At 70.5% G+C, this 57,671-nt stretch carries 46 protein-coding genes, 2 tRNA genes and 1 pseudogene (1 of these 49 running past the window's edge); 38 read left to right on the plus strand and 11 right to left on the minus strand.

Annotated elements, in window-relative coordinates:
- Positions 1 to 10: 10 nt before the first annotated feature.
- Both LN042_RS26935 and LN042_RS26940 read right to left on the minus strand, forming a co-directional pair.
- Positions 11 to 676, minus strand: a complete 666-nt coding sequence (locus LN042_RS26935; RefSeq protein ID WP_230053982.1) for a potassium channel family protein — start codon at positions 674 to 676, stop codon at positions 11 to 13.
- Positions 676 to 1,341, minus strand: a complete 666-nt coding sequence (locus LN042_RS26940) for a potassium channel family protein (protein ID WP_230053983.1) — start codon at positions 1,339 to 1,341, stop codon at positions 676 to 678. The genes LN042_RS26935 and LN042_RS26940 overlap by 1 nt, the downstream gene beginning before the upstream one ends.
- Positions 1,342 to 1,583: 242 nt before the next feature.
- Between LN042_RS26940 and LN042_RS26945 the strand changes: the two genes are divergently transcribed.
- From LN042_RS26945 to LN042_RS38095, 8 genes and pseudogenes are all read left to right on the plus strand, one after another.
- Positions 1,584 to 3,647: an APC family permease gene (locus LN042_RS26945; protein ID WP_230053984.1), complete on the plus strand. Its 2,064-nt coding sequence runs from the start codon at positions 1,584 to 1,586 to the stop codon at positions 3,645 to 3,647.
- Positions 3,648 to 4,048: 401 nt separating this feature from the next.
- Positions 4,049 to 5,365 (plus strand): class I SAM-dependent RNA methyltransferase, encoded by a 1,317-nt coding sequence (locus tag LN042_RS26950; protein WP_230054034.1) that lies wholly within the window; start codon positions 4,049 to 4,051, stop codon positions 5,363 to 5,365.
- A gap of 130 nt (positions 5,366 to 5,495) precedes the next feature.
- Positions 5,496 to 5,741, plus strand: a complete 246-nt coding sequence (locus tag LN042_RS26955; protein WP_230053985.1) for a toxin-antitoxin system HicB family antitoxin — start codon at positions 5,496 to 5,498, stop codon at positions 5,739 to 5,741.
- Positions 5,738 to 6,169, plus strand: a complete 432-nt coding sequence (locus LN042_RS26960; RefSeq protein ID WP_230053986.1) for a fic family toxin-antitoxin system, toxin component — start codon at positions 5,738 to 5,740, stop codon at positions 6,167 to 6,169. The genes LN042_RS26955 and LN042_RS26960 overlap by 4 nt, the downstream gene beginning before the upstream one ends.
- A 27-nt stretch (positions 6,170 to 6,196) precedes the next feature.
- Positions 6,197 to 7,048, plus strand: a complete 852-nt coding sequence (locus LN042_RS26965) for a putative RNA methyltransferase (RefSeq protein ID WP_230053987.1) — start codon at positions 6,197 to 6,199, stop codon at positions 7,046 to 7,048.
- 89 nt (positions 7,049 to 7,137) lie between these two features.
- Entirely contained in the window at positions 7,138 to 8,457 is a 1,320-nt protein-coding gene (locus LN042_RS26970) for an AAA family ATPase (protein ID WP_230053988.1), read from the plus strand.
- Positions 8,458 to 8,645: 188 nt separating this feature from the next.
- Positions 8,646 to 8,969 carry a nucleotide pyrophosphohydrolase gene (locus tag LN042_RS26975; protein WP_230054035.1) on the plus strand — a complete coding sequence of 108 codons (324 nt, stop codon included), beginning with the start codon at positions 8,646 to 8,648 and terminating at the stop codon, positions 8,967 to 8,969.
- A gap of 199 nt (positions 8,970 to 9,168) precedes the next feature.
- Positions 9,169 to 9,549: pseudogene (locus tag LN042_RS38095) on the plus strand (DUF6099 family protein); the annotation flags it as partial.
- Between the two features lie 173 nt (positions 9,550 to 9,722).
- On the opposite strand, the gene LN042_RS26985 reads toward LN042_RS38095, so the two are convergent.
- Both LN042_RS26985 and dapD read right to left on the minus strand, forming a co-directional pair.
- Positions 9,723 to 9,932 carry a hypothetical protein gene (locus LN042_RS26985; protein ID WP_230053990.1) on the minus strand — a complete coding sequence of 70 codons (210 nt, stop codon included), beginning with the start codon at positions 9,930 to 9,932 and terminating at the stop codon, positions 9,723 to 9,725.
- A gap of 232 nt (positions 9,933 to 10,164) precedes the next feature.
- Positions 10,165 to 11,157, minus strand: coding sequence for a 2,3,4,5-tetrahydropyridine-2,6-dicarboxylate N-succinyltransferase (gene dapD / locus LN042_RS26990; RefSeq protein ID WP_230053991.1), 993 nt, complete (start codon positions 11,155 to 11,157; stop codon positions 10,165 to 10,167).
- A 123-nt stretch (positions 11,158 to 11,280) separates the two neighbouring features.
- Here dapD and LN042_RS26995 point away from each other — a divergent pair, with 123 nt between their 5' ends.
- The 8 genes from LN042_RS26995 (at position 11,281) to LN042_RS27030 (ending at position 24,454) form a co-directional block, all read left to right on the plus strand.
- Positions 11,281 to 12,972, plus strand: a complete 1,692-nt coding sequence (locus LN042_RS26995) for a 3' terminal RNA ribose 2'-O-methyltransferase Hen1 (RefSeq protein WP_230053992.1) — start codon at positions 11,281 to 11,283, stop codon at positions 12,970 to 12,972.
- Complete coding sequence (locus LN042_RS27000) at positions 12,969 to 15,617, plus strand: polynucleotide kinase-phosphatase (RefSeq protein WP_230053993.1); 2,649 nt, start codon at positions 12,969 to 12,971, stop codon at positions 15,615 to 15,617. The genes LN042_RS26995 and LN042_RS27000 overlap by 4 nt, the downstream gene beginning before the upstream one ends.
- Before the next feature lie 362 nt (positions 15,618 to 15,979).
- Complete coding sequence (gene argF, locus LN042_RS27005) at positions 15,980 to 16,981, plus strand: ornithine carbamoyltransferase (protein ID WP_230053994.1); 1,002 nt, start codon at positions 15,980 to 15,982, stop codon at positions 16,979 to 16,981.
- Between the two features lie 275 nt (positions 16,982 to 17,256).
- On the plus strand, positions 17,257 to 19,905 hold the full coding sequence (gene acnA, locus LN042_RS27010) for an aconitate hydratase AcnA (RefSeq protein WP_230053995.1): 2,649 nt from the start codon (positions 17,257 to 17,259) through the stop codon (positions 19,903 to 19,905).
- A 72-nt stretch (positions 19,906 to 19,977) separates the two neighbouring features.
- On the plus strand, positions 19,978 to 20,673 hold the full coding sequence (locus LN042_RS27015) for a maleylpyruvate isomerase family mycothiol-dependent enzyme (RefSeq protein WP_230053996.1): 696 nt from the start codon (positions 19,978 to 19,980) through the stop codon (positions 20,671 to 20,673).
- 368 nt (positions 20,674 to 21,041) lie between these two features.
- Positions 21,042 to 22,439 carry an N-acetylglucosamine/diacetylchitobiose ABC transporter substrate-binding protein gene (gene ngcE / locus LN042_RS27020; RefSeq protein ID WP_230053997.1) on the plus strand — a complete coding sequence of 466 codons (1,398 nt, stop codon included), beginning with the start codon at positions 21,042 to 21,044 and terminating at the stop codon, positions 22,437 to 22,439.
- 122 nt (positions 22,440 to 22,561) lie between these two features.
- Entirely contained in the window at positions 22,562 to 23,494 is a 933-nt protein-coding gene (locus LN042_RS27025; RefSeq protein WP_230053998.1) for a carbohydrate ABC transporter permease, read from the plus strand.
- Between the two features lie 12 nt (positions 23,495 to 23,506).
- Complete coding sequence (locus tag LN042_RS27030; RefSeq protein WP_230053999.1) at positions 23,507 to 24,454, plus strand: carbohydrate ABC transporter permease; 948 nt, start codon at positions 23,507 to 23,509, stop codon at positions 24,452 to 24,454.
- A 67-nt stretch (positions 24,455 to 24,521) separates the two neighbouring features.
- On the opposite strand, the gene pepN is transcribed toward LN042_RS27030, so the two are convergent.
- On the minus strand, positions 24,522 to 27,092 hold the full coding sequence (gene pepN / locus LN042_RS27035) for an aminopeptidase N (RefSeq protein WP_230054000.1): 2,571 nt from the start codon (positions 27,090 to 27,092) through the stop codon (positions 24,522 to 24,524).
- Between the two features lie 286 nt (positions 27,093 to 27,378).
- A complete protein-coding gene (locus tag LN042_RS27040) occupies positions 27,379 to 28,773 on the minus strand; it encodes an amino acid permease (RefSeq protein WP_230054001.1) in 1,395 nt (464 codons plus the stop codon).
- Between the two features lie 253 nt (positions 28,774 to 29,026).
- On the opposite strand from LN042_RS27040, the gene LN042_RS27045 reads away from it, so the two are divergent.
- Positions 29,027 to 29,629 carry a biotin transporter BioY gene (locus LN042_RS27045; RefSeq protein ID WP_230054002.1) on the plus strand — a complete coding sequence of 201 codons (603 nt, stop codon included), beginning with the start codon at positions 29,027 to 29,029 and terminating at the stop codon, positions 29,627 to 29,629.
- A gap of 60 nt (positions 29,630 to 29,689) precedes the next feature.
- Positions 29,690 to 30,178 (plus strand): ribose-5-phosphate isomerase, encoded by a 489-nt coding sequence (locus LN042_RS27050; RefSeq protein WP_230054003.1) that lies wholly within the window; start codon positions 29,690 to 29,692, stop codon positions 30,176 to 30,178.
- Positions 30,179 to 30,221: 43 nt separating this feature from the next.
- Here the strand turns inward: LN042_RS27050 and LN042_RS27055 are convergent, their stop codons facing one another.
- Positions 30,222 to 31,511: a GNAT family N-acetyltransferase gene (locus LN042_RS27055; protein ID WP_230054004.1), complete on the minus strand. Its 1,290-nt coding sequence runs from the start codon at positions 31,509 to 31,511 to the stop codon at positions 30,222 to 30,224.
- 235 nt (positions 31,512 to 31,746) lie between these two features.
- Between LN042_RS27055 and LN042_RS27060 the strand changes: the two genes are divergently transcribed.
- On the plus strand, positions 31,747 to 32,970 hold the full coding sequence (locus LN042_RS27060; RefSeq protein WP_230054005.1) for a PP2C family protein-serine/threonine phosphatase: 1,224 nt from the start codon (positions 31,747 to 31,749) through the stop codon (positions 32,968 to 32,970).
- 383 nt (positions 32,971 to 33,353) lie between these two features.
- Positions 33,354 to 33,551, plus strand: a complete 198-nt coding sequence (locus LN042_RS27065; protein WP_230054006.1) for a hypothetical protein — start codon at positions 33,354 to 33,356, stop codon at positions 33,549 to 33,551.
- An 18-nt stretch (positions 33,552 to 33,569) separates the two neighbouring features.
- Here LN042_RS27065 and LN042_RS27070 read toward each other — a convergent pair whose 3' ends face one another.
- Positions 33,570 to 34,379 (minus strand): DUF6348 family protein, encoded by an 810-nt coding sequence (locus LN042_RS27070; protein WP_230054007.1) that lies wholly within the window; start codon positions 34,377 to 34,379, stop codon positions 33,570 to 33,572.
- 169 nt (positions 34,380 to 34,548) lie between these two features.
- Positions 34,549 to 34,619, minus strand: a tRNA-Gly gene (locus tag LN042_RS27075).
- 99 nt (positions 34,620 to 34,718) lie between these two features.
- Between LN042_RS27075 and LN042_RS27080 the strand changes: the two genes are divergently transcribed.
- From LN042_RS27080 to clpX, 5 genes are all read left to right on the plus strand, one after another.
- Positions 34,719 to 34,795: transfer RNA gene (locus LN042_RS27080), tRNA-Pro, on the plus strand.
- Positions 34,796 to 35,032: 237 nt separating this feature from the next.
- A complete protein-coding gene (gene tig / locus LN042_RS27085) occupies positions 35,033 to 36,445 on the plus strand; it encodes a trigger factor (protein WP_230054008.1) in 1,413 nt (470 codons plus the stop codon).
- Between the two features lie 205 nt (positions 36,446 to 36,650).
- Positions 36,651 to 37,256: an ATP-dependent Clp protease proteolytic subunit gene (locus LN042_RS27090; protein WP_230054036.1), complete on the plus strand. Its 606-nt coding sequence runs from the start codon at positions 36,651 to 36,653 to the stop codon at positions 37,254 to 37,256.
- A 56-nt stretch (positions 37,257 to 37,312) separates the two neighbouring features.
- Positions 37,313 to 37,969 carry an ATP-dependent Clp protease proteolytic subunit gene (locus LN042_RS27095; RefSeq protein WP_230054009.1) on the plus strand — a complete coding sequence of 219 codons (657 nt, stop codon included), beginning with the start codon at positions 37,313 to 37,315 and terminating at the stop codon, positions 37,967 to 37,969.
- A 268-nt stretch (positions 37,970 to 38,237) separates the two neighbouring features.
- Entirely contained in the window at positions 38,238 to 39,524 is a 1,287-nt protein-coding gene (clpX, locus tag LN042_RS27100) for an ATP-dependent Clp protease ATP-binding subunit ClpX (protein ID WP_230054010.1), read from the plus strand.
- Positions 39,525 to 39,589: 65 nt separating this feature from the next.
- Here clpX and LN042_RS27105 read toward each other — a convergent pair whose 3' ends face one another.
- Complete coding sequence (locus tag LN042_RS27105) at positions 39,590 to 40,423, minus strand: hypothetical protein (protein ID WP_230054011.1); 834 nt, start codon at positions 40,421 to 40,423, stop codon at positions 39,590 to 39,592.
- A 155-nt stretch (positions 40,424 to 40,578) separates the two neighbouring features.
- On the opposite strand from LN042_RS27105, the gene LN042_RS27110 reads away from it, so the two are divergent.
- The 11 genes from LN042_RS27110 to LN042_RS27160 all read left to right on the plus strand — a co-directional run bounded on the left by LN042_RS27110 (position 40,579) and on the right by LN042_RS27160 (position 55,044).
- Complete coding sequence (locus LN042_RS27110; protein WP_230054037.1) at positions 40,579 to 43,209, plus strand: valine--tRNA ligase; 2,631 nt, start codon at positions 40,579 to 40,581, stop codon at positions 43,207 to 43,209.
- A gap of 260 nt (positions 43,210 to 43,469) precedes the next feature.
- Positions 43,470 to 43,976 carry a hypothetical protein gene (locus tag LN042_RS27115; protein WP_230054012.1) on the plus strand — a complete coding sequence of 169 codons (507 nt, stop codon included), beginning with the start codon at positions 43,470 to 43,472 and terminating at the stop codon, positions 43,974 to 43,976.
- A gap of 113 nt (positions 43,977 to 44,089) precedes the next feature.
- A complete protein-coding gene (gene folC, locus LN042_RS27120; RefSeq protein ID WP_372495827.1) occupies positions 44,090 to 45,490 on the plus strand; it encodes a bifunctional tetrahydrofolate synthase/dihydrofolate synthase in 1,401 nt (466 codons plus the stop codon).
- Between the two features lies 1 nt (position 45,491).
- The gene (locus tag LN042_RS27125; protein ID WP_230054013.1) at positions 45,492 to 45,848 is read left to right on the plus strand and encodes a DUF4233 domain-containing protein; all 357 of its coding nucleotides are present in this window, start codon (positions 45,492 to 45,494) and stop codon (positions 45,846 to 45,848) included.
- Between the two features lie 93 nt (positions 45,849 to 45,941).
- Complete coding sequence (gene ndk / locus LN042_RS27130) at positions 45,942 to 46,355, plus strand: nucleoside-diphosphate kinase (protein WP_230054014.1); 414 nt, start codon at positions 45,942 to 45,944, stop codon at positions 46,353 to 46,355.
- A 351-nt stretch (positions 46,356 to 46,706) separates the two neighbouring features.
- Entirely contained in the window at positions 46,707 to 47,732 is a 1,026-nt protein-coding gene (locus LN042_RS27135; protein ID WP_283843922.1) for a rod shape-determining protein, read from the plus strand.
- A 48-nt stretch (positions 47,733 to 47,780) separates the two neighbouring features.
- On the plus strand, positions 47,781 to 48,950 hold the full coding sequence (mreC, locus tag LN042_RS27140; protein ID WP_230054016.1) for a rod shape-determining protein MreC: 1,170 nt from the start codon (positions 47,781 to 47,783) through the stop codon (positions 48,948 to 48,950).
- Positions 48,951 to 48,953: 3 nt separating this feature from the next.
- Entirely contained in the window at positions 48,954 to 49,574 is a 621-nt protein-coding gene (gene mreD, locus LN042_RS27145; RefSeq protein WP_230054017.1) for a rod shape-determining protein MreD, read from the plus strand.
- Between the two features lie 37 nt (positions 49,575 to 49,611).
- Positions 49,612 to 51,822 carry a penicillin-binding protein 2 gene (gene mrdA / locus LN042_RS27150; protein WP_230054018.1) on the plus strand — a complete coding sequence of 737 codons (2,211 nt, stop codon included), beginning with the start codon at positions 49,612 to 49,614 and terminating at the stop codon, positions 51,820 to 51,822.
- 26 nt (positions 51,823 to 51,848) lie between these two features.
- A complete protein-coding gene (rodA, locus tag LN042_RS27155; RefSeq protein WP_230054039.1) occupies positions 51,849 to 53,021 on the plus strand; it encodes a rod shape-determining protein RodA in 1,173 nt (390 codons plus the stop codon).
- Between the two features lie 64 nt (positions 53,022 to 53,085).
- Positions 53,086 to 55,044, plus strand: coding sequence for a TIGR03960 family B12-binding radical SAM protein (locus tag LN042_RS27160; protein ID WP_230054019.1), 1,959 nt, complete (start codon positions 53,086 to 53,088; stop codon positions 55,042 to 55,044).
- A gap of 283 nt (positions 55,045 to 55,327) precedes the next feature.
- Here LN042_RS27160 and LN042_RS27165 read toward each other — a convergent pair whose 3' ends face one another.
- Positions 55,328 to 55,477 (minus strand): hypothetical protein, encoded by a 150-nt coding sequence (locus tag LN042_RS27165; protein ID WP_230054020.1) that lies wholly within the window; start codon positions 55,475 to 55,477, stop codon positions 55,328 to 55,330.
- 339 nt (positions 55,478 to 55,816) lie between these two features.
- Between LN042_RS27165 and LN042_RS27170 the strand changes: the two genes are divergently transcribed.
- Positions 55,817 to 56,230 (plus strand): hypothetical protein, encoded by a 414-nt coding sequence (locus tag LN042_RS27170; RefSeq protein ID WP_230054021.1) that lies wholly within the window; start codon positions 55,817 to 55,819, stop codon positions 56,228 to 56,230.
- Positions 56,231 to 56,237: 7 nt separating this feature from the next.
- Positions 56,238 to 57,671, plus strand: partial view of a tetratricopeptide repeat protein gene (locus LN042_RS37825; protein WP_230054022.1) — the 5' portion only. 264 nt of this gene lie beyond the right edge of the window; only the first 1,434 of its 1,698 coding nucleotides appear in the window; the start codon lies at positions 56,238 to 56,240; the stop codon falls past the right edge of the window.

Raw genomic sequence — 57,671 nt, forward strand, 5'->3', positions numbered from 1 at the left:
TCGGGAGCGGCTACTGCGTGCCCGCAGAGAGCAGCCGGCCCAGCTCGTCCTCGCGCTCCTGCGCGGCCACGAAGAGCAGCTCGTCGCCGCCCTCCAGGGTGTCGTCCCGGCCGGGGACCAGCACCCGGCCCTCCCGGATGATGGTCACCAGCGCGGTGTCGACCGGCCAGGAGACGTCACCCACCCTGGTCCCGACCAGCCCGGTGTCCTCCGCCAGGGTGAGTTCCACCAGGTTGGCGTTGCCCTGGCTGAACCGCATCAGCCGGACCAGGTCGCCGACGCTCACCGCCTCCTCGACCAGGGCCGACATCAGGCGCGGGGTGGAGACCGCGACGTCCACGCCCCAGGCCTCGTTGAAGAGCCATTCGTTCTTGGGGTTGTTGACCCGGGCGACCACCCGCGGCACCCCGTACTCGGTCTTCGCCAGCAGCGAGACCACCAGGTTGACCTTGTCGTCACCGGTGGCCGCGATCACCACGTGGCAGCGCTGCAGGGCCGCCTCGTCGAGCGAGGTGATCTCGCAGGCGTCGGCGAGCAGCCACTCCGCCGTCGGGACCCGCTCCACCGAGATGGCGTTCGGGTTCTTGTCCACGAGCAGCACCTCGTGGCCGTTCTCCAGCAGCTCGCCGGCTATCGAGCGGCCGACCGCCCCCGCTCCCGCAATCGCTACCCGCATCACTCACCCTCCTTCGGGCCGCCCGCGAACACGGCCTCTACCGCGGCGAGTTCGGACTTGCGCACCATCACCTGCACCAGGTCGCCCTCCTGCACCACCATCTGCGGGGCGGGCAGCACGCCCTCGCCGAGCCGGGTGATGAACGCCACCCGGGCACCGGAGGCCTCCTCCAGGGCGGTGACCTTGTGGCCGACCCAGGACGGCGCGAACGCCACCTCGGCCAGCTGCACGCTGCCGCTCGGGTCCTGCCAGAGGGGCTCGGAGCCGCTCGGCAGCAGCCGGCGCAGCATCTGGTCGGCGGTCCACCGCACGGTGGCCACGGTCGGGATGCCCAGGCGCTGGTAGACCTCGGCCCGGCGCGGGTCGTAGATCCGGGCCGCGACGTGCTCCACGCCGAAGTTCTCCCGCGCCACCCGGGCGGCGATGATGTTGGAGTTGTCACCGCTGCTGACCGCGGCGAAGGCACCGGCCTCCTCGATGCCGGCCTCCCGCAGGGTGTCCTGGTCGAAGCCGACGCCGGTGACCCGGCGGCCGTGGAATCCGGCGCCCAGTCGGCGGAACGCGGTCGGGTCCTGGTCGACGACGGCGACCGAGTGGCCCTGTCGCTCAAGTGCTCTGGCGAGGGCCGACCCCACCCGTCCGCAGCCCATGATCACGATGTGCACGGCACTTACCTCACCAGGCTCGTTGGGGTTTTGACCTGCGCAAACACCGTTCGATCTTCCTTCCGTACCCGGCTGACGCGGGCGCTGTCCGGGCCGCTTGTCACATCAGACGGGCGGCGTGGCAACCGGAGTGTTGCCCGCGGGCCCGCCATTCGACACTAGCCGCTCCGTAGAACGAGGTCTCGATGGAGCCTGCGGAGTGGTGGCAGCAAGGAGGGCAAGAACCCTTACGATTCCTTAACGTGCCAAACCTGACCGACGTGCCCAAGCGGATCCTGATCGGCCGCGCGCTGCGCAGCGACAAGCTGGGCGAGACGCTGCTGCCCAAGCGCATCGCGCTGCCGGTGTTCGCCTCGGACGCCCTCTCCTCGGTGGCCTACGCGCCCGAGGAGATCCTGCTGACCCTGTCCATCGCGGGTGTCTCCGCCATCCACTTCTCCTGGCAGATCGGCGTCGTCGTCGCCGTCGTCATGCTGGCAGTGGTCGCCTCGTACCGCCAGAACGTGCACGCCTATCCGAGCGGCGGCGGCGACTACGAGGTCGCCACCGTCAACCACGGATCCAACTCGGGCCTGGTGGTGGCCAGTGCGCTGATGGTCGACTACGTGCTCACGGTGGCGGTCTCCACGACCTCCGGCGTGGCCAACGTGGTCTCCGCCGTGCCGGCCCTGCACGGCCACGAACTGGCGCTGAGCATCACCCTGGTCGTGCTGCTGATGGGCATGAACCTGCGCGGGGTGCGGGAGTCCGGCACCGCGTTCGCGGTCCCCACCTACGCCTTCATGATCGGCGTGATCGGCATGGTCGGTTACGGCCTGTTCCGCCACCTGCTGCTCGGCGACACCATGCGGGCCGAGAGCGCCGGCTTCCACCTGGAGGCGACCCCCGGCAACGGCGCGCTCACCGGCTTCGCCCTGGTCTTCCTGCTGCTGCGGGCGTTCTCCTCCGGCTGCGCGGCGCTCACCGGCGTGGAGGCGATCAGCAACGGCGTGCCCGCCTTCCGGACGCCCAAGAGCCGCAACGCCGCGACCACCCTGCTGCTGATGGCCGGCATCGCGGTGACCATGTTCATGGGCATCATCTACCTGGCCCACCTGACCGGCACCCAGATGGCCGAGAACCCGGCCCAGCAGCTCGCAGGCGCCCCGGCCGGCTACCAGCAGAAGACCGCGCTGGCCCAGATCAGCCAGGCCGTCTTCTCCAACTTCACGCCCGGCTTCTACTTCATCGCCGCCGTCACCGGGTTGATCCTGGTGCTCGCCGCCAACACCGCCTTCAACGGCTTCCCGGTGCTCGGCTCGATCCTGGCCCAGGACCGCTACCTGCCCCGCCAGCTGCACACCCGCGGCGACCGGCTGGCCTTCTCCAACGGCATCATCCTGCTGGCCGCCGTCGCGGTGGTCTTCATCGCCGCCTTCGACGCCGACCCCAACCGGCTGATCCAGCTCTACATCGTCGGCGTCTTCGTGTCGTTCAACATGAGCCAGTCCGGCATGATCCGGCACTGGACCCGGCTGCTGCGCACCGAGACCGACCCCAAGGAGCGGCGCCGGATGCAGCGCTCCCGGCTGATCAACGGCTTCGGGCTGGTGATGACCGCCGCGGTGCTGCTGGTCGTGCTGGTCACCAAGATCGGCCACGCCTGGATCGCGATCGCCACCATGGTCACGCTGTTCGTGATGATGAAGGCGATCCGCAGGCACTACGACCGGGTGGCCGACGAGCTGGCCCTGGACGACGAGAAGCCGGTGCGGCCCGCCCGGATCCACGCCATCGTGCTGGTCTCCAAGCTGCACAAGCCGACCCTGCGCGCGCTCGCCTACGCCGAGCTGACCCGGCCGCACACGCTGGAGGCGGTCACCGTGAACGTCGACCAGGCGGACACCGACGAGCTGCGGGCCCAGTGGGAGGAGCAGGACGTCCAGGTGCCGCTCAAGGCGCTGGAGTCGCCGTACCGCGAGGTGACGGCACCGGTGCTGGAGTACGTGCGCAGGCTGCGCAGCTCCTCGCCGCGCGACGTGGTCAGCGTCTACATCCCCGAGTACGTGGTGGGCCACTGGTACGAGCACCTGCTGCACAACCAGAGCGCGCTGCGGCTCAAGGGACGGCTGCTCTTCAAGCCCGGCGTGATGGTCACCTCGGTGCCCTGGCAGCTGGAGTCCTCGGAGCGGCGCCGCGCGGTGCGCAGCTACTCGGCGCCCGGGGACGTCCGACGCGGCGAACCGCGGCGCCGCACGGTACCGTCGGGGGCTGCGGTGGAAATCCCCGCCGCCTCGGCCAGCCCCGACAAGGATCCCGCCAAGTGAGTCGCCACACCCCCCGCTCCGCCTCCTCCGGCCAGCCCCGCAAGGGCGCCAAGGCCGCCCGGGTCGGGCAGGTCGCCCGGCCGCGCTGGTCGGCCAAGCCGGCCCGGCCGGCCGCCACCGACCGGGAGGGGCTGACGGCGCAGACCGCGCCGCTGGCGCCCGGGGAGCGCCGGGCGGAGCCGGCGGCCGCTCCTGCCGAGCGCAAGAGCAACGCTGACCGGAAGCAGTCCGCCGAGCGGAAGCAGTCCGCCGACCGGAAGCAGCCCGCCGACCGGAAGCAGGCCGCCGAGCGCAAGCAGCCCGCCGACCGGAAGCAGGCCGCCGAGCGCAAGCAGCCCCGGGCGCAGCGTCCGGCCAAGCCGGCCCGGGCCCGCAAGCCCGAGGCGCCCAGCGGTGAGTCGCTGGTCGGCGAGCGCTACGAGCTGGAGGTCGGCCCGGTCGCGCACGGCGGCGGGCACTGCGTGGCCCGGCACGAGGGGCGGGTGCTCTTCGTCCGGCACGCGCTGCCAGGTGAGCGGGTGGTGGCCGAGGTGACCGAGGGCACCACCACCTCGCGGTTCCTGCGGGCCGACGCGGTCGAGGTGCTGGAGGCGGCCAAGGACCGGATCGAGCCGCCGTGCCCGTTCGCCGGCCCCGGCAGGTGCGGTGGCTGCGACTGGCAGCACGTCAGCCCCGGCGGCCAGCGCAAGCTCAAGGCCGCGGTGCTCACCGAGCAGCTCGCCAAGCTGGCCGGGCTGACCCCGGAGCAGGCGGGCTGGGACGGCAGCGTCGAGCCGGTCGGCGGCAAGCTGCCGGCCGGGCAGGTGCCGGCTTGGCGCACCCGGGTGCAGTACACGGTCGACCAGGAGACCGGGCGGGTCGGCCTGCGCAAGCACCGCTCGCACGAGGTGCAGCTGATCGACCGCTGCCTGATCGCCGCCGAGGGCGTCACCGAGCTGGGCATCGAGTCGCGGGACTGGACCGGCCTGGAGTCGGTGGAGGCGATCGCCGCCACCGGCTCGTCGGACCGCCAGCTGATCATGCGCCCGCTGCCGGGCGAGCAGCTGCCGCTGGTCGAGCTGGACAAGCCGGTCTCGCTGGTCCGGGTCGACGAGCAGGAGCTCTTCCACAAGGTGCACGGGCGCTCCTTCGTGCGGGAGCGGGCGGCCGGGCGCACCTGGCGGGTGAGCAACGGCGGCTTCTGGCAGATCCACCCCGAGGCGCCGGACACCCTGGTCGCCGCCGTGCTCGACGGGCTGGACCCGCAGTGGGGCGAGAACGCGCTCGACCTCTACTGCGGCGTGGGCCTGTTCGCCGGCGCGCTGGCCGACCGCGTCGGCGAGGACGGCGCGGTGCTGGGCATCGAGTCGGGCAAGCAGGCGGTGGCCGACGCCCGGCACAACCTGGCCGCGCTGGAGCAGGTGAGGATCGAGTGCGACAAGGTGGAGACCCTGCTGCCGCGCACCGGGATCACCGCCACCGACCTGATCGTGCTGGACCCGCCGCGGGCCGGGGCCGGCCGGGCGACCGTGGCGCACCTGGCGTCGCTGGGGGCCCGTCGGATCGCCTACGTGGCCTGCGACCCGGCGGCGCTCGCCCGCGATCTGGCGTTCTTCGCCGAGGGCGGCTACCGACCGGTCTCGCTGCGGGCCTTCGACCTGTTCCCGATGACCCATCACTTCGAGTGCGTGGCCATTCTGGAGCCGACCGGCCGGGAGCCGGACCAGCGGCGTTCCTGATCGCGGGGCGGCCTGACCACGGCCTACCTGACCGCGAGGCGTACTGAAGTCGACAAGGGCGTGAACGAGAGTCTTCGGGCTTTCGTTCGCGCCCTTGTCGTGCTAGCGGATGAGCGCTAGCTTCGAGGACATGGGTAAGAAGCAGCTCAACGTGCGGGTGGACGCCACCACCGCTGAGATGGCCCGCGAGCGGGCGGAACAGCAGGGGATCAGCATGAACCAGTACATCGAGCAGCTCGTCCGGCAGGACATGGGCGAGACAGGGCTGCGCTTCGTGGACGCCGCCGCCCAGTTCATGAAGGAGTACGAGAGCGAGTTCCTCGCTGAGTTCGGCGACCCGGTCGCGCCCGGCGACCGGCAGGGTGGGCGTCGTTGAACCTGGAGGTCGACCTCTCCTGGCTGCTCATGACCGCAGAGCAGTACACCCCTTCCGACCCGCAGGTGACCGACTACGGATCGCTGCTGGCGGCCATCACCCGGCACCAGGCGTCGATCTTCGACATCGCGGTCTACCCCGAGCCGCAGGACCGTGCCGCCGCCCTGATGCACCAGCTGATCCGGGTGCCGGCGCTGGAACGGTCCAACGAGCTCTACGCCACCGCCGTGGCCTACGCCTACCTGGTGGCCAGCGGCTGCCACGTCGCCACCACGGCCCGCGAGGTGCGCAGCCTGGCGCGGGCGATCCGGGAGGGCAGGATCGGGGTGGACGCAGTGGCCCAGCGGCTGCAGGGCTGGATCGTCGACGAGGCCGAGGGAGAGGCCGTGCCGGGGGAGGACGGGCCGGAGGACTCCGACACGGATTAACGGTCCGCGCTGCCTTAAGGTTGGTCGGTGCTCCGCGACATCGAGCAGTACCTGACCTGCCCACACTGCGCGCTCGGCCTGGCCCTCGACCAGTCCGGGCGGTCCCTGCGCTGCCCCGCCGGGCACAGTTTCGACGTCGCCCGGCAGGGCTACGTCAGCCTGCTGCCGACCGGCGCGCACACCGGCACCGGTGACACCGCCGAGATGGTGGCCGCGCGGTCGGACTTCCTCGCCGCCGGGCACTACGCGCCGATCGCGGCCGCGCTCGCCGAAGCCGTTGCCGCGCTCGACCCCGACGCCGCTCTGGTGGCCGACCTCGGCGCCGGCACCGGCCACTACCTGGCCCGGGTGCTGGACGCCCTGCCCCGGGCGGCCGGTGCCGCGCTCGACATCTCCAAGTTCGCGCTGCGCCGTGCGGCCAGGGCCCATCCCCGGGCCGGTGCGGTGGTCTGCGACGCCTGGCGCCAGCTGCCGCTCGCCGACGGCTGCGCGGACCTCGTGCTCAACGCCTTCGCGCCGCGCAACGGCCCCGAGATCCAGCGGGTGCTGCGGCCCGGCGGGCGGCTGCTGGTGGTCTCCCCGACCACCCGCCACCTGCGCGAACTGGTGGCCGCGCTGGGACTGCTGGCCGTGGACGAGGAGAAGGAGCGGCGGATCGCGGAGAAGCTCGGGCCGTGGCTGCGGCCCGAGGCGCAGCACCAGATCGAGTTCGAACTGCGCCTCAGCCACCGGGATGCGGCCGCCGTGGTCGGCATGGGACCGAACGCCTGGCACACCGAACCGGCGGCGCTGGCCGCGGCGCTGGCCGCACTGCCCGAGCCGATCGCGGTGACCGGATCGGTGCGCCTCGGCAGCTACCAGCGGTCAACGGACAGTTGACGGTGGTGGCCGCTCGTTGGGATGAACCCTGAGCTGCCGTCACGTTTCTGCGGCCCGCCACCTGACGGCCTGACAGTAGCGTCACCTCGGTGACCAGCGAAGTCGACCTGCGCCCCGACCCCATCGCCCCGCCCGCCGCCGCGGCGGCGCCCGAGCCCCGTCCGGCCGTAAGGCCCACCGTGGAGGAGCTACGGCTCACCTCGTTCAAGTCCTACCGCCGCGCCACCCTGCCGCTCGGCCCGCTCACCGTGGTGCACGGCCCGTCCGGCGTCGGCAAGTCCAACGCACTGGACGCCCTGGCGGTGCTGTCCCGACTGGCCCTCGGCGAGGAGATCGGGCCTTCGCTGGACGGCATCGGCGGGAGCGGCGGGCCGCTGGCCACCCCGGTGCGGGGCGGGCTGCGCGGCTGCGTTCCGCACGGACGCAACGCGATCATCCTGGGCTGCTCCGTCCGTTCCTGCGCCGGACCGATCCGGCTGGAGCTGGTGATCCGCACCGACGGCCGGGTCCGGGTGGCCCGCGAGTGGCTGGCGCTCGACGGGCAGACCCTGGTGGAGACCGGCGAGCAGGACGTCGCCGGTGGCCGGATCAACGTCAGCTGGCACAACGACAGCAGGCAGGGCGACATCCGCGCGCCGTTCCCCAGTTCCGCCCTGATCACCACCCAGATCCCGCTGCGGGTGGCCGGCTCCTCGGCCGGGGAGCGCAAGGTGCTGGCCGCCGCCGAGCAGCTGCTCACCGCGCTGCGCGAGGTCTTCCCGGTGCACCCGGTGCCCGCGTTGATGCGCGGCTGGGTGCCCGCGGATCCGCAGACCCGGCTGCTGTCCAGCGCGGCGAACACCTCGGCGCTGCTGGCCCGGCTGCAGGGCGAGTGCTCGCGCCGCTACGGCCGGCTGCTCAAGGAGGTGCAGGCGGCTGCCCCGCACCCGCTGCTCGGACTGGACGTGGACCGGCGCGGCAGCGGGGTCCAGGAGCGGGTGCTCGCCGTCTTCGACGAGGGCGTGCTCGGGCGCACCCGGGCCGACCAGGCGTCCGACGGGATGCTGCGGCTGCTCGCCTTCGCGGCGGTGCTGCTCACCGGCGCCGGGGTGCTGAACGTCGACCCGGCCGCCGAAGTGCCCTGGGCACGGCGGCAGTTGACGGTGCTGGCCGAGGACCTGGGAGCCGGTCTGGCGAACGAGCAGGTCGTTGCGCTGCTGCGGCTGGCCCGGGAGATGTGCGCCAAGGAGCACGTCCGGCTGCTCGCGGCGCTGCAGGATCCGGGGCCCGCACGGCAGTTGCCGGGCGTCGCGCTGGTGTCCTGCCGACGCGATCCGGTGAGCGGGCACAGCGTACTGGAGAGCGGGGCGGACGGGGCGGCGGAGCCGAGAGTCCCGGAGCAGGGGACCGGTGATGCGGTAGATCTTTAGCAGTGAGGGACGCAGGGAGGGGTGCAGTGAGTAGCACAGCGAGCGACATGGTGAGTGACGTCTTGAGCGACAGCGATGCTCCGCGCGACAGGGGTGCTTCCCGCGACAGCGGTGCTGCGCGTGGCGGCGGTGCCCTGGACGGTGGCGATGCTTCGGGTGATCGGGACCAGGGAGCGGGCAAGCAGGCGCTGAGCCTCGACGAGTTGACCCAGCGGCTGGCCCGGTTCGCCGCCGCCCGCCGCTGGCAGCCGTTCCACACGCCGAAGAACCTGGCGGCAGCGCTGACCGTGGAGGCCGGGGAGCTGCTGGAGATCTTCCAGTGGCTGACGCCGGACCAGGCCGCGGCGGTGATGGCCGACCCCGAGCAGGCGCACCGCGTACGGGACGAAGTGGCCGATGTGCTGGCCTACTTGCTGCAGTTCTGCGCCGTGGTGCAGGTAGATCCGCTGGTGGCGCTGGCGGACAAGATCGACCGCAATGAGTTGCGCTTCCCACCGGCACCGCAGGAGTAGGGGGCGGTCCGCCGGGGGTGGTTCCGCCGGGGTGGTCCGCCCCGGCGGGTCCGCCTCGGGCTGTGGAGAGTTGTCCACAGGCCCAGGGTTTTCCACAGGCTCGGCGATGGTGTTCGCGGTCCGCCGCTCAGGGGCGCACGCTCGATTTTGACGGGTCGGCAGGCCGGCCGACCCGCAATCGAGCGACGGGAGCCCGGACATGGACGCAGTGCGACTGATCAAGAGCGCCCGGCCGTCACTTGCCGAGGCGCGCTCCCATGACCAGGTGCTGACCGAGGCCTGGCAGGCGGCCCGGCTCACCGAGGCGGTGGGCGGGCTGCTGAGCGATCACCGGGACGGCGAGCCGGCCGCCCTCGGCGAGCTGCTGGCTGCGGCGGGCGGGCACGCTCGGGCTCGTTTGGGCGCGGCGGTGGAGTCCGAGACCGGCGCCCAGGAGCCGCCGCCCGGCCGGGTGCACCGGTTGACCGGCCTCGGCGAGCCGGTGGCGGCCCTGGAGGAGCTGTGCCGGCTGCTCGCCGAGGTGTCGCAGGTGCTGATCGCGGTCAGCCATGCCTCGCCCGGCCAGTGTGCCTACTGGGCAGCGGTGGACGGGGTGGATGCCGGGGACGAATGCCGGGAGTTGGTGGTCGAGCTGCTCCGAGTGCTGCGCCGGGCTTCCCGTGAGGCCGAGGGAGCGCCGCCGGAGGAGGCCGACCGGGAGCCGGCCCGGAGTCGGTCGTGGCGGTGCGCCGACGGCGCCGCGGCGGTACCGCGCTACCGGGTGGTGGCGCTCTCCGTGGCCGGGTCGTCGGCGCGCTGGTCCACCGCGCGGGCACCGGCGGCCTCCAGATCCGATCCGAGGTCGGCCAGATCGGCGTTGACCGATGCGAGCATGTCCTGCAACTGCTCCAGGAGGCTTTTTGCGGCGCCGGTCTTGCCGTCGGTGGCGGGGCGCTGCGGGGTCTGGGGCCTGGGGTCGGTCATGCGCGGTGCCTTCCGGCTCGGGAGCGCGCGGCCGCGCTCGGACGGCGGTGCCGCCTGGCCGGCCGACACCGCAGGGCGGTGGCCCCGCCGATCCAACGAACCCCGGTGGGCGCTGGTCACCGGTTCGGCGGTGCGCTCAGTCCACCGAGTGATGCCGCGTCATCGCAGGCCGCGAGCCCCGGCAGGGGTGAACATCGCCGGGGCTCGCGGGTGGTCGCCAGGTGGCCGGCCGTCAGTTGTGCGCGTGGAGGTCCGCGTTCAGGCCGCCCCAGGAGCCGGAGCGGACGATCACCTCGACGGCGCCGGACTGCGAGTTGCGGCGGAACAGCAGGTTGTCCTGCCCCGACAGTTCGAGGGCCTTGGCCACCGTGCCGTCCGGGGCGGTGACCCGGGTGCCGGCGGTGACGTAGAGGCCGGCCTCGACCACGCAGTCGTTGCCCAGCGAGATGCCGATGCCCGCGTTGGCGCCGAGCAGGCAGCGCTCGCCCACCGAGACGACCTGCTTGCCGCCGCCCGACAGGGTGCCCATGATCGAGGAGCCGCCGCCGACGTCGCTGTGGTCGCCGACCACCACACCGGCGCTGATCCGGCCCTCGACCATGGAGGTGCCCAGGGTGCCGGCGTTGAAGTTGACGAAGCCCTCGTGCATCACGGTCGTACCGGCGGCCAGGTGCGCGCCCAGCCGGACCCGGTCCGCGTGTGCGATCCGCACGCCGCTCGGGGCCACGTAGTCGGTCATCCGGGGGAACTTGTCGATCCCGTAGACGGCCAGCTGACCGCCCTCGGCACGGACCGCCAGGCGGGCCTGCTCGACCAGGTCCACCGGCACCGGGCCGATGCTGGTCCACGCCACGTTGGCCAGCAGACCGAAGATGCCGTCCAGGTTCTGCCCGTGCGGCCGGACCAGCCGGTGGCTCAGCAGGTGAAGGCGCAGGTAGACGTCGTGGGCGTCCAGCGGCTTCTCGTCCAGCGAGGCGATGGTGGTGCGCACGGCGACCACCTCGACGCCGCGGCGGGCGTCGTTGCGCAGCGCCTGGGCGGCGCCGGCGCCGAGCTCGGCCGTGGCCTGCTCGGCGGTCAGCCGGACGGTGCCGGCCGGGCCGGGCTCGGCGGACAGCACGGGGGAGGGGAACCAGGTGTCGAGCACGGTGCCGTCGGCGGCGATGGTCGCCAGGCCCGCGGCCACCGCGCCGCGGGGGGCGGAGGAGGTCGTTTCAGCAGTCACATCGTGCACCGTAACCAATTCCGGTCCGGGCTGCCGAAACGGCTCGGGCGGTGGACCGGTGCTGCGGGCCCACCGGGCAAATTCGGGTGCCGGGCGACCGTGCCGCCCGGGATACTCCGGTGGGTGTTCATCTCGATTACCACCACCGGTACCGACGCCCAGCCCGCCACCGACCTGGGCTACATGCTGCACAAGCACCCGGAGAAGGTGCAGCAGTTCAGCACCGCGTACGGCGAGGCGACGGTGTTCTACCCCGAAGTGGGCAACCAGCGCTGCACCGCCGCCCTGCTGCTGGAGGTGGATCCGATCGGGCTGGTCCGCCGGTCTCGCGGCCGGGCACCGACCAGCCGGGCCGGGTCGACCGGGGCGGCGGCGCTGGCCCAGTACGTCAACGACCGCACGTACGCCGCTTCCTCGCTGCTCGCCGTAGCCTTGCGCACGGTCTTCCGCAGCGCGATGAAGGGTGTCTGCGTTCAGCGGCCCGGCCTGGCCGAGCAGCCGAGGCCGCTGACGGTGCTGCTGCCGGCGGTCGCAGCCCAGGGCGAACCGAGTCGAGCCGATGAGCCGTCGCTGGTCGAGCGGCTCTTCGCCCCGCTGGGGTGGCAGGTCGAGGCCGTGCCGATACCGCTGGACGAGTCCTTCCCGGAGTGGGGCACCTCGCGCTACCTGCGGCTGGAGCTGACCGGCACGCTGCGGCTGGCCGATGCACTGCAGCACCTCTATGTGCTGCTGCCGGTGCTGGACGGTGCCAAGCACTACTGGGTCGCCCCGGACGAGGTGGACAAGCTGCTGGCCGCTGGGGCGGGCTGGCTCGCCGAGCACCCCGAGCGCGCCCTGATCGTCCGTCGGTACCTGCAGCGGCGCTGGTCACTGGCGAACGAGGCACTGCGCCGACTGGAGCTGGTCCGACTGGCCGAGGCCGAGGAGCGGGAACCGGAGGAGCTGGACGACGCCATGCCGCCCCAGGGCGACGCCACCGACGAGACCGGCACCGGCGCCGACACCGACGCTGACACCGGGACCGCCGCGCACGCGGACGGCGCGGATACCGCCGGTGACGCCGGTGACGCAACCGCCGGGGAGCGCCCGCTGCCGCTGGCCGGGCAGCGCCGTGCGGCGATCCTCGACCTGCTGCGAGCCGACGGAGCCGCTCGGGTGCTCGATCTCGGTTGCGGTCAGGGCGAGTTGATCGGCGAACTGCTGAAGGTCCGGCAGTTCACCGAGATCCTCGGGGTCGACGTCTCAGCCGGCGCGCTCGCGGTCGCCGCCCGGCGGCTGCGGCTGCACCGGCTGCCGGAACGTCAGGCCGCCCGGGTCCGGCTGCTCCAGGGCGCGCTGACGTACACCAACGCGCGGCTGCGCGGGTACGACGCGGCGGTGCTCTGCGAGGTGATCGAGCACCTGGACGAGGACCGGCTGCCGGCCCTGGAGTACGCCGTGTTCGGTGCGGCCCACCCGGCCACCGTGCTGGTGACCATGCCGAACGCCGAGTACAACGTGCTTTGGGAGAGCCTGCCGGCCGGTCGGCTCCGGCACGGCGACCACCGCTTCGAGTGGGACCGGGCTGCCTTCCGGGCCTGGGCCGAACGGGTCGCGGCCCAGTACGGCTACCGCGTCTCCTTCCAGCCGGTCGGCCCGGACGACCCGGAGGTGGGCCCGCCCAGCCAGCTGGCCGCCTTCCGCCAGGCCGAACTGACCGCCGCAACCCAGCCCGGCACCACCCACACCACCCACCCAGCCGCCCAGCCCGGCACCACCCACACCACCCACCCAGCCGACAGCCCGTCGCGAGCCGCCGAAGGGAGCGACCGATGACCGAGTCCACCGACCCCACCAGCACCGACCCCGGTACCGGTGCCGAGCCGACTGCGTCCGCCCCGGCGGCCCCTCGCCGGCTGCCGGTCACCGACCTCGCCCTGGTGGTGCTGGTCGGCACCAGCGGCGCGGGCAAGTCCAGCTTCGCCCGCAGGCACTTCGCGGCCACCCAGGTGATCTCCTCCGACTTCTGCCGGGGGCTGGTCTCGGACGACGAGAACGACCAGTCCGCCTCGGCCGACGCCTTCGACGTTCTGCACTACATCGTCGGCAAGCGGTTGGCGGCCGGCCGGCTCACCGTGGTGGACGCCACCAATGTGCAGCCCGGCGCCCGCAAGCAGCTGGTCGCGCTGGCCCGGGAGCACGACGTGCTGCCGATCGCCATCGTGCTCGACGTGCCGCCCGGGGTCTGCGTCGAGCGCAACCGCGCCCGGCCGGAGCGGGACTTCGGCCCGCAGGTGGTCCAGCGCCAGCACCGTGAGCTGCGCCGCTCGTTGAACGGCCTGGAACGTGAGGGCTTCCGACGGGTGCACCACCTGCGGGGCGAGGCCGAGGTGGCGGCCGCCGAGATCGTGGTGGAGCGACGCTGGAACGACCTGCGGGAGCGCACCGGTCCGTTCGACATCGTCGGCGACGTCCACGGCTGCCGCGCCGAGCTGGAGACCCTGCTAGACAAGCTCGGCTACCGGCTCGTCCGCGACGAGCAGGGCCGCCCGGTGGACGCGGTGCCGCCCGCCGGTCGCACCGCCGTGTTCGTCGGCGACCTGGTGGACCGCGGCCCGGACACCCCCGGGGTGCTGCGCCTGGTGATGGGCATGGTGGCCGGCGGCCACGCGCTCTGCGTGCCCGGCAACCACGAGAACAAGCTCGGTCGGGCGCTGAGCGGCCGACAGGTGACGGTCTCGCACGGACTGCGGGAGTCGCTGGACCAGCTCGCTGCCGAGTCGCCGGAGTTCGTCGCCGAAGTGCGGTCCTTCATCCGGGACTTGGTCAGCCACTACGTGCTGGACGAGGGCCGACTGGTGGTCTGCCACGCCGGCCTGCCGGAGAAGTACCACGGCCGCACCTCCGGCCGGGTCCGCTCGCACGCGCTGTACGGCGACACCACGGGGGAGACCGACGAGTACGGCCTGCCGGTCCGCTACCCGTGGGCCGAGGAGTACCGGGGCAAGCCGCTGGTGGTGTACGGGCACACTCCGGTGCTGGTCCCCAGCTTCCTCAACAACACCATCTGCCTGGACACCGGCGCCGTCTTCGGCGGAAGCCTGACCGCCCTGCGCTACCCGGAGCGGGAGCTGGTCAGCGTCCCCGCCGAGCGGGAGTGGTACGCCCCGGTGCGGCCGCTGGTCTCCGATGCGCCGGGCGCCCGGGACGGGCGACCGCTCGACCTGGCGGACGTGATCGGGCGCCGGGCCGTGGAGACCGCCCTGCACGGCCGGATCGCCGTGCGGGAGGAGAACGCCGCCGCCGCACTGGAAGTGATGAGCCGGTTCGCCCTTGATCCCCGGCTGCTCGCCTACCTGCCGCCGACCATGGCCCCGAGCCCCACGTCGCAGCGCGAGGGGTACCTGGAGCACCCCGAGGAGGCGTTCGGCAGCTATCTGGCCGCCGGCGTCCGGCAGGTGGTCTGCGAGGAGAAGCACATGGGCTCGCGGGCCGTGCTGCTGGTCGCGCGGGACGTGGCGGCGCTGGAGCGGCGGTTCGGCGTGGCCGGTCCCGGTGCGATCTGGACCAGGACGGGACGGGCGTTCCTGGACGACCAGGAGTTGACCGCGGCGGTGCTCGACCGGATCCGGACGGCGGCCGAATCGGCCGGCCTGTTCGACGAGCTGGCCACCGGCTGGCTGCTGCTCGACGCCGAGCTGCTGCCCTGGTCGCTCAAGGCGGTGGAGCTGTTGCGCCGGCAGTACGCCGCGGTCGGGGCGGCGGCCGGCGCGGTGCTGCCGGAGGTCCTCGACGCGCTGCGGCTGGCCACCGAGCGGGGCATGGGCGGGCTGGCCGAGCTGACCGAGCGCCAGCGCCGCCGGGCCGCCGACGCCACCGCCTTCACCGTGGCCTACCGGCGCTACTGCTGGCCGACCGAGGGGCTGACCGGTATCCGGCTGGCGCCGTTCCAGCTGCTGGCCGCCGAGGGTGCCAACCTGGCGGCGCGGCCGCACGACCGGCACCTGGAGTGGCTGGACCGCCTGGTGGCGGCAGATGCGGCGGCGCACCCAGCCGAGCCGCTGCTGCGGACCACCGGTCGCCTGCTGGTCGACACCGCCGACGAGGCCTCGACCGCCGCCGCAACCGCCTGGTGGGAGAAGCTCACCGCGGCCGGTGGCGAGGGCATGGTGGTCAAGCCGCTGGCCTCGGTGGTGCGCGGTGCGGCACGTGAGGGGCGGCCGGGCCGGTTGGTCCAGCCGGGTCTGAAGGTGCGTGGGCGGGAGTACCTGCGGATCATCTACGGCCCGGACTACACCGAGCACCTGGGGGTGCTGCGCGGGCGGGCGCTGGGCCACAAGCAGTCGCTGGCGCTGCGTGAGTACGCGCTGGGCATGGAGGCGCTGGACCGGCTGGCGAACGGTGAGCCGCTCTGGCGGGTGCACGAGCCGGTCTTCGCGGTCCTCGCCCTGGAGTCGGAGCCAGTGGACCCCCGTCTCTGAGCGCCCGCCCGTCCCCCGGGGACCGCTACCGGGCGGTGCCCCGGGGCGGAGCCGCCCCCGCCCCCTGTCGGACCGGGCCGGGGCAACCGACCCCGCCCTCCGGGTCAACCGGCCCGCCCTCCGGGCCGGTTCGGCCCGCCCTCCGGGCCGGGGTCGGCCCACCCTCCGGGCCGGTTCGGGTCGCCTGGTCGGGCCCGACCAGGCGGTGTCGACCCTTCCCCTCACCACGGTGTCGACCCTTCCCCTCACCACGCCGTCGCCGCCGGGCTCCGCACCGCCTGCCGTCCCATCGCGCCTCTGTATATAAATTCCAATATCCGTATACTGTTGCCACGTTGATCCCGTCACCCCAGGAGCCCGGCATGGCCTTGAACCTCAGGAACCGGCATTTCCTCAAGGAGCTCGACTTCACCGCCGAGGAGTTCCGCTTCCTGCTGGAGCTGGCCGCCCAGCTCAAGGCCGCCAAGTACGCCGGAACCGAGCAGCCGCGACTGCGGGGCAGGAACATCGCGCTGGTCTTCGAGAAGACCTCCACCCGCACCAGGTGCGCCTTCGAGGTGGCCGCACACGACCAGGGCGCCGGCACCACCTACCTCGACCCCTCGGCGTCGCAGATCGGGCACAAGGAGTCGGTGAAGGACACCGCCCGGGTGCTCGGCCGGATGTTCGACGGCATCCAGTACCGCGGACACGGGCAGTCAGTGGTCGAGGAGCTGGCCGAGCACGCCGGGGTGCCGGTGTGGAACGGCCTCACCGACGAGTGGCACCCCACCCAGATGCTCGCCGACATGCTGACCGTCCAGGAGCACAGCGACAAACCGCTGTCCGAGGTCGCGCTGGCCTACCTCGGCGACGCCCGGTACAACATGGGCAACTCGCTGCTGATCACCGGCGCCCTGCTGGGCCTGGACCTGCGGATCGTCGCCCCGGCGAAGTACTGGCCCACCCAGGAGATCCGCACCTGCGCCGAGCGGCTGGCGCAGGCCAGCGGCGCCCGGATCACCCTGACCGAGGACGTCGCCGCGGGGGTGGCCGGCGCCGACTTCCTGTACACCGACGTCTGGGTGTCGATGGGCGAGCCCAAGGAGGTCTGGGCGGAGCGGATCGCCGAGCTCAAGCCCTACCAGGTCTCCATGGACACCGTCAGGGCCACCGGCAATCCGAGGGCGAAGTTCCTGCACTGCCTGCCGGCCTTCCACGATCTGGGCACCACCGTGGCCCGGCAGCTCCACGAGGCGACGGGGATGGCCGAGCTGGAGTGCACCGACGAGCTGTTCGAGTCCGAGCACTCCATCGTCTTCGACCAGGCCGAGAACCGCCTGCACACCATCAAGGCGGTCCTGGTGGCGACCCTGGCCGACTGAGCGGGCGGGCCCGACGGGCGGTCCGCACCGCAGGCCGTCCGAAGGGCCGGCGGTGCGGAGGCATCGCCGCGGCAGTCGACTCGGTGGGGCGCGTCGGAGGGTGCCGACGTCACTCTCAGTCGGTGTATGCACTATGGTTTATCTCGACATCGAGATAACTCGAGCCTATGATTTATCTCGACATCAAGATACTTGCCGATAGGCGATCCCCGGGCTTCCTCGTGTGGTCCCCCGGACCCCCACGTGCTGCACGAAGTACCTAGAAGGAGTCAGTCGTGTCCGCGAACAGCTTCGACGCCCGCAGCTCGCTGCAGGTGGGCGACGAGTCGTACGAGATCTTCAAGCTCTCCGCCGTCGAGGGTTCCGAGCGGCTGCCGTACAGCCTCAAGGTGCTGCTGGAGAACCTGCTCCGCACCGAGGACGGCGCCAACATCACCGCCGACCACATCCGGGCCCTCGGCGGCTGGGACCCGAACGCCGCGCCGAGCCAGGAGATCCAGTTCACGCCGGCCCGCGTGATCATGCAGGACTTCACCGGTGTGCCCTGCGTGGTGGACCTCGCCACCATGCGTGAGGCGGTCAAGGAGCTGGGCGGCGACCCGGCCAAGATCAACCCGCTGGCCCCGGCCGAGCTGGTCATCGACCACTCGGTGATCGCCGACAAGTTCGGCACCAAGGACGCGTTCACCCAGAACGTCGAGATCGAGTACGGCCGCAACAAGGAGCGCTACCAGTTCCTGCGCTGGGGCCAGACCGCCTTCGACGAGTTCAAGGTGGTCCCGCCCGGCACCGGCATCGTGCACCAGGTCAACATCGAGCACCTCGCCCGCACCGTCATGGTCCGGGGTGGCCAGGCCTACCCCGACACCTGCGTCGGCACCGACTCGCACACCACCATGGTCAACGGCCTCGGTGTGCTCGGCTGGGGCGTCGGCGGCATCGAGGCCGAGGCCGCGATGCTCGGCCAGCCGGTGTCGATGCTGATCCCGCGGGTGGTCGGCTTCAAGCTGAACGGCCAGCTGCCGGCCGGCGCCACCGCCACCGACCTGGTGCTCACCATCACCGAGATGCTCCGCAAGCACGGTGTGGTCGGCAAGTTCGTCGAGTTCTACGGCGCCGGCGTCAGCGCCATCCCGCTGGCCAACCGCGCCACCATCGGCAACATGTCGCCGGAGTTCGGCTCGACCTGCGCGATCTTCCCGATCGACGCCGAGACCATCAACTACCTCAAGCTCACCGGCCGCGACGAGCAGCAGCTCGCCCTGGTCGAGGCCTACGCCAAGGCCCAGGGCCTGTGGCACGACCCGTCGGTCGAGCCGGTCTACTCCGAGTACCTGGAGCTGGACCTGGCGACCGTGGTCCCGTCGATCGCCGGCCCGAAGCGTCCGCAGGACCGCGTGGTGCTGGCCGAGGCCGCCGCCAAGTTCGCCGAGGCGCTGCCGAGCTACTCCACCGAGGTCTCCAAGCCGACCACCGTCACCGCCCCCGACGGCTCGTCGTACGAGATCGACAACGGCGCCGTGGTGATCGCCTCGATCACCTCCTGCACCAACACCTCCAACCCCTCCGTCATGCTGGGCGCCGCCCTGCTGGCGAAGAAGGCCGTGGAGAAGGGCCTGCACGTCAAGCCCTGGGTGAAGACCACCCTGGCCCCCGGGTCCAAGGTCGTCATGGGCTACTACGAGAAGGCCGGCCTGCTCCCGTACATGGAGAAGCTGGGCTTCAACCTGGTCGGCTACGGCTGCGTGACCTGCATCGGCAACTCGGGTCCGCTGCCGGAGGAGGTCTCGGCCGCGGTCAACGAGGCCGACCTCGCCGTGGTGTCGGTGCTGTCCGGCAACCGCAACTTCGAGGGCCGGATCAACCCGGACGTCAAGATGAACTACCTGGCCTCCCCGCCGCTGGTGGTCGCCTACGCCCTGGCCGGCAACATGAACGTCGACATCACCCGCGACGCGCTGGGCCAGGACGCCGACGGCAACGACGTCTTCCTCGCCGACATCTGGCCGTCGGAGCAGGAGGTGGCCGACGTGGTCGCCAACTCCATCGACCAGGACATGTTCACCCGGGACTACGCGGACGTCTTCGCCGGTGACCAGCGCTGGCAGTCGCTGCCGATCCCGACCGGCAACACCTTCGAGTGGGACGCCGAGTCCACCTACGTGCGCAAGCCCCCGTACTTCGAGGGCATGGCCAAGACTCCGAGCCCGGTGCAGGACATCGCCGGTGCCCGGGTGCTGGCCAAGCTGGGCGACTCGGTCACCACCGACCACATCTCCCCGGCGGGCAACATCAAGGTCGGCACCCCGGCCGCGCAGTACCTGACCGAGCACGGTGTGGAGAAGCGCGACTTCAACTCGTACGGCTCGCGCCGTGGCAACCACGAGGTGATGATCCGCGGCACCTTCGCCAACATCCGCCTGCGCAACCAGATCGCGCCGGGCACCGAGGGCGGCTACACCCGCGACTTCACCCAGGCCGACGCCCCGGTGTCGTTCATCTACGACGCCTCGCAGAACTACCAGGCCGCCGGCATCCCGCTGGTCGTCCTGGCCGGCAAGGAGTACGGCTCCGGCTCGTCCCGCGACTGGGCGGCCAAGGGCACCGCGCTGCTCGGTGTCAAGGCCGTCATCGCCGAGTCCTACGAGCGCATCCACCGCTCCAACCTGATCGGCATGGGCGTGCTGCCGCTGCAGTTCCCCGAGGGCCAGAGCGCCGACAGCCTGGGCCTGACCGGTGAGGAGACCTTCTCCATCGCCGGCGTGACCGAGCTGAACGAGGGCCGCACCCCGAAGACCGTCAAGGTCAAGGCCGGCGACGTCGAGTTCGACGCCGTGGTCCGCATCGACACCCCCGGTGAGGCGGACTACTACCGCAACGGCGGCATCCTGCAGTACGTGCTGCGCAGCCTCATCAACGGCTGACCGCCGCAGCCCGTAGCACCCGGACCGCGCTCTCCCCAGGTGGGGGAGCGCGGTCTGTGCTATGCCGGACATATGGACGCCAGTTCCGAGGACCTCTGGCCGATGATCCATGCCGAGCGGCGCGCGCTGCTCGAGGACGTGCGGCAGCTGGCGCCCGCGCAGTGGACGGTCTTCTCGCTCTGCGCGGGCCGTACGGTGCGCGACGTGCTGGCGCACATGGCCGCCACCGCCCGGATGACGCAGGCCGACTTCGTCCGCAAGGCGGTCAAGGCGCGGTTCAACTTCCAGCGGATGACCGACCGGGACATCCATGAGTTCACCCGGGGCCGCCCGTCCGCCACCGTGAAGGTGTTCGAGCTGCTTGTCGACTCGCAGACCCACCCGCGCGGGCCGGACGAAGCCTGGCTCGGTGAGACGGTCGTGCACGCCGAGGACATCAGGCGCCCGCTGGGCATCGCCCATGAGTACCCGATGGCGGCGCTGACCGCCTGTGCCGACTTCTACCGCCGCTCCAACTTCCTGATCGGCGGCAAGAAGCGGGTGGCGGGGCTGAAGCTGACCGCGACCGACACCGACTGGTCGGTGGGCGAGGGCCCCGAGGTGAGCGGCCCGATGCTGGACCTGCTGCTGGTGATCACCGGGCGTCCGGCGGGGCTGGCCGCGCTCAGCGGCGACGGGGTGGAGCTCCTCAGCGAGCGGATGCCCAGCCAGGATGTGGCGGGTAGCCGTTCGCACCGCCGGGGTACGTCAAAAGGCATCCAGGTTTGAGCAACCGCGTCGTAGTCTGCACGAAACTGCTCATTTCTATGTTCATGCAAGCAGTAGCGCGCTAATCTCCGTGTCCGCGGGCATGATTCAGTTGGCCGGCTGCAACACGCAGGCTTCCTGAACATTGCACATGCTGCACCGCCGGCAACGCTTTGAGCCTCAAGAGGTGTTGCCGGTGGAGAGACTATTGCCGCCGGATGAACAGTGGACTATACCTTTGCCCATCGACCGCACCCCCTCTGACCGGCGCCGTTGGCGACAGCCAAGGTGCCGATGAGGGTCGGGAGTTGATTGGCCGTCAGACAACGGTTCGGGGCGGACGTCGGTTCACCTCCGCATCACCAGGACACTGAGGGGTAAGGGCACTCATGGGCTCTGCAACTGAGTACAACCGCCGCGACATCTTCAAGCGCGCGGCCGCGGTCACCGTCCTCGCGGCCGGCAGCAGTTCACTGCTCGCCGCGTGTGCCGCCGGGGGTGGTGGCGGCAGCGGCACCAAGGGCGCCGCGCCGAGTGGCAGCGGCAGTGCGACCAACCCGTTCGGCGTCAAGGCGAACGACCCGCTGGACGTCGTGATCTTCAAGGGCGGCTACGGCGACGACTACGCCAAGGCCTTCGAGGAGATGTACAAGAAGACCTACAGCGGCGCCAACGTCAGCCACCTGGGCACCCAGGACATCAGCCCCAAGCTGCAGCCCCGGTTCAACGCGGGCAACCCGCCGGACGTGGTCGACGACTCGGGCGCCCAGGCGATGAGGCTCGACGTGCTGGAGAAGGCCGACCAGCTGACCGACCTGTCCGTGCTGCTGGACGCGCCGTACCTGGACGATCCCAGCCAGAAGGTCCGAGACGTGCTGCTGCCCGGCACCATCGACCAGGGCACCATCGACGGCAAGGTGTACTCCCTCAACTACGTCTACACGGTCTACGGCCTCTGGTACTCCAACAAGCTCTTCAAGGAGAAGGGTTGGACCCCGCCCAAGACCTGGGACGACTTCCTCGCGCTCTGCGCGACCATCAAGGCCTCCGGCGTCGCGCCCTTCTGCCACCAGGGCAAGTACCCGTACTACGCCAACTACCTGATCATGGACCTGGTCGCCAAGCAGGGCGGCGCCGACCTGGTGAAGCGGATCGACGCGCTGGACCCCACGGCCTTCGACGACCCGGCGGTGCTGGCCGGCGTCTCCGCGTTCTTCCAGATCATGCAGAAGGACTACCTGCTCCCCGGCACCAACGGCATGACCCACACCGAGTCGCAGACCGCCTGGTGCCAGGGCAAGGCCGCGTTCATCCCGTGCGGTTCCTGGCTGGAGAACGAGATGATCAAGGTCACCCCGGCCGACTTCGACATGGCCTTCCTGCCGGTCCCCTCGCTCGCGGGCGACAAGATGCCGCAGAACGCCGTGCGGGCCGGCGCCGGTGAGCCGTTCATCGTGCCGGCCAAGGCGAAGAACCAGGCCGGCGGCCTGGAATTCCTGCGGATCATGCTGACCAAGGAGGCCTCCGGCAAGTTCGCCGCCGCGGCCAACTCGCTGACCGTGCTGAAGGACGGCATCGGCCCCGACGTGGTGCTCAAGCCCGGCACCAAGTCCTCCGCGCAGGCGGTCACCGCGGCCGGCGGCAACACCTTCAACTACACCTACCCGGACCTGCAGACGGCGTTCGAGACCGAGATGGAGAACGCCACCACCGACCTGGTCAACAGCCGGATCACACCGCAGCAGTGGGTCGCCCGGGTCAAGGCCGCCACCTCCAAGAAGGTCTGACCGCAGTCGAGTTGAAGGTGGGCGGGACACCGCGGCCGGCTGCCCGGTCGCAGTGCCCCGCGCCCCGGTTGCCACGCCCGCCGAGCCCGTCCGGCCCGGGCCGTGGCGGACAGGAGCAGTTGATGCGTCACCGGAAGTACCCCTTCATCGTGGGGTTCCTCATCGTCCCCGTCGCGCTCTACGTACTGCTGGTCATCTGGCCGTACCTGCAGACCTTCGGGTACTCCCTGACCGACTGGTCCGGGGCCTCGCAGCAGATGAACTTCATCGGGCTGCGCAACTACACCACGCTGTTCGGCGACAACGTCTTCGTGCTGGCGCTGGAGCACAACCTGCTGCTGCTCGCGGTGCTGCCGCTCGCCACCATCCTGCTGGCGCTGTTCTTCGCCTTCATGCTCAACGTCGGCGGCCGGGGCGGCACCGGGGGAGTGCAGGGGGTGCGCGGCGCCGGCTTCTACAAGGTGGTCTTCTTCTTCCCGCAGGTGCTGTCGGTCGCCATCCTCTCGGTGCTCTTCCAGGGCGTCTACCGCACCGACCAGGGCGGCCTGTTGAACGGCGTGCTGGTCGAGCTGGGCGTGGAGGACCCGAACCGGCCCTGGCAGTGGCTCTCCGACCCCAACCTCGGCCTGTGGTGCGTGATCGGGGTGCTGGTCTGGTCCGGCGTCGGCTTCTACCTGGTGCTGTTCTCGGCCGCCATGCAGTCGGTGCCCAAGGACATCTACGAGGCCGCGCTGCTGGACGGCGCCAAGCGCGGGCAGACCTTCTTCAGGATCACCCTGCCACTGCTGTGGGAGACCATCCAGACCGCCTGGGTGTACCTGGCGATCGCGGCCATGGACTGCTTCGCGCTGGTCTCCACCATGACCCCGGGCAAGTTCTACGGCGGTGGCCCGGACCACCGCAGCGAGATCCTGTCGACCCTGCTGATGCGCAACTTCATCACCTACGGCAAGGCGGGCTACGCCTGCGCCATGGGTGTGGTGATCTTCTTCATCACCCTCATCCTGTCAGTCGTCGCGCTCCGGGTGACCCGGCGCGAGAAGATCGAGTTCTGAGCGGGGCCGGCCATGACCATCCACACCGACACGACCGGCGCCGTCCCGGCCCAGCGCGGCACCGACCGGACGCGCCGGCCGAGCCAGGCGCAGCGCTTCGCCGACAGCGGCGGCATCCTCAACGTCTTCTCGCACGGCTTCCTCGCCCTCTGGGCGCTGATGATCATCGTCCCGCTGTTCTGGATCGTGCTGGGCTCCTTCAAGACCAACGCCCAGATCGGCAGCAGCGCCTGGACCTGGCCGGGAAACTGGCACTTCGACGCGTTCGCCCGGGCCTGGGACAAGGGGATCGGCGGCTTCTTCGCCAACACCGTGATCGTGCTGGCCGGTTCGCTCACCCTGACGATGCTGCTCGGCGCGATGGCGGCCTACGTGCTGGCCCGCTACGAGTTCCCCGGCAACCGCGTCATCTACTACTTCTTCGTGGCCGGCGCGATGTTCCCGGTCTACCTCGCGCTGGTGCCGCTGTTCTTCATGGTGAAGAACCTCGGCCAGATCAGCCCGCTGCTCGGCCTCAACAGCTACCTCGGTCTGATCCTGGTCTACACGGCCTACTCGCTGCCGTTCACCGTGTTCTTCCTCTACGCCTTCTTCCGCTCGCTGCCGACCGCGGTGCACGAAGCAGCGATGATCGACGGTTGTTCGCACACCCGGGCGTTCTTCCAGGTGATGGTGCCGATGGCGAAGTCCGGTCTGATCAGCGTCTTCATCTTCAACGTGCTCGGGCAGTGGAACCAGTACCTGCTGCCGGTCACCCTGATGCAGCAGCAGAACAGCTCCGACCCGGACCATTCGATGCTCGCCCAGGGTCTGATGAACCTGGCCCTGCAGAGCGGCTACGCCAGCGACTTCCCGGGCCTGTTCGCCGGCATGACCATCGCCATGCTGCCGGTGCTGGTGGTGTACCTGTCCTTCCAGAGGCAGGTGCAGGCGGGGCTCACCTCGGCCACGCTCAAGTAGCGCCGAACACGGGCGAACGCCGGAGCGCCTCCTCCGCGGCGGGGGGAGGCGCTCCGGCGTTCGGAGATCAGCCGCGGTCGGCGGCCTGCGCCCGCAGCGCCCGGGCCAGCTCGTCCCGGCACTCCAGCACCAGACGGCGCAGCGCCGGCGCGGCCTGCTCGTGCTCCGCCAGCCAGGCGTCGGTCGCGGTCAGCGTCGCCTCGTCGGTCTGCAGCCGGGGGAAGAAGCCGCCGACGAACCGGATGGCGATCTCAATGCTGCGCTCGGCCCAGATGGACTCCAGCAGCTCGAAGTAGCGCGCGGTGTACGGCGCGGTCAACTCCCGCTGCCCGGCCTGCTGGAAACCGGCGGTCTGCGCACCGACCATGGCGTTGGGCAGCCGGTCCGAATCGGCCACCGCCGACCAGGCCGCCGCCTTGGCCTCGGCGGTCGGGCGGGCGGCCAGCGCCTGGGTGGCCTTCTGGCTGCCGCTGGCGGTGTGGTCCCGCTTCAGCTCGGCGTCCAGCTGCTGCACCGTGGCCCGACCGGCGGCGGCCAGCGCGATCCACAGCGACCAGCGCAGGTCCTGGTCCACCTCCAGGCCGTCGATCCGGGTGGTGCCGGCCAGCAGCCCCTCCAGCAGCTCGAACTCCGTCTCGCTCTGCGCGGTGGTGGCCAGGAACCGCGCCCAGGCCAGCTGCTGGTCGCTGCCCGGGGCGGCGGCGCGCAGCTCGCGCAGCGCGCACTCGGCCAGCAGCCGACCGCCCTCGGCCCGGTGCCGGGGGGCGACGAAGACGTCCAGGGCACCCTTGGCCTGGGTGTGCAGGCTCTGCAGCACGCCGATGTCCGACTCCGAGCCGGCGAACCGCACCACCAGGTCCAGGTACTCGCGGGCCGGCAGCAGCCCGTCCCGGGTCAGGTTCCAGCAGGCGGACCAGGCCAGCGCGCGCGCGAGCGGTTCGCGGATGTCGCCGAGCGAGCCGAGCAGGGTGGTCAGCGAGGCGGCGTCGAACCGGATCTTGCAGTACGTCAGGTCGTCGTCGTTGACCAGGATCAGCGCCGGGCGCGGCCGGCCGGCCGCCTCCGCGACCACGGTGCGGGCACCGGTGACGTCCAGTTCGAGGCGGGCGCCGCGGACCAGGGCGCCGTCCGGTTCGCGGTCGTAGAGGCCGACCGCGAGCCGGTGCGGGCGCGGTGTCTCGCCGTACTGCCGGATCGCGAGCTCGGTGATCCGGCCCTCCGCGTCCACCGTGACCTCGGGGGTCAGCGCGTTGACGCCCGAGGTCTGCAACCAGGCCGCGGACCACTCGGCCATCGCCTGCTCACCGCGACCGGAGGTGACGGCCAGCACCTCCAGCAGGTCGCCGAGCACGGTGTTGCCGAAGGCGTGCTGCTGGAAGTAGCGGCGGGCCCCCTCGAAGAACGCGTCCCGGCCGGCGTAGGCGACCAGCTGCTTGAGCACCGAGGCGCCCTTGGCGTAGGTGATCCCGTCGAAGTTGAGCTTGGCGTCCTCGACGTCGCGGATGTCCGCGGTGATCGGGTGGGTGGTCGGGTACTGGTCCTGCCGGTACGCCCAGGCCTTGCGCTGGTTGGCGAAGGTCACCCAGGAGGCCTGGTACTTGGTGGCCTCCTGCTGCGCGAACGAGCCCATGAAGTCGGCGAACGACTCCTTGAGCCACAGGTCGTCCCACCACTTCATGGTGACCAGGTCGCCGAACCACATGTGCGCCATCTCGTGCAGGATGACGTTGGCCCGCGACTCGTAGGCGGCCTCGGTGACCCGGGAGCGGAAGACGAAGTCCTCCTTGAAGGTCACGCAGCCCGGGTTCTCCATCGCCCCGATGTTGTACTCCGGCACGAAGCACTGGTCGTACTTGCCGAACGGGTACGGGTACTGGAACTCCTCGTGGAAGAAGTCCAGGCCCTGCTTGGTGACCTCGAAGATCTCCTCGGCGTCGAAGTACGGCGCCAGCGACTTGCGGCAGGTGGCGGCCAGCGGGATCTCCAGGGTGGAGCCGTCCGGCAGCCGGCGGCTCCAGTGGTCCCGGACCACGTGGTACGGACCGGCCACCACGGCCGTCAGATAGGTGGAGATCGGCTTGGTCTCCAGGAACCGCCAGACCTTGACGCCGGCCTCCTCGACGACCGACTCCTCGGCCTCGTTGCCGTAGACGTCCCAGGCAGCCGGTGCGCTCACGGTGAACCGGTAGGGCGCCTTGAGGTCGGGCTGCTCGAAGTTGGCGAACACCCGGCGGGCCTCGGCCGGCTCGTAGTGGGTGTAGAGGTAGGTCTCCCCGTCGGCCGGGTCGGTGAAGCGGTGCAGACCCTCCCCGGTCCGGCTGTACGCGCAGTCGGCGTCCACCACCAGGACGTTCTCGGCCTCCAGGCCTTCCAGCGCCACCCGGGCGCCGTCGAACACGGCGGCCGGGTCGAGTTGACGCCCGTTCAGGGTGACGGCCCGCACACCCGGCGCCAGCAGGTCGGCGAAGCTGGCGGCGCCCGGTGTGGTGCAGCTGAAGCGGATCGTGGTGGTGGAGCGGAAGGTCGCGGCGTCGGCCTCCGGCGCGCCGGTCACGTCGAGGTGGACCTCGTAACCGTGCACGCTGAGGAGGCTCGCACGCTGCTGAGCTTCGTCGCGACTGAGATTCTTGCCCGGCACTGCGGTACTCCTTTGTCCGGCTCGCACGGTGCTGTGCAGATGGCGTGGAGGAGCAGGTCCTGCCCCGGGGCATCTTTTCACGCGCCCCCGGCGTGCCGCTGGCGCCGGTGGTCGCCCGCGCCCGGGCCGACGGCCGGGACCACGGCGTCGACTTCGCGCCGTCAGATGCCCGACCGCCGCCCCGGATCCGTGGGACCGACCGCCGCCCCGGATCCGTGGGACCGACCGCCGACCGCCGACGCGACCGCCGACCAGGCCGTAGGTTCGGCCGCCGACCGCGCCCCGGCTACCCGCGCGCCGCGAGTCGGCGCTGGCGCCAGTAGCCGGCCGCGCTCAGGCCGGCCACCAGCACACCGGCCGCGTACAGCTGGTCGCGGTTGCCCGACGTGGTGGTCATCAGACCCAGCAGGCCGACCACGGCGGCGATGGCGAGCCAGGTCAGGTACGGGTAGCCCCACATGCGGACGGTCAGCAGCTCGGGGGCCTCGCGCTCCAGGCGGCGGCGCATCCGCAGCTGGGCGACGCCGATGAAGAGCCACACCACCAGGATGGCCACGCCGGTGGTGTTCATCAGCCAGGTGAACACGGTGTCCGGCCACCAGTAGCCGGCCAGCACGGCGGCGAAGCCGAAGGCGCAGGAGGCCAGCACCGCCAGGCGCGGCACGCCGCCGGACGCCTTGGCCAGCGCCTTGGGGCCCTGACCGCGGGCGACCAGCGAGAAGGCCATCCGGGAGGCGCCGTAGATGTTGGCGTTCATCGCGCTCAGCAGGGCGATCAGCACCACGGCCTTCATGACCACGGCCGCACCCGGCACGTTCAGCAGCTGGAGCACCGTCACGTAGGGGCCCAGCTTGACCACGTCGGGGTTGTTCCACGGCACCAGGGTGACCACCAGGGCCATCGAGCCGATGTAGAAGACGGCGATCCTCCAGACCGCCGTGCGCACCGCGTTGGCCACGTTGCGACGCGGGTCGTCGGACTCGGCCGCCGCGATGGTCACCGTCTCCAGGCCGCCGTAGGCGAAGACCGAGGCGAGCAGGCCGGTGACCAGTCCGCTGCCGCCGTGCGGCAGGAAGCCGCCGTGCCCGGTCAGGTTGGCGGCGCCCGGCGCGCCGTGGCCGATGACACCGGTGACGCCCAGCACGCCGAGCACCAGGAAGGCCACGATCGCGGTGATCTTCACCGCCGCGAACCAGAACTCGAACTCGCCGAAGTTCTTCACCGCGGTCAGGTTGCTGGCGCAGAAGAACGCCATGAAGACGCCGACCCAGGCCCAGCCCGGCACGCCCGGGATCCAGGAGTTCATGATCGAGCCGGCCGCGGTGGCCTCCGCCGCGACGCCGCAGCAGAGCATCACCCAGTACATCCACCCGGCGGTGACACCCGCCCAGGGGCCGATCTCGCGCTCGGCGTGCACCGAGAAGGAGCCGGAGGCCGGGTGGGCGGCGGACATCTCGCCCAGCATCCGCATGACCAGCATCACCAGCAGGCCGGAGCCGAGGAAGGCCAGGATGATGGCCGGGCCGGCTGCCGCGATGCCCGCGCCGGAGCCCACGAAGAGGCCGGCGCCGATGACGCCGCCGAGGGCGATCATCGAGAGGTGGCGCTGCTTCAGGCCATGGCTCAGCTGCGGGCTGCCGGAGGCTTCGGGGGCCTTCGGCGGTGCGGTGACAGTGCTCATCGCGGGTTATCCAGACGCTCGTATAACGGACGACCCGTCCCAATATGCGGGAGCCGCGGCGGCATCGCGAAGCTGTGCTCAGGATCCGGACCCGCAGGCTGCGCAGCGTAGGCGGATGTGTCTGCACAGTGAAACGGCCGGTATGAACCTCACAAGTGCAGGCCGATCGGGTTTGTGGGTAGTGGTATCGAAACCGAAGATCAAGAAGCGTAGGTTCACGAACGTTCATTGATTCAGCCGTTTGGAGGATCCGATGGCCCTTGCCGCCGCCCCGCTCACGTCCCGTCCGGTGCTGGCCGACCTGCTGCCCGCCGCCGACACCCGCCTCGGTGCGGCGCTGCGCGAGCTGGCCCTGGTGGGCGGCGGCGCCGCGCTCACCGGCCTGGCCGCGCAGTTCTCGGTGCCGGTGCCGGGCTCGCCGGTGCCGGTGACCGGGCAGACGTTCGCCGCGCTGCTTGTCGGCACGGCCCTCGGGGCCCGCCGGGGCGCCGCCGCGCTCGCCGTCTACCTGCTGGCCGGGGTGGCGGGTCTGCCCTGGTTCGCCGGGGGCAGCTCGGGCTGGGCGATGCCCTCCTTCGGCTACGTGCTGGGCTTCGTGCTGGCCGCCGCGCTCACCGGCCTGCTGGCCCGGCGCGGCGCCGACCGCGGCCCGCTGCGCACCGCCGGCGTGATGGTGCTCGGCAACCTGACCATCTACGCGGTCGGCGTGCCCTACCTGGCCGCCGCGCTGCACGTCCCGCTCGCCAAGGCGGCCGACCTGGGCCTCTACCCGTACCTGGTGGGCGACGCGCTGAAGACGGCGGTCGCGATGGGCGCGCTGCCGCTGGCCTGGAAGCTGCTGGGCAAGCGGGCCTGACCTGACGTGGTGCCGGGGGCTTCGGCGGCACCGGTGCCGCGGCGTGCCAGACTCATGGCCATGCGCGTTTACCTGGGTTCCGACCACGCCGGATACGAACTGAAGAACCACCTCGTCGAGTGGCTGACCAAGGCCGGCCACGAGCCGATCGACTGCGGCCCGCACATCTACGACGCCGAGGACGACTACCCGCCGTTCTGCCTGCGGGCCGCCGAGCGCACCGCGGCCGACCCGGAGGCGCTGGGCATCGTGATCGGCGGCTCGGGCAACGGCGAGCAGATCGCCGCCAACAAGGTCAAGGGCGTGCGGGCCGCCCTCGCCTGGAGCGAGCAGACCGCCGCCCTCGGCCGTGAGCACAACAACGCCAATGTGATCAGCATCGGCGGCCGGATGCACACGGTCGAGGAGGCGACCAAGTTCGTCGAGATCTTCCTCGCCACCCCGTACAGCAACGAGCCCCGGCACACCCGCCGGATCGAGATGCTCGACACCTACGAGGCCACCGGCGAGCTGCCCCCCATCCCGGCCCACCACCCGCAGCAGGGCTGAGCCACCAGGGAGCCCCTGCCGGGCTCCCTCAGCGCCCTGGCCGTCAGAAGTTGTGCGGCAGCCAGGGCGCCACCGCCCAGCCGAACGCCGCCGAGGCCTCGGCGAGGGCGCCGGGGCGCAGCTCCCGGACCAGCCCGGCCGCCGCCAGCGCGGCCAGCGAGACGCCGCCCAGGTACGCCGAGCCCAGCTCGCGCACCGGCAGGGCCAGCTCGGCCGGCGCCTCGGTCGGCTCGCAGGCGGCCGGCTTCTCGGGCCCGGCGGCATGCAGGTGCCAGCGCCCGGTGTTCCACGGGCAGAACTCGTCCGTCACCTCCAGCACCAGGTCCACCGGCGCCGCGTAGTGCCGGGAGCGCAGTGCGTCGCCGACCTCCACCAGCCGGACGAAGAGCGCGTCCGACAGCTGCGAGCGCAGCCGCCGCGGGTCGGAGACCAGGTGCAGCAGCGGGTCGTCCACCGGGAGGTTGGCCGCCACCACCGTGTCGGTCAGGTCCAGGTCCAGCAGGTACGCCCAGAGCGCCGCCCGTGCGCCGGGATCGGACGCCAGCAGCTCGCGCACCCGCACCTCGCCGGCCGGTCCGGCGTGCTCCCAGCTCATCCGGGTGGAGTAGCGGGCGAAGCCGAGCAGGGTGCCGTTCACCCGGTCCTCGGCCAGCACGCACTGCAGCGGCGTGTGGCCCTCGCGCTCGCTCGCCGGGTCCAGCAGCGGCAACCGCTCCCAGCCGGGCAGCCGGGCCACCATCCCCGGGCGCAGCGGCACCAGCTCGCCGTAGAGCCGCTCGCAGGCCGGCGACGCCGTCACCGGGTCGGCCAGCCGCAGGCGGATCCGGCCGTCCTCGGGGCGTTCCACCCGGACCCGGGCGCGCTCCATGCTGACCCCGAGCTTCCAGGTGGCCAGGCCGTAGCCGTAGCGGCCGTAGATGGCCGGCTCGGAGGCCGTCAGCACCGCCAGCGACTCGCCGCGCTCGTGCACCTCGTCCAGCTGATGGCGCATCAGCGCGGTGAGCACCCCGCGCCGCCGGTGGGTGGGCAGGACCCCGACCATGGTCACCCCGGCGGCGGGCAGCAGCGCGCCGCCCGGCACCGCCACCCGGAACGAGTAGGCGCCGGCCCCGCCGACCGCGAGGTCGCCGTCCCACACCCCCAGCGAACGGTCGACCTCGGTCAGCGCCTGCCACAGGCCGCGGCGCTCCGGGCTCTCGTCGGCGCCGAAGGCCACCTCCAGCGCGTCGTACCAGGCGTCCCACTCGGCGGCCTTGAGCGTCCGCAGGGACAGCACGTCGTGGTCGGCAGCGGAACCGGCAGCCGAGGAACGGGCATCCGAGGACTGTGTCATATGACACAGCTACCACTCGCACACGCGTGCCGCGAGCCCTTCCGGTCGTGCGGCGCGCGGGCGCGGGCCCGCAACCCCCGGCGCGCCAGGTGCGGTGAGCGCCCCAACTCGCTTCCCGAGCAGGCCTGGTGGGCCGCCGGCGGCCCGGTACGCCCGGCCGAAATCGTGCGCCCCGGCGGCGCTCAGGTGAACGGCCGTCGACGCGACCGGCCCCCGCTGGATAGGCTCGGGGCCCATGGCTGGCAGCACACCGGGCTCCAGGCCCCAGACGAGTGCGAACGGGGCGGCCCCCGCGGACCCCCTGACGGCCCGGTTGCGCAAGCGCCTCTACCGGGCCCGCCGCACCCTGCGCCGGACCGGGGTGGACTACTTCCGCGGCGACGGCGCCGACTGGCTGGCCTTCACCGTGCTGCTGCTCCTGGTGCCGCTGCTGGTCACCCTCAACGTCTGGCTGCCCGCCTGGGTGCCGCCCACCGCGCTGGTGCTGCCGATCCTGGCCGGCTCACTGCTGCTGCGCCCGGTCTCGCTGGTGCTGCTCTACGCCACGGCGGCGCTCGGCCTGTCCACCGAGTCGGTGATCCACAGCGGTGAGCGGGCCGCCAGTGACCGCCCGGAGGCCTATGTCTTCGGCGTGACCCCCGGTGCCGCCCTGGTGGTCGGCGCGGTGGGGGTGGCCGGGCTGCTGCTCGCCCAGTTCCGCAGCCGGGTCGGGGTGCCCTGGCGCAGTGGCGGCTCGATGCTCTTCGACCTGCGCGAGCGGCTCAAGGTGCAGAGCAAGGTGCCGGACCTGCCCACCGGTTGGCACGCCGACATGTCGCTGCGCCCGGCGGGCGGCCAGTCGTTCTCCGGTGACTTCGTGGTGGCGGCCCGCACCGGGCCGGGGCGGCGGATGCTGGAAGTCGTGCTGGCCGACGTCTCGGGCAAGGGCATGGACGCCGGTTCCCGGGCGCTGCTGCTCTCCGGGGCCTTCGGGGGGCTGCTCGGCTCGCTGCCACCGCACGACTTCCTGCCGGCGGCCAACGGCTACCTCCTCCGGCAGGACTGGGAGGAGGGCTTCGCCAGCGCCGTCCACCTGGCCCTGGACCTGGACACGGGGGAGTACGAGCTGCTGTCGGCCGGCCATCTGCCGGGCATGCAGCGGCTCGGCGGGGCCGGGCGCTGGGAGAGCAAGGAGGCCACCGAGGGGCCGCTGCTGGGCCTCTACGACGGCGCCAAGTTCGAAGGGGTGCGCGGCCGCCTCGGCCCCGGTGACGTGCTGATGCTCTGCACCGACGGGATGGTCGAGGCGCCGGGCCGGGACTTGGCCGAGGGCATGGACCGGTTGATGGGCGAGGCGGACCGGCTGGTGGCCGGGGGTCAGCTGGGGCGGGACAGCGGCGGCGCGGCGGGCCGCCTGATCGAGACGGTGGCCAAGGACATCAACGACGACCGCGCGGTGCTGCTGCTCTGGCGGCGCTGAGGCCCGGGTCGGCCCACCGACGCTCAAGCGGACGCACACGTGGATGTCAATGGCCAGTGGTGATCTTCGGCCAATCTCTCGGACGGCGGCGGGCCGGCGGTGCGTCCACGAACGGCCCGGTCGGACACCCCCGGTCGACGGGCCGTCAGGTCCGGTCGGCTATCGTCTCGGTCGGCGGAAACTCGTCCCACATCGCAGGACTTTTGGCACGGGTCACTGGCAAGTCCTTTACGCAGTCGGCACGGTCGACCACACTGAGTCCGGGCGGGACTGGCCGGATCTCGGGGGCAATCGGGTGTGCTTGGGGCCGACGGGTGCCGCCTGGGGGACCTTCGGGCAGGCCGTGGTCCGTTCCGCCACGACATGTGAGGAAGTGAGTCCGGGTGGCACTCTCCGTCTCTGCGCTGGTCCTGTTCGGCGTGATGATGATCATCTTCATCCGCTCCGGGGCCATCAAGTGGCCGCACGCCATCGTGGCCACGCTCTTCGGCTTCATGCTCAACCAGTCGACCCAGCTGTCGAAGCCGATCCAGGACTTCCTCACCTCGGTCGCCAACACGCTGGGCAAGATGACCAACTGACCCGGTGCCGGGGCGGTGTCACTGCCCCGCCCGGCGGGCCTGCCACCAACGGCTGAGCCGGCCGCGCCGGACGGTCCGGGGGTCGGCCTCCGCCTGCGCCGGCTCGGCACTGGCGAGGGCCACCGGCTCGGCCTCGGCGGTGCGCACCGCCGCCAGGGTGCTGCCCTCGGCGGTCAGCAGCACGAAGAGCCGCGCCCAGCAGAAGCGTTCGGCGCGCGGCCAGTCCAGTGCGCCCAGCGCCCGGGAGGCGGCGGGGCAGACCGTGCCGTTCACCCTGACCTCGGCCACCTCGTCGCCGGTCCGGCCGCCGAAGAAGAGCTTCACGCCGTTCAGTCGCGAATCGGTCAGCTCCGGGGCGAGTGCCGGAGCCAGCTCCGGCAGCAGCTCGTGCCCGCCCAGCCAGTCGGTCAGCCGCGCGCTCTGGAACCCGAAGACGGTGGCCGGCCCCTGCACCGCGTGCCACCCGGGCAGCTCGGCGACGCGGCGGTGGTCGCCGTAGCGGCCCCGGTGGTCCAGCAGCTCGACCACGGCGGCCGCGGTGGTGCCGGCCCACATCCGCACCGCGCTGTCCAGCTTCTCGGTCTCGGTGGTGCCCAGGCCCGCCGCGCAGTCCCAGATCACCGGTGCGTCGGCGCTGCCCAGCCGCAGCACGAACCCGAGGTCCACGTGCCCGCTGCCGCCGCCCTCCCCGGCGTGCTCGCGGATCGCCACAGCGGTGGTCCCGGGGCCGCGCACCACCGCGCCGTCGATGGTGAACTCCCGGTCGTAGCGAGCCATTTCCCGCACCACGCCGCGCTGTATGACCGACAGCCGCTGCTCGGCGTCCACCGCCCCGCCCTCCCTCGCCCCGATCGAACGTCTGTCGAGGCTAGCGGGGTGGAGCCGCGATGTTCCAGTTGTGAACGGCCTGGTGGCGCGCGGTCCGGCGGCCGGCTCCGGCGGCTCCCGCGGACGCCGACGGCCCCGGCTCGTGGGAGCCGGGGCCGTCGCGGTGAAGAGCGGGTGACGAGAATCGAACTCGCGTGACTAGTTTGGAAGACTAGGGCTCTACCATTGAGCTACACCCGCCGGTCCGTGTGGACGGGGAACAGCGTACCCGATCCGGTGGGCTGTCGAATATCTGCGAACCGACGATCGACGCCGTGTACGCTCTCTCTCGCGTGAATGCGGGGTGTGGCGCAGTTTGGTAGCGCGTCCGCTTTGGGAGCGGAAGGTCGTCGGTTCGAATCCGGTCACCCCGACCAGTCGGTTTCGTGGTACCCGGTAGGATGGTTCGCTGGTGGTTCTGGCTCTCGGGCCGACCGCCCAGGGTGACAGAGTCCCCAAGCAGCCCCCTAGCCGGGGCCGGGTCGCTCGCCGTCCACCCCGTACGGGAGATGCCGCACCAGGTGGCTCATCACCCGTCTGCCCGGCCCGCGGCCCCGCGAGGGACTCGGTCCGGACCAGACAAGCCGACCGCAAGCCCCATAGGAGACCTAACCGTGAAGAGCGCCGTCGAGACTCTGAACCCGACCCGGGTTCGACTCACCGTCGAGGTGCCCTTCGAGGAGCTCAAGCCCAGCCTCGACGCGGCGTACAAGAAGATCAACCAGCAGGTCACGGTTCCCGGCTTCCGGAAGGGCAAGATCCCGAACCGGGTCATCGACCAGCGGTTCGGCCGCGCCGCCGTGCTGGAGGAGACCGTCAACGACGCTCTCCCGCGCTTCTACACGCAGGCCGTCGACGAGAACAAGGTCGAGGTCCTCGGTCAGCCCGACATCACGGACATCAAGGGCGTCGAGGACCTCGACGCCAACGGCCTGACCTTCACCGCCGAGGTGGACGTCCGTCCGGAGATCACCCTCCCCGACTTCGCGGAGATCTCGGTCGAGGTCGAGGCCATCGAGGTGACCGACGAGGACGTCGAGAAGTCGCTGGAGCAGCTGCGCGAGCGCTTCTCCTCGGTCAAGGACGTGGAGCGCGCCGCCGCCGCCGGTGACATCGTCGTGGTGGACCTGGAGGCCAAGGTCGACGGTGAGGTGCCGGAGGACGGCACCGCCACCGGCGTGAGCTACGAGATCGGCTCCGGCCGCCTGCTGGACGGCATCGACGAGGCCGTCACCGGCCTGTCGGCCGGCGAGTCGAAGACCTTCACCACCGAGCTCAAGGGCGGCTCCCAGGCCGGCAAGAGCTCCGAGGTGACGGTCACCGTCACCGCGGTCCAGGAGAAGGAGCTGCCCGAGCTGGACGACGAGTTCGCCCAGCTGGCCAGCGAGTTCGACACCCTGGAGGAGCTGCGCGCCGACTCGCGCAAGCGCCTGGGCCGGATGAAGGAGTTCGACCAGGCCACCCAGGCCCAGGAGAAGGTCCTCGACGCCCTGCTCGAGAAGATCGAGATCGAGTTCCCGGAGAAGCTCCTCAAGGACGAGATCGAGACCCGCAAGCACAACCTGGAGCACCACCAGCTGCAGCCGATGGGCCAGACGCTGGAGGGCTACCTCGCCGCCCAGGGCAAGACCCTCGAGGAGTTCGACGCGGACACCGAGGAGCAGGCCAAGAAGGGCATCAAGACCCAGTTCGTGCTGGACGAGATCGTGGCCAAGGAGGAGGTCGGCGTCGACCAGCAGGAGCTCACCGAGCACCTGATCCGCCGCGCCGCCGGCTCCGGCCTGACCCCGGACCAGTTCGCCCAGCAGATCGTCTCCAACCAGCAGGTTCCGCTGCTGGTCGGCGAGGTCGCCCGGGGCAAGGCGCTGGCCCTGGTCGTCGAGGCCGCCACGGTGACCGACAGCAACGGCGAGGTCGTGAACTTCGACGAGGACGAGGAGGAGGCCGCCGAGGCCACCACCGAGGCCGCCGCCGAGGAGACCACCGAGGCCGCCGCCGAGGAGGGCACCGAGTCGACCGAGGCCTGAGCCCGGTCGCCACGTAACGCCTGGACGGGCCCGGACGCAGCACGCGTCCGGGCCCGTTCCCGTACCCCGGCACCTGCGCTCACAGCGAACAGTTCTGTGTGAGGGATTTCCGGACTCCGCCTGGGCGTTAGGGTCGACGAAAGCAAGCTAAACCGACTGAGCAGGTGGCTAAGTGACGTTCCCGCAGATTCAGATGCCTGGCCTGATGACGCCGCGCGCGGCCGGTGGTGACGTGCTCGGCGGCCTGGGCGACCAGGTGTACAACCGGCTGCTCGGGGAGCGCATCATCTTCCTCGGCCAGCAGGTCGACGACGACATCGCCAACAAGATCACCGCCCAGCTCCTCCTCCTGGCCGCCGAGCCGGAGAAGGACATCTACCTGTACATCAACTCCCCGGGCGGCTCGATCACGGCCGGCATGGCGATCTACGACACCATGCAGTACATCAAGAACGACGTGGTCACCATCGCGATGGGCATGGCCGCCTCGATGGGCCAGTTCCTGCTGACCGCGGGCACCCCGGGCAAGCGCTTCGCGCTGCCGAACGCCGAGATCCTGATGCACCAGCCGTCGGCGGGCCTGGGTGGCTCCGCGACCGACATCCGGATCCAGGCGGAGCAGCTGCTCCGGATGAAGCGCCGGATGTCCGAGCTGATCGCGCACCACAGCGGTCAGACCTTCGACCAGATCACCAAGGACTCCGACCGCGACCGCTGGTTCACCGCCGACGAGGCGAAGGCCTACGGTCTGATCGACGACATCATGCACAGCGCCGCGGATGTTCCCGGCGGCGGCGGCACCGGCGCCTGAGCGCCCTGGCCGAGCACCCCACCACGTCGGAAACGCATCCGGAGGACCAACCCGCCATGACCTTCCCCAACACTCCCGCCGGCGAGTTCCTCGGCGCTCGTGCCGAGGGCCGGTACATCGTTCCGCGCTTCGTCGAGCGCACCTCGCAGGGCATCCGCGAGTACGACCCGTACGCCAAGCTGTTCGAGGAGCGGATCATCTTCCTCGGCTCCCAGGTGGACGACGTCTCGGCCAACGACATCATGGCCCAGCTGCTCTGCCTGGAGTCGATGGACCCGGATCGCGAGATCCAGATGTACATCAACTCGCCCGGCGGGTCGTTCACCGCGCTGACCGCGATCTACGACACCATGCAGTACGTCAAGCCGGACATCCAGACCGTCTGCATGGGCCAGGCCGCCTCGGCCGCCGCCGTGCTGCTGGCGGCCGGCACCCCCGGCAAGCGGATGGCACTGCCGAACGCCCGGATCCTGATCCACCAGCCGTACACCGAGACCGGCCGCGGCCAGGTCTCCGACCTGGAGATCCAGGCCAAGGAGATCTTCCGGATGCGCGAGCAGCTGGAGGAGATGCTCTCCAAGCACTCGAACCAGCCGGTCGAGAAGATCCGCGACGACATCGAGCGCGACAAGATCCTCACCGCCGAGGAGGCCCTGGAGTACGGGCTGATCGACCAGATCATCTCCACCCGCAAGGCCTCGCTCAGCGGCTGAGCCGGGTCAGCACCACCCAGTTCCACCGGGGCGGGGCGTACCAGTCGGTACGCCCCGCCCGCCGGGCTACGGCCCCGAAGCGACGGCATCTGTTCGGTATCAATTCGCCCAGGGCGTAGGGCAGAGCAGTCGAAGACGGCCGTTTCCGTGAGTTGGCAGAGTACCGTCGGATACCGAGACCTGAGCGCCCCGGCAGGGGGCGGCCGTCGGGTCCACAGCACCAGGCCCCGGAACCCCCGCGGGGCCCCTGGCGAAGGGGAAGCACCTCGTGGCACGCATCGGAGACGGTGGCGACCTGCTCAAGTGCTCGTTCTGCGGCAAGTCGCAGAAGCAGGTGAAGAAGCTGATCGCCGGCCCAGGCGTGTACATCTGCGACGAGTGCATCGACCTCTGCAACGAGATCATCGAGGAGGAGCTCGCCGAGTCCTCCGAGGTGCGTTTCGAGGAGCTCCCGAAGCCGCGCGAAATCTACGAGTTCCTGGACCAGTACGTGGTCGGCCAGGACCTCGCCAAGAAGGCCCTCTCGGTGGCCGTCTACAACCACTACAAGCGGGTGCAGGCCGGCGAGGCCGGGCGCAGCGGCGGCAGTCGTGACGACGCCATCGAGCTCGCCAAGTCCAACATCCTGCTGCTCGGCCCGACCGGTTCCGGCAAGACGCTGCTGGCGCAGACCCTCGCCCGGATGCTGAACGTGCCGTTCGCGATCGCCGACGCCACCGCGCTGACCGAGGCGGGCTACGTCGGCGAGGACGTCGAGAACATCCTGCTCAAGCTGATCCAGGCGGCCGACTACGACGTCAAGAAGGCCGAGACCGGGATCATCTACATCGACGAGATCGACAAGGTGGCCCGCAAGAGCGAGAACCCGTCGATCACCCGGGACGTCTCCGGGGAGGGCGTCCAGCAGGCGCTGCTGAAGATCCTGGAGGGCACCACCGCCTCGGTGCCGCCGCAGGGCGGGCGCAAGCACCCGCACCAGGAGTTCATCCAGATCGACACCACCAATGTGCTCTTCATCGTCGGCGGCGCGTTCGCCGGCCTGGAGCGGATCATCGAGGGCCGCTCGGGCGCCAAGGGCATCGGCTTCGGCGCCACCATCCGTTCCAAGCGGGAGAGCGACGCCAGCGACCACTTCCGCCAGGTGATGCCTGAGGACCTGGTCAAGTTCGGCATGATCCCGGAGTTCATCGGCCGCCTCCCGGTGATCACCAGCGTGCACAACCTGGACCGTGAGGCGCTGCTGCAGATCCTCACCGAGCCGAAGAACGCGCTGGTCAAGCAGTACCGCAAGCTCTTCGAACTGGACGGTGTGGAGCTGGAGTTCAGCCGGGACGCGCTGGAGGCGATCGCCGACCAGGCGATCCTGCGCGGCACCGGCGCGCGCGGTCTGCGGGCGATCATGGAGGAGGTGCTGATGTCGGTGATGTACGAGGTGCCGTCGCGTCAGGACGTCGCCCGGGTCGTGGTCACCGGCGACGTGGTCTCCAAGCACGCCATCCCGACCCTGGTGCCGCGCGACATGATCAAGCGCGAACGGCGGGACAAGAGCGCCTGACGCCCGGTCAACCCGGAACGCAGCAGGGGCCCGCGGAATCCGCGGGCCCCTTCGTGCTGTTACGACTACTTCGGCACCTCGGCGACCGTTCGCAGTTCGCGCAGGTCGGAGGCGGCCTTGTCGAGCGTCGGGGCGGTGCCCTTGATGGTGGTCTGCATCATCACCACCAGGGAGCTGTTGTCCACCCAGACGCAGACCGCGTCGGTCTCCTTGCCGGTGGTGCCGTCCTCGCAGCTCATCGTGCCGCCCTTGGGGCCGGGGTCCGGGTGGGTGCGCGGGCCGAAGGTGGTGCCCTTGCCGTTGGCCCGGGCGCTGGACTCGAAGCCGTTCCAGAAGCTGGCCTCCTCGGTGTTCGGGGAGGAGATCTTGCCGTAGCCGCCGTAGACCACCACGGCCCGGTCCGAGAGCAGGCCGTTGTAGACGGTGGAGACCATGCCGTCCAGGTCCTGCGACGACGGTTGGCCGGCCAGGGTGGTCTTCAGCTGTTGGGCCAGCGGATTGCCGTCGTCCCTGTTGAGGCCCTGGAAGGACTGCGGCAGCACCACCTGCTGGGTGCCCTCCTTGGAGACCTTGTCGGCCACCGTGAGGACCAGCACCGTCGACGCGATGCCGATGGCGCCCACCACGGCGGCCAGGGTGATGACGAGGCCCTTGCGGCTCTTCCTGGGCGGCGGCGCCGGCGGGACGTAGCCGCCCGCGGCGGGCCAGGCGGTGGCGGGCTGGGCCGGGGGCGGCACCGGACCGTAGGCCGGGGACGGGCCGTAGCCGCCCGGCTGCTGGTACGCCGGCGGCTGCCCGAACCCGCCGGCCTGCCCGTGGTTCGGGGCGGGCCCGCCGTAGCCGCCCTGGCCGTAGCCGGGGGTGGGCGGCGGCGCACCGAACGGGTGCTGCTCGGACATCGGCGTTCCCTCCCAGAAATCACTCGCCGGCGCGGCTCGCTCGCCGGGCTGGTCCGGCGGCCCCCGAACTCCCGGCCGAGGCACGGCACGCTACCGTACGGCACCGACGTGCTCGGGGGCCCGCGCGGTTCCGTAAACTGTGCGTCGTGACCGACATGACGAACCAGCGCCCCACCGACCACGCGTCCGGGGACAACGCAGCCGCCCTTCCGACGACCTACGCGCCGCGCGAGGTAGAGGGCGAGCTGTACGAGCGCTGGGTGGAGCGGGGTTACTTCGAGGCGGACGCCAAGAGCGACAAGACCCCGTACACCATCGTCATCCCGCCGCCGAACGTCACCGGTGCCCTGCACCTGGGCCACGCCTTCCAGCACACCCTGATGGACGCCCTGACCCGCCGTAAGCGGATGCAGGGTTACGAGGCGCTCTGGCTGCCGGGCATGGACCACGCCGGCATCGCCACCCAGAACAAGGTGGAGCAGCAGCTCGCCGAGTCCGGCCTGTCCCGGCACGACCTGGGCCGCGAGGCCTTCGTCGAGAAGGTCTGGGAGTGGAAGGAGAACTACGGCGGCAAGATCCTCGGCCAGATGCGCCGCCTCGGCGACGGCGTGGACTGGAGCCGGGAGCGCTTCACCATGGACGAGGGCCTGTCCAAGGCCGTCCAGACCATCTTCAAGAAGCTCTTCGACGACGGCCTGATCTACCGCGCCGAGCGCATCATCAACTGGTGTCCGCGCTGCCTCACCGCCCTCTCCGACATCGAGGTGGAGCACGAGGACAGCCCCGGCGAGCTGGTCTCGATCCGCTACGGCGACGGCGACGACTCCATCGTGGTCGCCACCACCCGGGCCGAGACGATGCTGGGCGACACCGCGGTCGCCGTCCACCCGGACGACGAGCGCTACCGGCACCTGATCGGCCGCACCATCAAGCTGCCGCTGACGGACCGTGAGATCCCGGTGGTCGCCGACACCCACGTCGACCCGGAGTTCGGCACCGGTGCCGTCAAGGTGACCCCGGCGCACGACCCCAACGACTTCGCCATCGGCCAGCGCCACGACCTGCCCAGCCTGACCGTGATGGACGAGCGCGGTGCCATCACCGTGCACGGCCCGTTCCTCGGCCTGGACCGGATGGAGGCCCGCTCGGCCGTGGTCGGCGCGCTGCGCGAGCAGGGCCGGATCGTCGCCGAGAAGCGCCCCTACATGCACGCGGTGGGCCACTGCTCGCGCTGCCACACCGTCGTCGAGCCGCGCCTGTCGCTGCAGTGGTGGGTCAAGGTCGGCCCGCTGGCCGAGGCGGCCGGCGACGCGGTCCGGGACGGCCGGGTGCAGATCCACCCGAAGGAGCTGGAGCGCCGCTACTTCGACTGGGTCGACAACATGTTCGACTGGTGCATCTCCCGCCAGCTCTGGTGGGGCCACCGGATCCCGGTCTGGTACGGCCCCGACGGCGAGGTCGTCTGCGTCGGCCCGGACGACGAGGTGCCCACGGGCGAGGGCTGGACCCAGGACCCGGACGTCCTGGACACCTGGTTCTCCAGCGGTCTGTGGCCGTTCTCCACCCTGGGCTGGCCGGAGCGGACCCCGGACCTGGAGAAGTTCTACCCCACCGACGTGCTGCTCACCGGCCACGACATCATCTTCTTCTGGGTCGCCCGGATGATGATGTTCGGCCTGTACGCGATGGACGGCAAGGCGCCGTTCCACACCGTGGCGCTGACCGGTCTGGTCCGCGACGAGTTCGGCAAGAAGATGTCCAAGTCCAACCCGAACGCGGTCGATCCGCTGGACTGGATGGACGCCTACGGTGCCGACGCCGTCCGGTTCACCCTGGCCAGCGGCGCCAACCCGGGCGCCGACGTGCCGATCGGCGAGGACTGGGTCAAGGGCTCGCGCAACTTCTGCAACAAGATCTGGAACGCCACCCGGTTCGCGCTGATGAACGGCGCCACCGTCGAGGGCCCGCTGCCGGCCCCCGAGGTGATGACCGCGGCCGACCGCTGGATCCTGTCGCGCCTCAACGAGACCGTGGCCCAGGTCGACGCGCTCTACGACGACTACCAGTTCGCCAAGCTCGCCGACGCGCTCTTCCACTTCGCCTGGGACGAGGTGTTCGACTGGTACGTCGAGCTCTCCAAGACCACCCTGGCCAAGGGCGGCCCGCAGGCCGACGCGGCCCGCCGGGTGCTCGGCGAGGTGCTGGACGTGACGCTGCGGCTGCTGCACCCGGTGGTGCCGTTCGTCACCGACGCGCTCTGGACGGCGCTGACCGGCGCCGAGTCGGTGGTGGTCGCCGCCTGGCCGAAGGACAGCGGCTACCGCGACCAGGACGCCTCGGCCGAGATCGCCACCCTCCAGCAGGTGGTCACCGAGGTTCGCCGGTTCCGTTCCGACCAGGGTCTGAAGCCGGGTCAGAAGGTTCCGGCGACGCTGGACCTGGCGGGCACCCGGCTCGGTGCGCACGAGGAGGCGATGCGCGCGCTGCTGCGGCTCACCGAGCCGACCGACGGCTTCGCGCCGACCGCCTCGCTGGCGGTCGCCGGTGCCACGGTGGCGCTGGACCTGTCCGGCACCATCGACGTGGCCGCCGAGCGCAAGCGGCTGGCCAAGGACCTCGCCGCCGCCGAGAAGGAGTTGGCCCAGACCAGCGGCAAGCTCGGCAACGAGGGCTTCCTGGCGAAGGCCCCGGAGGACGTCGTGGTGAAGATCCGGGCCCGGCAGGCCGCCGCGGAGGCGGACATCGCCCGGATCACCGCCCAGCTCGCCGCGCTGCCCCAGGCCTGACCGGCCCCGACCGCGCGCCCCGAGGCCGCACCCGCTCCGGCGGGTGCGGCCTCGGCCGTTTCCGGCGCGGCCAAGACCGATTAGCAGCCGAATTCCACCGACCGCCAGAAAACGATCGGATTCGCATTCCCGGGGAACAACACTCGGCCATGTTTCGGTGTTCTCGGAAGGTGCGCCGTATACGGTGATCTGCAGTTGCGATCGGCGGTGACTGCGCTCAACGGCAGTCCCGATCAACGGCGGCGACGGGAAGACATGGCATGACGCGAACGCAGACAATGGTCGGCGAACTCCCCGCCCAGCGGGTCGAGGAGGCCAAGGGCCGGGCCGCGACCCTGCTGCTGGCCTTCCGGCACGGCAACCAGCTCGCCTTCGACCAGGAACTGGACGAGCTGCTCGCCGAGGAGGACGAGCGCGCGGTGGTCACCCTGCTCACCTGGATCGCCGCCGAGGCGGTGCGCAAGGCCTACGCCCCCGAGGTCGGCGACCGGGTGCTGCGCGGACTGGCCCGCCGGGCGCCGCAGGGCGAGGTCCCGGTCGCGGTGGACGAGGAGTCGGTGGACGCGGCCCGGCTGATCGAGGCGGTCCGCGGCGGCGACGCGGCCGCGGTGCGCGACCTGGTGGCCGGCACCGCCGACACCACCTTCCTGCTCGGCGGCCTGCTGCAAGGCGTGGCGATGATGCTGCCGCTGGTGCCCGAGGCCGAGGTCGACGCCGTGGTGAACGAGCTGAGGGCACGTCACGCCCCGGTTCCGGCCGCCGTCTGAGCCGCGCACTTTGCCCGGTCTTTACCCCCGGGTGGCCGGAGGTTGACGGACGGCTCCGGGCGCCGCCGCCCCGGCGCGTCGCCGCGCCGGGCGCACTCCGTAGACTGGGCCGCGTGAGCAGCAGCGCGGAGCCGAACCCGTACACCATCCGCCCCGAGGGCGCGGACCCCGCCGAGCCGGTGACCGGTCTGCGGGAGGTCGAGACCGAGCTGGCCAAGCGCTGGCCGGAGAACAAGCTCGAGCCGAGCCTGGACCGCATCCGGGCGCTGATGGACATCCTCGGTGAGCCCCAACAGTCCTATCCGACCATTCACATCACCGGGACCAACGGCAAGACCTCCACCGCCCGGATGATCGAGCAGCTGCTGAACGCCTTCGAGCTGCGCACCGGCCGCTACACCAGCCCGCACGTGGAGTCCGTGACCGAGCGGATCAGCCTGGACGGGCAGCCGATCAGCGAGGACAGGTTCGTCGAGACCTACCGGGACATCGAGCCCTACCTCCGGATGGTCGACGAGCAGCAGCCGGTCGCCCTCTCCTTCTTCGAGGTGCTCACCGGCATGGCCTACGCGGCGTTCGCCGACGCCCCGGTCGACGTGGCCGTGATCGAAGTCGGCATGGGCGGCAGCTGGGACGCCACCAACGTGATCGACGCGGCGGTCTCGGTGATCACCCCGATCTCGCTGGACCACACCGACAAGCTCGGCAGCACCACGGGTGAGATCGCCGTGGAGAAGTCCGGGATCATCAAGCCCGGTGCCCTCGCGGTGGTCTCCCAGCAGCCGCTGGACGCGGCCCAGACCATCCTCAAGCGGGCCGTCGAGGTGGACGCCACGGTGGCCCGGGAGGGCATGGAGTTCGGCGTGCTGCACCGCGAGATCGCGGTCGGCGGGCAGCTGATGACGCTGCGCGGCCTGGGCGGCGCCGAGTACGAGGACGTCTTCATCCCGCTGCACGGCGAGCACCAGGCGCACAACGCGGCCATGGCGCTGGCCGCCGTGGAGGCCTTCTTCGGCGTCGGCGCGGCCCGCGAGGGCCAGCTGGACATCGACAAGGTCCGCCAGGCCTTCGCCGGCGTCTCCTCACCCGGCCGCCTGGAGGTGGTGCGGCGCAGTCCGACCATCCTGCTGGACGCCGCCCACAACCCCGAGGGCGCCCGGGTCACCGCGGCCGCGATCAGCGAGGCCTTCGGCTTCACCCGGTTGATCGGCGTGGTCGGCACCAGCGGCGACAAGGACGTGACCGGCGTGCTGGAGGCCTTCGAGCCGATCCTGGCCGAGGTGGTGGTCACCCAGAACTCCACCCACCGGGCGATGGCCGTGGACAGCCTGGCCGCCCAGGCGGTCGAGGTGTTCGGCGAGGACCGGGTGGTGGTCGAGCCGCGGCTGGACGACGCGATCGACGCCGCCGTCACGCTCGCCGAGGAGGAAGGCGACCTGGGCGGGGCCGGAGTCCTGGTCACCGGGTCCGTGATCACGGTGGGCGAGGCCCGCCTGCTGCTCGGGAAGAAGTGAGATGCGCACCCTCTGCTCCTCCACGCTGATCGGCGAGGTCTTCGTGATCCTCTTCGCGGCCTGCGTCGCGATGCGGATGACGGACGTCTCCACCGGGCTGATCTGGACCGTCAGCGGGATCGCCATGCTGCTCTGTGTGCTGCTCTGCGGGGTGATCACCCGGCCGGGCGCGGTGGCGATCGGGTGGGCGCTGCAGCTCGCGCTGATCGCCAGTGGGCTGCTGCTGCCCACCATGTACGGGCTGGGCGTGATCTTCGCCGGGCTGTGGTGGTGCTCGGTGCACTACGGTCGCAAGATCGACCACATCAAGGAAGAACGCAGCAGGGCGGCCGGGGCGGCCGCCACCGCCGACGCCTGAGCATTCGTTCACCCAAGGTAGCCTCTGGGGCGGCGGTACCCGGGTGGTACCCGCCCCCGATTCTCGTTCCCTGATCCTCACTGGAGCCGCACCGTGTCCCAGCGCACCCTCGTCCTGCTCAAGCCCGACGCCGTCCGCCGTGGCCTGGCCGGCGAGATCATCAGCCGGATCGAGCGCAAGGCCGGCTGGCAGCTGACCGCGATGGAGCTGCGCACCTTCGACCGGGCCACCCTGGAGGTCCACTACGCGGAGCACGTCGGCCGCCCGTTCTACGAGCCGCTGCTGGAGTTCATGACCTCCGGCCCGTCGATCGCGCTGATCGTCGAGGGCGAGAACGTGGTCCCCGGCATCCGCGCGCTGGCCGGTGCCACCGACCCGCTGCAGGCCGGCCCCGGCACCATCCGCGGCGACTACGCGACCATCACCCGGGAGAACCTGATCCACGCCTCCGACTCGCCCGAGTCGGCCGAGCGCGAGATCAAGATCTTCTTCCCGGCGCACGCCTGAGCTTTCCGCCGGATGGGCGATCGGCCATCCGGCTGACGGCCCGTCGGTTGGTCTGGGCCGGATCGAGTCAGGGGGACCCGGCTCAGCCAACAGTGGGAAACCGATCGTCATATATGGAACTGGATGTGCCGACACGGCGTCCCAATGCCAGGAGAAGCCGTTCGGCAACGGAGAATGGACACCATGCCCACCCCGCCGACGAGTTCGCCGGGCCTGGCTACGATGGAGGCGACTCGCGGTCCACGTGTCCGCCGGCGCACCTCACGCCGCTCGCCGCTGTCCGCGTGAGGCGAAATCCCCTGCCCAAGACGTCCAGTTCGGGAAGGCGTTCCATACCCCATGGCCAACAACCTGTCGTTCATCGGCCGTGATCTGGCGATCGACCTCGGCACTGCCAACACGCTGGTGTACGTCAGGGGCAAGGGCATCGTCCTGAACGAGCCGTCAGTCGTGGCGGTCAACACCAACACCGGTGGCATCCTCGCGGTCGGCTCCGAGGCCAAGAAGATGATCGGGCGCACGCCCGGCAACATCATCGCCATCCGCCCGCTCAAGGACGGCGTGATCGCCGACTTCGAGATCACCCAGCGGATGCTGCGCTACTTCATCCAGAAGATCCACCGCCGCCGCTACCTGGCCCGCCCGCGCGTGGTGGTCTGCGTGCCCAGCGGCATCACCGGCGTCGAGCGCCGGGCCGTAGTCGAGGCCAGCCACCTGGCCGGCGCCCGCCAGGTGCACATCATCGAGGAGCCGATGGCCGCCGCCATCGGCGCCGGCCTGCCGGTCCACGAGGCCACCGGCAACATGGTGGTCGACATCGGCGGCGGCACCACCGAAGTCGCCGTGATCTCGCTCGGCGGCATCGTCACCGCCCAGTCCATCCGGGTGGCCGGCGACGAGCTGGACAACGCCATCGTCCAGCACATCAAGAAGGAGTACTCCCTGCTGCTCGGCGAGCGCAGCGCCGAGCAGATCAAGATGAGCATCGGCTCGGCCCACGGCGCCGAGGACGAGAAGGACGAGCACGCCGAGATCCGCGGCCGCGACCTGGTCAGCGGGCTGCCGAAGACCGTGGTGATCTCCGCCGCCGAGGTCCGCGCGGCGATCGACGAGCCGGTCAACTCGATCATCGACGCGGTGAAGACCACCCTCGACCAGTGCCCGCCGGAGCTGGCGGGCGACGTGATGGACCGCGGCGTGGTGCTCACCGGCGGCGGTGCCCTGCTGCGCGGCCTGGACGAGCGGCTGCGCCGCGAGACCGGCATGCCGATCCACATCGCCGAGAACCCGCTGGACTCGGTGGTGCTCGGCTCCGGCCGCTGCGTCGAGGAGTTCGAGGCGCTGCAGCAGGTACTGGACGCCCAACCGCGTCGTTAAGACCACCGAACGAAGCACCTACTCAAGAAGAGGGGCAGCCCCAGCGCCGTGAGGGACACACGAGAGAGCCGACTGCTGCTCATCCTGCTGGTGGCCGTCGCCTTCGCGCTGATCACCGTCGACATCAAGGGCGGGGAGAGCTCCCCGCTGAACGGCGCCCGCAAGACCGCCGCCGACCTGCTCGGCCCGGCGGAGCGCGGCGCCGCGGGGGCCGTCGACCCGATAGCCCGCACCATCCGGGCGATCCGCGACTCCGGCACCATGCAGCAGCGCCTCGACCAGATCGGCAACGAGAACACCGAGCTGCGCCAGCGGCTCGCCTCCTCCGACATGGCGGCCGGCCGGACCAAGCAGCTGGACGACATGCTGCGCACCGCCGGCACCGGCGGATACACCATCAAGGCCGCCCAGGTGATCGCCATCGGCGCCGCCCAGGGCTTCTCCTGGACCATCACCATCGACGCCGGCAGCGACGACGGCGTGCAGCGCGACATGACGGTGATCAACGGTGAGGGCCTGGTCGGCCGGGTCACCACGGTGGCCCGCACCACCGCCACCGTGCTGCTCGCCACCGACCCCGGCTTCACCGCGGGCACCCGGATGGAGGGCAGCGGCGAGATCGGCTTCGCGGCCGGCCAGGGGGCCAGTCCCATGAAGGTCGAGCTGCTCAACGGCAAGGCCCAGGTCAAGCCGGGGGACCGGCTGGTCACCTTCGGCTCGCAGAGCGGCCGCCCGTTCGTCCCGGGGGTGCCGGTCGGCAAGGTGCTGCAGGTGCAGGCCACCCCCGGCGAGCTCACCAAGACCGTGCTGGTCCAGCCGTTCGTCTCGTTCACCCGGCTGGACCTGGTCGGCGTGGTGGTGGTGCCGCCGCGCACCGACCCGCGCGACTCGGTGCTGCCGCCGCTGCCCACCAACACACCGAGCCCCACGGCCCAGGCCCAGTCGCCCTCCGGCCCTGCCTCGCCCTCCGGCGGCGGGTCGCCCTCCGGTCCTGCCTCGCCCTCCGGTGGCGGGTCGCCCTCCGGCCCCGCGTCGCCCGCCGGGTTGATGTCGCCCTCCGGTGCCGAGTCGCCCGCCGCTTCGGTGTCGCCCTCCGGTGCCGGTTCGCCCGCCGGTTCGCTGTCGCCTTCCGGCCCCGCGTCGTCCGCCGGTCTGGTGTCGCCCTCCGGCCCCGCGTGGCCCGCCGCCCAGTCGAGCTCCGTCCCCGGGGGGAACTGACCGATGGTCATCAAGCGAATCGTGCTGGCCGCCGTCCTGCTGGTGGTCGCGCTGGTGGTCCAGGTCAGCGTGCTCGGGCGGCTGCAACTGCCCGGCGCCACCCCGGACCTGCTGCTGCTCGTGGTGGTCGGCCTGGCGCTGGTCTTCGGGCCGATGGGCGGCAGCCTGACCGGCTTCTTCGGCGGCCTGCTGGCCGACCTGGCGCCGCCCTCCGACCACGCGATCGGCCGCTACGCGCTGGTGCTCTGCCTGATGGGCTACGCGGCCGGCCTGCTGCGCACGGAACCCGGGCGGCAGCGCTCGGTGCTCGGCCCGCTGCTGGTGGTGGCCGGCTCGGCGGTGCTCTCCACGGTGCTCTACGCGCTGGTCGGAGCCCTGGTGGGGGACACCGCGGCGCGCCACGTCGGGCTGACCGGGCTGGTGTTCAGCGCGCTGCTGTACGACCTGCTGCTGGCGCCGTTCGCGGTGCCGGCGGTGATGCTGCTGGCCCGCCGGTTCGGCGGTGACCAGGTCGGCGGCGAGGTGACCGGCCCGGGCCTGGGCACCATCGCCCGCTACCGAACCACCCGTCAGCCCTCCTCGGTGGGGCCGTCCACCCGCAAGAAGCTCGGCGTCAAGTCCTGACCCGATCCGTCCGTTCGACCCTGGGGAGTCCTGCGCCGTGAGCAACATCCCGGAGACCGGCCGCACCCGCCGGCTGACGATCCGTCTGGTGGTGCTGCAGATCCTGGTGCTGTCGCTGCTCGCCACCCTGGGCGGGCGGCTCTGGTACCTCCAGATCCGCAACGGCAGCGAGTACACGGCGAAGGCCTCCAGCAACCAGATCCGCGAGGTGGTCGACCCGGCGGTGCGCGGCGAGATCCTGGACGCCAACGGCAAGGTGCTGGCCGGCAACCAGACCAAGCTGGTGGTCTCGGTCTCGCGCACCTCGCTGCTGGAGCAGAAGGACCACGGCAAGGCGGCGCTGGGCAGGCTGGCCCAGGTGCTCGGCATGAGCCCCAAGGACGTCGCGGACAAGGTCCGGCTCTGCGACTCCAAGACCCCGCAGCCCTGCTGGAACGGTTCTCCCTACCAGCCGATCCCGGTCACCGACCAGGCCACCACCCAGCAGGCGATGCAGATAATGGAGCGCCGCGAGGACTTCCCCGGGATCACCGCGCAGCCCACCGCGGTGCGCCAGTACCCGGGTCCGGACGGTGCCAACGCCGCCCAGGTGCTCGGCTACCTCTCACCGGTCACCGACGACGAGGTCAGCAAGACCGCCGACAAGACCGGCAAGGACAAGTACCTGCCGTCCGACCAGATCGGCCGGGCCGGCCTGGAGTCGGTCTACGACAGCGACCTGCGCGGCACCACCGGGGTGGACCGGCTCCAGGTGGACAACCTCGGCCGGGTGATCGGCAGCGCCGGCACCACCCCGGCCCAGCCCGGCAACAACGTGGTCACCTCGATCGACTCCCGGGTGCAGAAGGTCGTCGAGGACAACCTGGTGCAGGCCATGAACGACGCCCGCCAGCAGTTCGACACCGAGACCAACAAGAACTTCGTGGCCGACTCCGGCGCGGCCCTGGTGATGGACGTGCACACCGGCCGGATCATCGCGATGGCCAGCGCGCCGACCTACGACCCCAACATCTGGGTAGGCGGCATCTCGGCCAAGGACTACGCCAACCTGACCAGCCAGGACTCCAACTACCCGCTGCTGAACCGGGCCATACAGGGTCAGTGGGCACCCGGCTCCACCTTCAAGGTGGTCTCCACCTCGGCCGCCGTCGCGGCCGGCTACTCGCTCGACGGGCACTACGGCTGCCCGCCGAGCATGACCATCGGCGGTCGCGAGTTCAAGAACTTCGAGGGCGAGAGCTTCGGTGAGATCTCGCTGGAGAAGGCGCTGGAGATCTCCTGCGACACCGTCTTCTACGGCCTGGCCTACGACCAGTGGATGAAGGACGGCGGGATCCACCCGAAGAACCCCGCCGACTACTTCTACAAGACCGCGCACCAGTTCGGCCTGGGCGCCAAGACCGGCATCGACCTGCCCGCCGAGGTGCCCGGCCGGGTGCCGGACCGCCAGTGGAAGCAGGACTTCTACGACGCCAACAAGGACGCCTGGTGCAAGCAGGCGCAGAGCGGCAACAACGACTTCCAGACCCAGGTCGCCAAGGAGAACTGCGTCGACGGCAACGTGATGCGCGCCGGTGACTCGGTCAACTACGCGATCGGGCAGGGCGACACCCTGGTCACCCCGCTGCAGATGGCCCGGATCTACTCGGCCCTCTCCAACGGCGGCACGCTCTACCAGCCGCAGGTGGCCAAGGCGGTCGTGACCCCGAGCGGCCAGCTGGTCCGCGACATCCCGCCGGTGGTCTCCGGTCACCTGCCGGACGACCAGAAGACCCTGCAGTACATCAACCAGGCCACCGCCGGCGTCATCACCGAGGGCACCGCGGCCTGGAAGTTCGCCGGCTGGCCGCAGGACAAGATCCAGCTGCACGCCAAGACCGGTACCGCCGAGGTCTACGGCAAGCAGACCACCTCCTGGCTGGCCACCTACAGCAACGACTACGCCGTGGTGATGACGATCAGCCAGGCCGGTACCGGTTCCGGCGGTGCCGGTGACGCGGTCCGCAAGATCTACCAGGCGCTCTACGGCGTGGACGACAAGGGCGGCATCGACAACAGCAAGGCGCTGCTGCCCACCCCGCAGACCCAGCTGCCCAAGTTCAACCCGGACGGCACCGCGATCCTCAACCAGGCCTCGTACGCCACCGGCTCCTGGGGCTATCCGCCGGTGCCGCAGCCCACCCAGCCGGCGTTCGCCGCCGACCTGGCCGCCACCGAGCCCCGCGCCCACGGACGGAGCCGGGTGTGACCTCCTCCTACAGTTCCCTCCGCCCGCTGCGGTTCAGCCCCCAGCGCGGTCCGCTGGCCCGGGCGCTGGCCAAGGACGCGCCGCTGCGGCGGCTCGACTGGATCATGGTGCTGGCCGCACTGGCGCTGTCGCTGGGCAGCTCGCTGCTGGTCTGGTCGGCCACCCGGGGCCGTGACTCGCTGACCCACGGCGATCCGCAGTACTTCCTCTACCGCCACCTGACCAATCTGACGATCGGCCTGGTGCTCTTCGGGGCCGTGGTGGCGATAGGGCACCACCGGATCCGCGCCGCCGTGCCGATCCTCTACCTGGCCTCGATCCTGCTGCTGCTCGCCACCCTCAGCCCGCTCGGCTCCACCGTCAACGGCGCGCACTCCTGGATCCAGTTCGGCGGCGGCTTCTCCGTCCAGCCGGCCGAGTTCGCCAAGCTCGGCATCGTGCTCGGCATGGCGATGATCCTCGCCTCCCGGGTCGACTCCGGCGAGCGCGAGCTGCCCGACGACAAGAGCGTGCTGCAGGCGCTGGTGCTGGCGGCGGTGCCGATGGGCATCGTGCTGCTCTACCCCGACCTGGGGTCGGTCATGGTGATGGTGGTGACCATCCTGGGCATCCTGCTGGCCGCCGGCGTGCCCAACCGCTGGCTCTTCGGCCTGCTCGTCGGGGGCGGCCTCGGGGCGACGGCGGTCTGGAAGCTCGGGGTGCTGAGCAAGTACCAGATCGACCGGTTCGCGGCCTTCGCCAACCCCAAGCTGGACCCGGCCGGAGTCGGCTACAACACCGCCCAGGCCCGGATCGCGATCGGCTCCGGCGGCCTGACCGGCAAGGGCCTGTTCCACGGCAGCCAGACCATAGGGCAGTTCGTCCCCGAGCAGCAGACCGACTTCGTCTTCACGGTGGCCGGTGAGGAGCTCGGCTTCATCGGCGGCCTGGTGCTGATCCTGCTGATCGGGGTGATCCTCTGGCGCGGCTGCCGGATCGCCCGGCAGGCCACCGACGTCTTCAGCACCGTGGTGGCCGGCGGCGTGATCACCTGGTTCGCCTTCCAGTCCTTCGAGAACATCGGCATGACGCTCGGCATCATGCCGGTCGCGGGCGTGCCGCTACCGTTCGTCAGCTACGGCGGCTCGTCGATGTTCGCCGGTTGGATCGCGATCGGGCTGCTCCAGGCCGTCCGCACCCAGCGGCCGATCGCGGGCTGACCGGTTCGGCCGAACCGGTACCCTTGAGGGTCACCCCTGCTTCTCTCACTTAAGGGTTCACCGCATGCCAGTCGAATCGGTCTTCCCACGCCTGGAGGCCCTCCTCCCGCACGTTCAGAAGCCGATCCAGTACGTCGGCGGCGAGCTGAACTCGACCGTCAAGGAGTGGGACGCCTGCGACGTGCACTGGGCACTGATGTACCCGGACGCGTACGAGGTCGGGCTGCCCAACCAGGGCGTCATGATCCTCTACGAGGTGCTGAACGAGCAGGAGGGCGTGCTCGCGGAGCGGACCTACAGCGTCTGGCCGGACCTCGAAGCGCTGATGCGCGAGCACGGCGTGCCCCAGTTCACGGTGGACGCGCACCGCCCGGTGAAGGCCTTCGACGTCTTCGGGCTCTCCTTCTCCACCGAGCTCGGCTACACCAACATGCTGGCCGCGCTCGACCTGGCCGGCATCCCGCTGAACGCCGCCGACCGGACCGACGAGGACCCGATCGTGCTGGCCGGCGGTCACGCCGCGTTCAACCCCGAGCCGATCGCCGACTTCCTGGATGCCGCCGTGGTGGGCGACGGCGAGCAGGCCGTGCTCGACATCACGAAGATCATCAAGGCGTGGAAGGCCGAGGGCCGCCCCGGCGGCCGCGACGAGCTGCTGCTCCGGCTGGCCCGCACCGGCGGCGTCTACGTGCCCAGGTTCTACGACGTCGAGTACCTGCCGGACGGCCGGATCGGCCGTGTGGTGCCCAACGCCCCCGGCGTGCCGTGGCGGGTCTCCAAGCACACGGTGATGGACCTCGACGAGTGGCCCTACCCCAAGCAGCCGCTGGTCCCGCTCGCCGAGACGGTGCACGAGCGGATGTCCGTGGAGATCTTCCGCGGCTGCACCCGCGGTTGCCGGTTCTGCCAGGCCGGCATGATCACCCGGCCGGTCCGGGAGCGCAGCATCACCGGCATCGGCGAGATGGTCGAGCGCGGCCTCAAGGCCACCGGCTTCGAGGAGGTGGGCCTGCTCTCGCTCTCCAGCGCCGACCACACCGAGATCGGCGACATCGCCAAGGGCCTGGCCGACCGCTACACCGAGGACAAGATCGGCCTCTCCCTGCCCTCCACCCGGGTCGACGCCTTCAACATCGACCTGGCCAACGAGCTGAGCCGCAACGGCCGCCGCTCCGGCCTCACCTTCGCCCCCGAGGGCGGCTCCGAGCGGATCCGCAAGGTGATCAACAAGATGGTGTCCGAGGAGGACCTCATCAACACCGTCGCCACCGCCTACGGCAACGGCTGGCGCCAGGTGAAGCTCTACTTCATGTGCGGTCTGCCCACCGAGACCGACGAGGACGTGCTGCAGATCGCCGAGATGGCCAAGAACGTGATCCAGAAGGGTCGCGAGGTCACCGGCCAGAACGACATCCGCTGCACCGTCTCCATCGGCGGCTTCGTCCCCAAGCCGCACACCCCCTTCCAGTGGGCCCCCCAGCTCGGTGCCGCGGAGACCGACGCCCGCCTGGCCAAGCTGCGCGACGCGATCCGCGGCGACCGCAAGTACGGCAAGAACATCGGCTTCCGCTACCACGACGGCAAGCCCGGCATCGTCGAGGGCCTGCTCTCCCGCGGCGACCGCCGCCTCGGCGCCGTGATCCGCGCCGTCTACGAGGACGGCGGCCGCTTCGACGGCTGGCGCGAGCACTTCTCCTACGACCGCTGGATGGCCTGCGCCGACAAGGCCCTGGCCCCCACCGGCGTCGACGTCGCCTGGTACACCACCCGCGAGCGCTCCTACGAGGAGGTCCTCCCCTGGGACCACCTGGACAGCGGCCTCGACAAGGACTGGCTCTGGGAGGACTGGCAGGACGCCCTCGAGGAGGTCGAGGTCGACGACTGCCGCTGGACGCCGTGCTTCGACTGCGGGGTGTGCCCGCAGATGCAGACGGCCATACAAATCGGCCCGACGGGCAAGAAGCTGCTGCCGCTGACGGTGGTCAATCAGGGCGCTGACCAGGCGAAAGGCACCGATGAGTGAGCGAGGTCCTGCACGAGCTGTGTGACGTACTTCACGGCCTCTCCGACGCCGAGCGAGTCACCCTTTTGGGTGAACTCGGCGTCGGGGTGGGTGCCCGTACGGGGGAGCGGTCGGCGGAGGCGGTGAGGACGCCGTTGCCGGCGCCCCGCCAGGCCGATGGGGTCGTCAGCGAGATCGAGTGGGTCTGATGCACGCTGGTGCCTGACGACATTTGTTGGTCCCTTCCCAGGAGGTATGGGGAGGGGCCAACTGGCTTTCTCGGGGGCTGGGGTCGGCGCACGCCTCAGTGCCAGTGGGGTTGCGACTCGTCGTTGAGGTACTCGCAGGTGATCGGCCGGCCAGCGGCGTCCGTGGTCGACAGGCCAACGTCGCTCTTGCGGCAGTACTCGCCCCGGTTGTCGCAGTTCCCGGAGTTGGCCCGGATGCTGCACACAACGCCGGTGCCTCCACCGGCGGTGGGGTGGCTGCTGGGTTGGGCGGTGGTGATCGCCGGGGCTGAGGTTGGAGCACGGGGGCGATGCTGGGCGGCAGTGTGGTGACTGGCGCACTACTGCTTGGCGTCACGGGCGGGGATGGTGAACGGCAACGGCGTGGGAGCTGCGCTGGTGGGCACGCTGAGCGGGTCACTCTGATTCCTTCCCATCTGCGTGTCGGTGACGATTCGACGTACCAGCGGCATGCTGGGAGGCCACAGATTTTCCGTAACTGCCCTATTTCCTCTGGACCTCCTCTACCCTGGTTGTGGAAGAGGACTCTGCGGAATGGGGAGCAAGTGGATCCTGAGCTGGCGACTCTAGCGTCTACGGCGAGTGCAACGATTATTCAGCTAGCTGTTACCGATTCCTGGAAATCTGCCAAGAGTGCGATGGTTCGCCTCTGGAGTAGAAGTGAATCCAGTCGCGGCGATATTATTGAGGCGGATTTGGAGGAAACTCGCGGCGAGATTTTGGCTGCACCTATAGCGTCTAGGGAAGCGGTCCTGGAAGACGCGCGGATTGAGTGGCAATCACGACTGCGGCGGCTGCTCGTTTCATCTCCTGAAGCTGTCGCAGAGCTGAGAGAAATCCTTGAGGAGTTCACGGATTTTCGAGACTCGACATCCTCTGATTCAATCAAAATGAACGCAAGGTCTTCAGGCCGGAGTCGAATCTATCAGCTCGGCAAGGGCGTCCAGCGGAACGGGTGATCCGGTAGTGCCCAAGGGTTCCGATGATTCAAGGGGGAAGCGCCTGGCACTCGAAGCCACGGCGTCGGATAATTCAACGCTGGCCCAGCTTGGGATGGGGCGCCAGACAAATTATTTCAACGGTGCTTTTCATATTCCCGAGATGGACGATTGGAGTCGCGTTGCTGATGTCGATCCAATGATTCTCGGAATTCATAGATGTCGCCCAGTTAATCATGCCGCCAAGCTTACGCCGTACATCGGCCGCGACGTCGATCGGCAGGTTCGAGAATCTATTTCACGATCACAAAATGGTGGATTTACTCTAATCGTCGGCGATTCGACTGCGGGCAAGACGAGGACTCTCTATGAAGCCGTTGCCGAGATCTGTCCGGATGCTCGGATTTTTTCCCCTTCTACCTCGGGGGAAATTCGGCAAATTCCTCAGATCGCTTCTGAGGGAACGCGTCAATGTGTGCTCTGGCTGGATGATCTAGAGCGGTATCTCGGTCCCGATGGAGTCGATCCGTTCCTCGTGGGCAGGCTTATCGAATCTGGTGTCTGCATTGCCGCTACCATGCGGGCGGAGCGCTATGAAACTTTCATGCCAAGGGCTGAGAGGGCGGCAGGCCTTATACACGACCCGCTAGCTCAGCATGTCTCCCGTATCGGGATGCAGGTGTTAAATGTTGCTGACCTGATTGAGTTGGAGCGCGTTTGGAGCACTCGTGAGCTTCAGGATGCGCGGAACTTCTCAGATCCGAGAATCGTCGAAGCGGTAGATCATCATGGGCCCTATGGGATCGCTGAATATCTCGCCGCTGGGCCGCCTCTGTATAGCGAGTGGAAATGGGCCCTGCGGGCGAATGGCAATCCGCGCGGACATTCCCTTGTTGCTGCTGCCATAGATCTGGCGCGAGCTGGGCTAGTGGCGCCCATCAAGCTCTCTGATCTCGAAGGACTTCATGGCCTTTACCTCAATCAGGCTGGCGGTGCGGTCCTGCGTCCGGAGAAATTCGAGGAAGCTGTGGAATGGGCAACGTCTGTGCGTTTCGGAGTAACCAGCTTGCTTATGCCAGATGGAGACGGCTGGCGCGCATTTGACTACCTTGTCGATGCCGCGGCGAGGGAGGATAGGAATTTTCCCACAGGAGAGCCTTTTTGGCTGATGGCAGCATCTATTGCGAGGCATGAAGGGGAGTACTTTAGCGCGACCGCAACGGCATCAAAAAATGGCCACAAGGACCTGGTTGACCGACTTTGGGCAGAACGTGTAAACGATGGAGACGATCACGCCGCGTTCCATCTAGCGCTGCAGTTCGAGGGCCACAAAGACGATGAAAGCTATGAGAATTGGCTGCTCATGTCTGCGGGGGCTGGAAATGATCAGGCTTTGTTCATGCTTGGCGAATTGGAGATTGATCGAGGAGATATCGGGAAAGCAATCTCAACCCTAAGTTGG

The organism is Kitasatospora humi, from assembly GCF_020907985.1.
Taxonomy (GTDB): Bacteria; Actinomycetota; Actinomycetes; order Streptomycetales; family Streptomycetaceae; genus Kitasatospora; species Kitasatospora humi.

Excerpts from the sequence above, each read along its gene's own strand:
- LN042_RS27015 (WP_230053996.1), top strand. The coding sequence starts at position 19,978 with ATGGACGCCAGTTCCGAGGACCTCTGGCCGATGATCCATGCCGAGCGG.
- LN042_RS27160 (WP_230054019.1), top strand. The coding sequence starts at position 53,086 with ATGCCAGTCGAATCGGTCTTCCCACGCCTGGAGGCCCTCCTCCCGCAC.
- LN042_RS26985 (WP_230053990.1), bottom strand. The coding sequence starts at position 9,932 with ATGACCGACCCCAGGCCCCAGACCCCGCAGCGCCCCGCCACCGACGGC.
- LN042_RS27050 (WP_230054003.1), top strand. The coding sequence starts at position 29,690 with ATGCGCGTTTACCTGGGTTCCGACCACGCCGGATACGAACTGAAGAAC.
- LN042_RS26955 (WP_230053985.1), top strand. The coding sequence starts at position 5,496 with ATGGGTAAGAAGCAGCTCAACGTGCGGGTGGACGCCACCACCGCTGAG.
- LN042_RS27060 (WP_230054005.1), top strand. The coding sequence starts at position 31,747 with ATGGCTGGCAGCACACCGGGCTCCAGGCCCCAGACGAGTGCGAACGGG.
- LN042_RS27025 (WP_230053998.1), top strand. The coding sequence starts at position 22,562 with ATGCGTCACCGGAAGTACCCCTTCATCGTGGGGTTCCTCATCGTCCCC.
- LN042_RS27055 (WP_230054004.1), bottom strand. The coding sequence starts at position 31,511 with ATGACACAGTCCTCGGATGCCCGTTCCTCGGCTGCCGGTTCCGCTGCC.
- ngcE (WP_230053997.1), top strand. The coding sequence starts at position 21,042 with ATGGGCTCTGCAACTGAGTACAACCGCCGCGACATCTTCAAGCGCGCG.
- LN042_RS27095 (WP_230054009.1), top strand. The coding sequence starts at position 37,313 with ATGACCTTCCCCAACACTCCCGCCGGCGAGTTCCTCGGCGCTCGTGCC.
- LN042_RS27115 (WP_230054012.1), top strand. The coding sequence starts at position 43,470 with ATGACGCGAACGCAGACAATGGTCGGCGAACTCCCCGCCCAGCGGGTC.
- LN042_RS27125 (WP_230054013.1), top strand. The coding sequence starts at position 45,492 with ATGCGCACCCTCTGCTCCTCCACGCTGATCGGCGAGGTCTTCGTGATC.
- LN042_RS27000 (WP_230053993.1), top strand. The coding sequence starts at position 12,969 with ATGACCGAGTCCACCGACCCCACCAGCACCGACCCCGGTACCGGTGCC.
- argF (WP_230053994.1), top strand. The coding sequence starts at position 15,980 with ATGGCCTTGAACCTCAGGAACCGGCATTTCCTCAAGGAGCTCGACTTC.
- LN042_RS27110 (WP_230054037.1), top strand. The coding sequence starts at position 40,579 with ATGACGAACCAGCGCCCCACCGACCACGCGTCCGGGGACAACGCAGCC.
- LN042_RS27045 (WP_230054002.1), top strand. The coding sequence starts at position 29,027 with ATGGCCCTTGCCGCCGCCCCGCTCACGTCCCGTCCGGTGCTGGCCGAC.
- mreD (WP_230054017.1), top strand. The coding sequence starts at position 48,954 with ATGGTCATCAAGCGAATCGTGCTGGCCGCCGTCCTGCTGGTGGTCGCG.
- LN042_RS26935 (WP_230053982.1), bottom strand. The coding sequence starts at position 676 with ATGCGGGTAGCGATTGCGGGAGCGGGGGCGGTCGGCCGCTCGATAGCC.
- LN042_RS27030 (WP_230053999.1), top strand. The coding sequence starts at position 23,507 with ATGACCATCCACACCGACACGACCGGCGCCGTCCCGGCCCAGCGCGGC.
- LN042_RS27105 (WP_230054011.1), bottom strand. The coding sequence starts at position 40,423 with ATGTCCGAGCAGCACCCGTTCGGTGCGCCGCCGCCCACCCCCGGCTAC.
- LN042_RS27090 (WP_230054036.1), top strand. The coding sequence starts at position 36,651 with ATGACGCCGCGCGCGGCCGGTGGTGACGTGCTCGGCGGCCTGGGCGAC.
- LN042_RS27040 (WP_230054001.1), bottom strand. The coding sequence starts at position 28,773 with ATGAGCACTGTCACCGCACCGCCGAAGGCCCCCGAAGCCTCCGGCAGC.